We start from the raw sequence: 57504 nt of genomic DNA, 5'->3' as shown, positions 1-57504 counted from the left end.
ATCAACGAGGAGTACGACGTCTTCGTGGTCCCGCTGGCGAACGCGTTCCGGCGCAGCTACGCCCACCGGCTCGACGCGATGAGCCGGCTGATCGAGCGGCTCAAGATCCCGGTCGTGGTGCTCGGGGTGGGTGTGCAGACGAACGTCGACGGTGACCGGGAGTACCTGCGGCCGATCGACGACCAGGTCAGCCGCTTCTGCCGGGCCGTCCTCGACCGCTCGCCGAGCATCGGCGTCCGGGGCGAGATCACCGCCGACTACCTGCGGACGATCGGCTTCTCCAACGTCGACGTGATCGGTTGCCCGTCGATGTTCCTGCACGGCGACACCCTGCCGGTGGACAAGCGCAAGACGTTCATCGGCCCGTACGACCGGATCGCGTTGACCGTCTCGCCGTACGTCAAGTCGATGGCGCAGATCATCAAGACGCACCACCAGCGCTACGAGAACCTGCGCTACATCCCGCAGGACCTCAAGACGCTGGGCACCCTCCTCTTCGGCGACGCTCCCGAGGACCGTGGCAAGAGCGGCGAGATCCCGATCCACACCACGCACCCGCTGTTCACCGAGGACAAGGTGCGGATGTTCGTGGACCCGTGGACCTGGATCGACTACCTCTCCGGGTTCGACTTCAACTTCGGCACCCGCATCCACGGCACCATCGTCTCGCTGCTCGCCGGTACGCCGGGCTTCCTCTTCGCGCACGACTCGCGCACCCTGGAGCTGGCCCGCTACTTCGAGATCCCGCACCGCGTGATGCGTGACGTGCCGGCCGACGTGGACGCCGCCCAGCTCTACGACGAGGCCGACTACTCGGGCATGGTCAACGGCCACAAGCAGCGGTACGACACGATGATCCAGTTCCTGAACAAGCACGACCTGGGCAACTCCTTCAACGACGCCGACAGCGCGGCGGTGTTCGACGCCACCCGGCAGGCGACCGTCTTCCCGCCGGCCGTCCGCCCGGCGTTGGCCACCTCGCCCGAGGTGCTGGTCAAGCGCATCGAGTGGCTGCGCGACCAGGAGGCCGCACTCCGCGATCAGGCCCAGACGACGGCTCGGCCGGAGCGGATCCGCACCCGGATCAAGAAGGCGGTCCCCGGCTCCGTGCGCCGCATGCTCAACCGTTAACCCGGCACTGCCCGGCTGTTCAAACACTTCACCACCGACGGCCACGTCGGGTTCCAGGGCCGTCCACCCGGGCGGTCGATGGTTGCCGCGTGGTCATTGCGCCGACGCACGCGCCGCTGTTGAGCATCGTGGTGCCCGTCTACGGCGTCGAGGCGTACCTGGGACAGTGCCTCGACTCGATCCGTGGTGACGTCCCGGCCGACCGGGCCGCCGAGGTGGAGCTGGTCGCGGTGGACGACGCCTCGCCGGACGGGTGCGGCGACCTGCTGCGCGCGTACGCGGCCGAGCACCCGGGCGTACGCGTGCGGCACCTGGAGACCAACGTCGGCCTCGGCCCGGCGCGCAACGCCGGGCTGGACGTGGCCACCGGCCGGTACGTGTGGTTCGTCGACAGCGACGACTGGCTGCCGCCGGGCACGATCCCGGCGGTGCTGGACCGGCTGCGGGCCGACCGCCCCGACGTGATGATGATCGACCATCTGCGGGTGCACGACTGCGGCCGTCGGGAGGAGGACCCCAGCAGCCGGTTGCTGCGGGACACTCCCGGCGTGCTGCGGCTGGTCGACCGGCCCCGGCTGCTGCGGGTGCAGCACACCGCCTGGAACAAGGTGGTCCGCCGGGAGTTCCTGGCCGAGCTGGGCTTGCGTTTCCACCCCGGCTGGTACGAGGACATCCCGTTCAGCCACCCGCTGCTGATCGGCGCGGAGCGAATCTCGGTGCTGGACCGGGTCTGCTACCTCTACCGCCAGGGACGGCAGGGCGCCATCACCTCGACCCGCAGCGGCCGACACTTCGACGCCTTCGACCAGTACGACCGCCTCTTCGCCTGGCGGCACGAGCGGTATCCGGACGGACGCTGGCACAGCGAACTGTTCGACCTGATGGTGAACCATTTCCTGGTGGTGGTGGGCAACGACGACCGACTGCACCCGCACCTGCGGCGCGACTTCTTCCGGCGGGTCGCCGAGCACTACCGCCGGTACCTGCCGGAGCGCGGGTATCCCCGGCCCGGCGGGGTGGCCGGGTTCAAGCACCGCCTCGTCGGTCGGGACAGCTACCTGGCGTACGCCGCGCTGCGCCGGGCCCACCGAATGGCCACCCGCTTGCGTGCTGCGACGCCCGCCGCCCCGACCTCGCCCGCCGCACCCACCTCGACCGCTGCGGCGTCCGGGCCCGCCGCATCGACCTCGCCCGCCGCGTCCCCGGCCCCGCCCGACGGCACGCCGGACCCCACGTCGCCCCGCCCGTTGGTGCGGACTCGCCAGAACGGATCACGATGACCACCTTGAAGATCGGCCCGCATCTGGTCGGCGCCGGGGAGCGCCCCTTCGTGGTCGCCGAGATGTCCGGCAACCACAACGGTGACCTGGGCCGGGCGATGTCCATCGTGGACGCTGTCGCGGCGGCCGGCGCACACGCGCTCAAGCTCCAGACGTACCGACCCGACACGATCACCATCGACGTGGACACCCCGGCGTTCCGCATCTCCGGCGGGCACGAGCTGTGGGGCGGGCAGAACCTCTACCGGCTCTACGAGCGGGCACACACCCCGTACGAGTGGCACCGGCCAATCTTCGAACGGGCGCGCGAGCACGGCCTGACGGTCTTCTCCTCCCCCTTCGACGCCTCGGCCGTGAAGCTGCTGGAGGAGTTGGACGCGCCCGCGTACAAGATCGCCTCGTCGGAGCTGGTCGACCTGCCGCTGATCCGGCTCGTCGCGGCCACCGGCAAGCCGATGGTCATCTCCACCGGGATGGCCACGCTGGCCGAGATCGACGCCGCGGTCCGCACCGCGCGCGACGGCGGTGCCGGCGGGATCGTGCTGCTGGCCTGCACCGCCTCGTACCCGGCGCCGCCCGCCGACAGCAACCTGCGCCGCATCCCGGTGCTCGCCGAGGCGTTCGGGGTGCCCGTCGGCCTCTCCGACCACACGCCCGGCATCGGCGTGCCGGTCGCGTCGGTGGCCCTCGGGGCGTGTTTCATCGAGAAGCACGTCACGCTGGACCGCGCCGACGGCGGCGTGGACTCCGACTTCTCCCTGGACCCTTCCGAGTTGGCCGCGCTGGTGGTCGAGTCGGAGCGGGCGTACGCGGCGCTCGGCGGCACCGCCGTCGGCCCCACCCCCGCCGAGCGGGAGGGACTGCGTTTCCGGCGTTCGCTCTATGTGGTGGCGGACGTGCGGGCCGGGGACGAGGTCACCGCCGCCACCGTGCGCTCGATCCGGCCCGCCGGCGGGCTGCACCCGGTCGAGATCGACCGGGTCCTCGGCCGTCGCTTCACCACCGACGTCGCCCGGGGTACCCCGCTGAGCTGGGACCTGATCTGACTGATCGGCCTGGCGTCTCCCACAGCGACCTGGCCGCCGACCCGCCGACATCCTCGCCGAGGGCTGCGGCCCGGCGCTGTTGCCGCGACCGTTCGGCATCCGGGTCGACCGCGCGGTGCTCGTCGGGGGTGGCGTGGTGCTGGCCGACAGCTATCGGGCCAAGGCCCGGGGTGCCGCTGAGGGGTTTCCGACAGCGCCCGAAGCCCGGTGGGTAGATCTGTTGTCGCTAGGGCGACAACAGATCTACCCACCTCCCGGAACGACAGCCGACAACATCCCGCAGCCCGGCAGTCCGCCCTGACCGCGATCAGGTGGGGCCGAGCGGTCGGTGACACGACAGCACAGACGGTTCAGCTCGACAGGGCCCGACCGGGAGGTCCGAGGCCCAAGCCGGGAGGTCCGAGGCCCGAGGTCCGAGCCGGAAGGTCCAAGGCCCAAGTCGGAAGGTCCAAGATCCGAGGTCCGAGCCGGAAGGTCCAAGGCCCAAGTCGGAAGGTCCGAGGCCCGAGGTCCGAGCCGCGAGCCGCAAGGTCCTAGTCGGGAGATGCGAGGCCCGGGACGGGAGCGGCACGGCCCGGGGCGAAGGCGACGGTGACCACCAGGTCGGAGAGCCCGGCCCGGTCCACCGGGCCGGGCTCTCCCGCACGGCCCGAAGGGCTGATGATCAGGGTGCGCCACAGTCGGACGGTGCCGGTCGGCGCACTCAGGCCGTGCTGTCGCCACAGGGCGGCCATCGGCACGTCGGCGAGCTTGGCCACGCACTCGGTCCGGGTCCACCGGGCCCAGAAGTTCGCGGTGCCGAAGCGGTGTGCCAGCATCGGCGGCACCTGGGCACCGGCGTACTCGGCGTCGATCGCGACTCGCCAGCCCGGGATCGACGGCGCGTACCACCCGACGCAGCGTCCGTCGGCCAGGTGGCTGCGGGTGACGGCGTCGCCCGACTCGGTGGCCGACGCGACGCGCAGGTGTCGCGGCGCGGCGGCGAGGAGCGCGGCCACCGACGGCCCTGGCGTGCCGACGGCGAGGCGGGAGGACACGGTGCCCGGGTCAGATCGAGGCCGCACCGTCGACCACGATGACCTGGCCGTTGATGTTGGTCTGGTCGCGGAGCAGCATCCGCACCACCGGCACCACCTCGTGCGGCTCGGTCAGGTGGCCGGTCGGGGTGCGGCGCACGATCTGGTCCAGTTGGGTCGGCCCGAGCACCGCCGACATCTCCGAGGCGAAGAAGCCCGGCGCGACGGCGTTGACCAGGACCCGGCCGCCCAGTTCCCGGGCCAGCGAGCGGGTGGCGGCGTCCATCCCACCCTTGGTGGCGGAGTACGCGACAAGCCCGGGGAAGCCGCGCTGCGCGCAGATCGAGGTGACGTTGACGATCCGCCCGCGCCGTCCCTGCGCCAGCATCCGCCGCACGGTGAGCCGGGTGAGCTGCAACGGCGCGGTCAGGTTGGTCTCGATGATCCGGGCGATGTCGGCGTCGGCGGTGTGTACGTGCAGCGAGTCCTGCCCGACCGCCGCGTTGTTCACCACGCCGTCGACCGGACCGAGCCGGTCCTCCACCGCCCGCACGAACGCCTGCGTGGCGGCCCGGTCGGTGACGTCGACCGAGTCGACGTGCACCCGGTCCGGATCGGTCTCGGCGAGCTTCGCCAACTCCGGGGTGACGGTACGCGCGAAGGCGGCCACCTTCAGCCCCGCGTCGAGCAGGTCGGTGACGATGGCGAGACCCAGGCCCCGGGAGCCGCCGGAGACGAGCACCACGGTGGACGGTGGGACGGGAACGGCGGATTCAGACATCGCTCTTCAGCGTCTCCTTGACGGGGATCTCGGCGCGCAGCCGGATCCGGCGGGGCACGGCGTACTCGGGCAGCCGGTCGGTGCACCAGCGCACCAACGCCGCCTCGTCGAGGTCCGGTCCGGTCGCGCCGGACACCGGTGGGGCGGGCACCACCTCGGCGACGACCATGTGGCCGAGCAGCGGGGCGCGGCGGCCGGTGACCCGGGCCCAGGCCACCCGGGGGTGCGCGGTGAGCACGTCGCGGACCAGGCCGGCGGAGACCTTGCTGCCGCCCACGTTGATCTCGTCGGTGTCGAGCCGCCCGCTGATCAGCACCCGGCCGTCGACGACCTGCGCCCGGTCCCCGGTGCGGACCGGCCCGGTCAGACCGACCCCGTGGTACGGCGAGGTGACCACGAGTTCGGAGTCCCGCAGCCCGATCGTGGGGCGTCCGGGGACGGTACGGTCCAGCCACTCGACCGGGAACCCGGCCCGTCCGTCGTGCACCACGATCGCCGCGCCGACCTCGGAGGAGGCGTAGATCCAGGAGATCCGGGCGGCCGGGAAGACCTCCCGCAGCCGGTCCAGGACCGCCTGGTCGACCGGCTCCCCGCCGAGGGTGAGCTGCCGCAACGGCACCCGCGCCAACGCCTCCGGATCGCGGTGCAGCGCCCGACGCCAGAAGGTGGGCGTACCGGAGGCGGCGTCGACACCGTGTGCGGCGGCCAGCGCCGGCCAGTCGTCGAGCTGATCCGGCTCCACCACCACGAGGTGCTGGCCCGGCTGGGTCAACGCCAGCGTCACCACCTGCCACCAGGCGTACGTGCCGGGGGCGTACGGGCAGAGCCAGGTGCGGCCCGGTTGCGCGCCCCGGACGGTGGTCAGCGACTCCAGCGTGTGCCCGACGCGCTTCGGACGTCCGGTCGTGCCGGAGGTCAACAACCAGAGTCGACCGGGCTCGGCCGGTCGGGGCCGGGTCGGAGCGAGGACGACGGTCGGGTCGGCGGCGGTCAGGGTGAAGCCGGCGGCCCGCAGCTCGTCCCGCAGCCCGGCGTCGACCCGGGCGGCGCCGGCGAGCAGCAGCTCGGTGCCGTACACGGCGTGGTGCCGGGCGGCGGCGAGCGCGTCGCGGGCGGAGTACGCGAGCACCGCCACCGGGTCCGGCAGGGCCGGCTCGGGCAGGTCCCGCCAGGTCAGCGCGCTGCCGCCGACCACGACGCGGTTGTCCACACCGGCCGGGTACGCCCCGAGGGGCGGGGCGATCCGCACGCTCACTGCCGCTGGAGGTCGGCGAGGAAGTCGAGGACGTCGCCGACGGTGGCGATGCGCCGCAACCCGGGGGCGTCGAAGTTCAACTCCTCACCCGTGACGTCCTCGACCCGCAGGGCCAGCTCGGAGAAGTCCAGTGACCGGAAACCGATCTCCCGCAGATCCGCCGCGTCGTCGTCCGGCAGCGCCTTGCCCTGGTTGGCCAGCACCTGCCCCATGAGGTCGCGAATCTGCGCGCGGCTCAATTCCGTCATGCCGCGGAGTGTACAGCCACAGGAATCGTGATTAGGGTGCCCGAAGACCCTGGAAATACGAACAGAAAGTGAGCGGTACGTGCTGCGAGACGCCACCGGGGACGACGTTAACCTGATGTTGTCCTGGCGTAATCAGGACGTCAATCGACAGGTCAGCAAGACCAGTCACCTGATCGGTCCGGAGGAGCACCGACGGTGGTGGGAGGCGGTCCGCACCGATCCCACCCGCCGGGTGCTGACCTACCTGCACGACGGGGTGCCCTGCGGCGCGGTCACCTTCTTCGACCTGCGGTTCGACGGTCCGCGTACCGGGTCGTGGGGGTTCTATCTGGACGCCGAGGGGCTGGCCGCACGGGGTGAGACGCTGCCCGTCTGGCTGGCCGTGATGCGGGCGGCGGTCGGGTACGCCTTCGACGTGCTGACGCTGGACCGCCTCGACGGCGAGGTGCTCGCCGACAACACCGTGGTACGTCAGATGAACCGTCGTTTCCGGTTCGTCGAGGGCGTCGGTCGTACCGAGGTCCACGACGGCCGGGAAATCACCGTCGTCCCCATTTCGCTGGCGCGCGACAATCGTCGTCAGAACTGACGGGGCGAGCCGTCCACGTCGCGTTCACGAAACGTTCGGAAATTGTTTCCGGCACTGCCGGAATCGTGCCCGACGGTGCCGGTCATTCACGGCCCCAGCGGCCCGGGTTAACCGCAGGGCGTGGGCGCGTTAACCCACCGCCCCTAGCGTTCCCACCCGGCCGGCTGTGGCGTCGCCGGCTCACCGACGACCACGGGAGCACCACATTGAGCGAGCTGAACGGATCGTCCATCCTCGTCACCGGGGGCACGGGTTCCTTCGGCCGGACCTTCCTCCGGCACCTCCTGCACGAGGTCGACCCGGCCCGGGTGGTGGTCTTCTCCCGTGACGAGCTGAAGCAGTACGAGCTGCGCCAGCAACTCGGCGACGACCCGCGACTGCGCTGGTTCATCGGCGACATCCGGGACCGGCACCGGCTGACCCGGGCCATGCACGGGGTGGACCACGTGGTGCACGCCGCCGCGCTCAAGCAGGTCGACACCGCCGAGTACAACCCCTCGGAGTTCATCGCCACCAACATCACCGGGTCGCAGCACGTCGTCGACGCGGCGATCGAGGCCGGCGTACGCAAGGTCATCGCGCTCTCCACCGACAAGGCCTCCAGCCCGATCAACCTGTACGGCGCGACCAAGCTGGTCGGCGACAAGCTGTTCGTCTCCGCCAACCACTACGCGGCCCAGCACCCCACCCGCTTCTCGGTGGTGCGCTACGGCAACGTGGTCGGCAGCCGGGGCTCGGTGGTGCCGCTGTTCCGCCGCCTCGCCGCCGAGGGCCGCAGCCTGCCGATCACCGACAAGCGGATGACCCGGTTCTGGATCACGCTGGACCAGGCGGTGCAGTTCGTCCTGGACTCGTTCGACCAGATGCAGGGCGGCGAGTTGTTCGTGCCGCGCATCCCCAGCATGCGCATCCTCGACCTGGTCGAGGCGGTCGCCCCGGACGCCACCACGCACGAGATCGGCATCCGCCCGGGCGAGAAGCTGCACGAGGAGATGATCGCGCCGGACGACAGCCGCCGGACGCTGATCGCCAAGGACCGGTTCATCGTGCAGCCGACCATCGCCACCTGGGGCTACCAGCCGCCGGTCGACTGCGAGCCGGTGTCGGACGGCTTCGCGTACCAGTCGGACACCAACGACGAGTGGCTCACCGTCCCGCAGTTGCGCGCCATGCTCGGCCTCACCGCCCTCGCCGCATGAGCATGCTGCCGTACGGGCGGCAGTCGGTGACCGAGGAGGACGTGGCCGCCGTGGTCGCCGCGCTGCGCAGCGACTGGCTCACCACCGGTCCCGAGGTCGCCGCGTTCGAGGCGGAGCTGTCCCGGTGGGCCGGTGGCGCCGGGGTGGCGACGGTCTCCAACGGCACGGCGGCGCTGCACGTGGCGTACGCGGCGGCCGGTGTCGGTCCCGGTGACGAGGTGATCGTGCCACCGACGACGTTCGTGGCGACCGCGAGCAGCGCGCTGGCGCTGGGCGCGCGGATCGTCTTCGCCGACGTCGAGGAGGAGACGTACACGCTGGACCCGGCCGCGGTGGCCGCCGCCGTCACCGAGCGGACCAAGGTCGTCGCCGCCGTGGACTACGCCGGACACCCGGCCGACTACGACGCGCTGCGCGCCGCGATCGACGGTACGGGCGCCACGCTGCTCGCCGACGCGGCGCACTCGATCGGGGCCACCTACCAGGGTCGGCCGGTCGGCACGCTCGCCGACCTGACCACGTTCTCGTTCTTCCCCACCAAGAACATGACCACCGCCGAGGGCGGCGCGGTCGTCACCGGCGACCCGGAGCTGCTCACCCGGGCCCGCCGGTTCCGCAACATCGGGCTGGTCCGGGAGCGCGACGAGCAGCGGTGGCCGGACGAGGGCGGCTGGCACCAGGAGGTCCACTCGTACGGGCTGAACTATCGGCTGCCCGACGTGCTCTGCGCGCTCGGCCGCAGCCAACTGCGCCGCCTCGACGCGTTCCTGGCCCGCCGGGCCGAGTTGGTGGCCCGCTACGACGAGGCCCTGGCCGACCTGCCCGGCGTGCTGACCCCGGGTCGGCGGGACTGGGCCGCACCGGCCTGGCACCTGTACCCGATCCGGGTGCTCGACGGCCGCCGTCGACAGGTGTACGACCGGATGCGCGCCGCCGGCATCGGCGTGCAGGTCAACTACATCCCGGTGCACTGGCACCCGCTCTTCGCCGACCTCGGCCACCGGCGCGGCGCCCACCCGGTCGCGGAGGCGTTCTACGCCCAGCAACTGTCGCTGCCGCTCTATCCCGGCCTGCGCGACGTCGACCAGGACCGGGTCGTGGAGGCGCTCGCCACGGCACTGCGCGGCACGCGGGTCCGGTCGGCCGCCTGAGAGGACCCGATGCACCACGCGAACCACTTCTACGGGCACGCGCACGTGCTGGCCCGCTACGCCGGGCTGGGCGACGGGCATCCACCCCGGATCGACGGGTACGTCCAGCACGGCTGGAACATCGGCGACGGGCTGGCGCCCGGCCACCCGTACGCGGACCGCGCCCCCAGCCTGCTCTGGTCGGAGCAGACCCGACGGCGGGCCTGGTCGGTGGGCCGGCGCAACGTCACCGTGATCGGGGCGCCCTTCGCGTACCTGCTGGCGATGCGGGCCGCCGAGCCCGCGCCCGAGCGGGAGGGCACCATCTGGTATCCGTTCCACGGGTGGGAGGGGCAGCACGTCAAGGGTGACCACCGGGAGCTGATCGCCCGGATCCGGGACACCGAGCCCGGCCCGGTCACCGTCTGCCTCTACTGGCACGAGCACCGGATGCGTCGGGTCCGCCGGCTCTACGAGAACGCCGGGTTCCGGGTCGTCTGCCACGGCTACCGGGGGCACTGGTGGAAAGACACCGACCCGCTGTTCCTGGACCGGCAGCTCGACGAACTGCGCCGCCACCGGCGGGTCGCGTCGAACCGGCTGACCAGCGCCATCTTCTACGGCATCGCGGCCGGATGCGAACCGGCCGTGTACGGCGACCCGATGACGCTGGCCGACGAGGACCCGACCTTCGGCGGCACCGCCCGGATCCGCCGCCAGTGGCCGGAGCTGCACGGCGAACGGGTGCACCTGGCCACCGCCGTGGAGATCACCCGCGCCGAACTGGGCACCGACCACCGCTACCCGCCCACCGCCCTCCGCGAACTGCTGGGCTGGGCGAACCCGGACGAGGAGACGACGTGACGACCGAGACGGCCGTGACGCTGCCCGGCGGCGAGATGCCGGCCTGGTCCGACGAGGCGGCCGACGCCGGCCCGCTCGCCACGCTGGTGGCCCGGCTGGTGCCCGACGGCGCCCGGGTGCTGCTGGCCGGGCCGCACGACCCGGCGGTACGGACGGCGTTGACGCACACCCGGATCACCGCGCTGCTGCGCGGCTACCCCGACGCGGCGGCGCTCGCCGGCCAGGTCGACCGGGTGGTGGTGGCCGGTGTGGCGGGGCTGCCCGCCGACGAGGAGTACGACCTGGTGCTCGCCGCCGCCGGGCTGGACGCGATCGAGTCGGTCGAGGGCCCCCGGCTCGGGTGGGACGCCCGGCTGCGACGGCTGGCGGCGGCCGTACGCCCCGGCGGGACGCTATTGCTGCGGCTGGACAACCCGCTCGGCGTACACCGGTTGGTGGCCGACTCCCCCTGGTACGCCGACCGCGCCGACGCGGCGTGGAGCATCGGCGGGGCGCTCGACGCGGACCGTCCGGCCAGTCTGGACCAGCTCCACGTCCGGCTGACCGACGCCGGGCTGCGGGCGGGCGGCTGCTACGCCGGATATCCCCGGCCGGACCTGACCACCGCGTTGCTGGCGACCGACCGGCTCACCCGGCACACCGACTCGGGGCTGTTCGACGCGCTGGTGCAGCGCAGCTGCGCCGAGGGATTCGACGGCCGGTTCGTGCTGGCCGACCCGGCCCGGCTGGCCGTGGACGCGCTGCACGCCGGTAAGGCGACCGAGCTGGCCCCGTGCTGGCTGGTGCTCGCCCAGCGGGGCACCGACCCACCCGGCCCGGTCTTCGACCGGCTGCCGGTGGCGCTGGTCCGCTCCGGCGGCACCGACGGTCCGGTCCTGGAGGTGGTCGACGGTCCGCAGGGCTGGCGGTGGCGCGGCACGGCACCGACCGGACCGACCACGCCCGCCACCGCGCCGTACGCGAGCCGGCAGGCCGCCCACCGCGACCCGGCGGCACCGGACTGGCCGGTCCCGGACGGGCGGCTGCTGCGCACCCTGCTGCTCGACGGCTGCCTGCGCCGCGACACCGCCCTGCTGCGCCGCCTGCTGCGCGGGTACGCCGACTGGCTCTCCGGGCAGGCCGAGCAGGGTCGGCTCGGCGGGGCGGCGGCGCTGGCCGGGGCGGAGAACCTGGTCGTCGCCGGTGACCGCTTCGCGGTGCTCGATCCGAGCTGGCGGGCCGGTGACCCGTTGCCGGTCGACGTGGTGCTCGCCCGGACGCTGTGGCGCTTCGCCACCGACCTGGTCACCGGCGGGTACGCCCACCCGTGGACGTCTACGTTGGACGTGGCGGGGCTGACCGTGGTGCTCGGTGGGGTGGCCGGGCGGGACTTCGACCGCGCGGTGGTGGACGCGGCGGTGGAGACCGAGGCCGCCGTCGGCGCCGCGCAACGGGGGCTGGACGCCGCCGGACGCGCCGACCTCGACGCCCACCTGCGCGCCGTCACCCCGACCGACCCGCCGTCCGGCCCGCGCAGCTACCAACAGCTCCACGAGGCGTGGCGACGCCAACGCGAGGAGAACACCCGGATGGCGGCGCTGCTGACCTGGACCGAGGAACTGCTCACCGCACGGGAACGCGCGCTGCGCCGGGCCGAGGCGACGATCAACCTGCTCAGCGGCTCGCTCAGCTACAAGGTCGGTCGGCTCGCCGTCACCCCGGCCCGGCTGGCCCGCCGGGGCGCACGGGCCGCCAAGCGGCGGGCCCGCGCCGCACTGACGCCCAGACAGCCGGACCCGAAGCGGACGGAGCGGTCGTGACCGAACGGATCGTGGGTGTGGTGCAGGCCCGGATGGGCTCCTCACGGCTACCCGGCAAGGTGCTGCGCCCACTGGCCGGACGCAGCGTGCTGGGCCGGGTGGTACGCGCCGCGCGGGACAGCGGCGTCCTCGCCGACCTGGTGGTGGCCACCAGCACCGACCCCGGCGACGACGCGGTGGTCGCCGAGTGCCGGCGGCTCGGGGTGGCCTGGCACCGGGGACCGGTCGACGACGTGCTGACCCGTTTCGTCGGCGCGCTCGACGCCCACCCGGGCGAGGCGGTGATGCGGTTCACCGCCGACTGTCCGCTGCTGGACCCGGAGATCGTCACGCTGGTCGCCTCGGTGTACCGGGCGGTGCCCGGACTGGACTACGCCAGCACGTCGATCACCCGTACGCTGCCGCGCGGCCTGGACGTGGAGATCATCCGCGCCGAGGCGCTGCGGACCGTGGACAAGCTCGCCACCGGCCACGACCGGGTGCACGTGACCTCGTACGCGTACGCTCACCCGGAGCGCTTCCGGGTACTCGGGGTCACCCTCACGCCGGACCGGTCCCGGCTGCGACTCACCCTCGACACCGAGCCGGACTGGCAACTGGTCGACGCCGTGGCCGCACACTTCGGCGACGTCGCCGTGCCGCTGGCCACGCTCGCCGACTGGCTCGACGGGCGACCGGAGGTGCGGGCGCTCAACGCCGAGGTGCGGCAGAAGCGGTTGGAGGAATGCTGAGCACGGTACGGGTCGGTCTGCGCTGCGACGCGGACCCGCAACGCGGCGTCGGGCACCTGGTCCGCTGTCTCGCCCTCGGCGAGGAGTTGCTGTCCCGGGGCGCCACCGTCGAGGTGTTCGGCACGGTGACCGGCGTCGACTGGGCGGTCGGTCACCTCACCGCCCGGGGCATCCCGCTGTGCCCCGGCCCGGACACCCCGGACGGGCTGGTCCGCGCGGCCCGCCGGCACGACCTGGACGTGCTGGTGCTCGACTCGTACGACCTCGATCCGGCCGGTGCCGGCGCGCTGCGGGAGGCCGGGGTGCTGACCCTGGCCATCGTCGACGGCGACACCCGGGGGCAGGACGCCGACCTGTTCCTGGACCAGAACTTCGGCGCCGACCTGGTGACCTCCGGCCGGTTGCTGGCCGGCAGCGCGTACGCCCTGCTGCGCGACTCGGTGCTGGCCGCCCGGCCGGCGACGCCGCGCCCGGTGGCGCAGGTGGACCGGCCCTCGGTGCTGGCCTTCTTCGGCGGCACCGACGCGGCCGGAGCGGCACCGGTGCTGGCCGAACTACTGCTGGCGACCGGGCGGCCGATGACGCTCACCGTCGTCGTGGGGCGGCCCGAGGTCGCCGGGCGACTCACCGCGCTGACCACCGGACCGGGTCAGTCGCTGCGGCCGGTGCCGCCCACCGGCGCCCTGCCCGACCTGATCGCCGCCGCCGACCTGGTGGTCAGCGCGGCCGGCACCTCGACCTGGGAACTCTGCTGCCTGGGTGCGCCGTCGGCGCTGGTCTGCGTGGTGGACAACCAACGCGAGTCGTACCACCGGGTGGCCGCCGCCGGACTGGCCGCCGGACTCGGCGAGCTGCCGGACCTCATCGCCGACGACACCGCCCGGGCCGCGGCCCTCCGGCTCCTGGACGAGCTGCTCGAAAGCGGCGTACGCCGGGCCGCCCTCTCCACCCGGGCGCACGCGGCGGTGGACGGACGCGGGCGGGGCCGGGTGGTCGACGCGATGCTCGACGCCCTCGACCACCAATGGATCGCACAGGTGTACTAACGCCCTGCTAGGGTGGCCTCATGTCGCAGGCCGCGTACCAACCGTCGATGCTCGACGTCACCGACGCGCCCCCGACACTCGGGCCGCTGGCCGGGCAGATACGCCGGCACCCGCTGAGCCACGGCGCCTGGGTCGACCACCTGCCCGGCTGGGTGCACGGCTCCGACCAGGTCCTCGACGTGCTCCGGCGGGACGTGCCGTGGCGGGCCGAACGCCGCACCATGTACGACACCGAGGTCGACGTGCCCCGCCTGCTCTGCTGGTACGCCGCTGGCCGGGCACTGCCGCACCCGGTGCTGACCACCGCCCGGGAGACGCTGACCCGGCACTACGCCGACGAGCTGGGCGAGCCCTTCGTCACCGCCGGCATGTGCCTCTACCGCGACGGCCGCGACAGCGTGGCCTGGCACGGCGATACCCTGGGCCGCTCCGCGCACACCGACACCCTGGTCGCCATCGTCTCGTTCGGCTCGCCCCGCCACCTCCTGCTGCGCCCGCGCGGCGGCGGCACCACCCTGCGCTTCCCGCTCGGGCACGGTGACCTGGTGGTGATGGGCGGCTCCTGCCAACGCACCTGGGAACACGCCGTGCCGAAGACCGCCCGCCCGGTCGGTCCCCGGGTCAGCGTCCAGTTCCGCCCGGCCGGCGTCGCCTGAGCGACACCCGGCCGGGCCGGAGCCAGGTCAGTCGCGGTCGATCTGGTGACCGACCACCGTCGGGCCGAGCATCACGGCGAAACCGGAGCCGTCCCGGCGCGGATCGGCCGCCGGCAACTCGACCGGCTCACCGTTCGCGGTGGAGCCCACCGGACGCGGCCCGATCCAGGCGACGACCACGTCGGTCTCCCCCTTGAGGAACCGCTGCGCCCGCACCCCGCCGGTCGCCCGCCCCTTCACCGGGTACGCCGCGAACGGCGTCACCTTCACCGTCCCCCCGGTGGAGGTGACCACCATCGGCTCGCCGTGCTCCGGATCGTCGGTGCGCACCGCACCGAAGTACACCACCTGCGCGTCACCCGGCAGCGCGATCCCCGCCATGCCGCCACCCTTGAGCCCCTGCGGACGCACCGTGCCCGCCGGGAAGCGCAACAACGACGCCGCGCTGGTCAGGAACGCCAACGTCTCGGCACCGCCGGTCAGCCAGGTCGCCCCGACCACCTCGTCACCCGCACGCAGCCCGATCACCTCGAACTCGTCGGAACGCACCGGCCAGTCGGGGGCACAGACCTTGACCACGCCCTGCCGGGTGCCCAACGCCAGACCGGGCGAGCCCTCGGCGGTCGCACCGAGCGGCGCCAGCCCCACCACCGTCTCCCCCGGCTCCAGCGGCACCAGCTCGGCCGCGGACATCCCGCCGCGCAACGACACCGTGCCCGCCTGCTCCGGCAGCACCGGCAGCGGCAGCACGTCGACCTTGAACGCCCGCCCTGCACTGGTCACCAGCAGCACCCGGCCCCGGGCGGTGGAGTGCACCACCGCGCGTACCGCGTCGTGCTTGACCCGGCCGTGCCGACGCCGCCCCTCGGCGGCCTCCTCCGACTCGGCGGCGGTCCGCGCCACCAACCCGGTGGCGGAGAGGATCACCTGACACGGGTCGTCGGCCACCTCCAGCGGCCCGGCCGGCACGGACGCCGCCAGCACCTCCTTGAGGTCACCGTCGACGAGCGTCGTCCGACGCGGCGCGGCGAACTGCTTCACCACCGCCGCCAGCTCGTCGGAGACGACCTTCTTGAGCACGTTCTCGTCGTCCAGGATGGTGGACAGCTCGGCGATCTCCCCGCGCAGCTTCTCCTGCTCGGCCTCCAGCTCCAACCGGTCGAATTTGGTCAACCGGCGCAGCGGAGTGTCCAGGATGTAGGTCGCCTGGATCTCGGAGAGTGTGAACTGCCGCATCAGGCCGCTCTTGGCCGCCGGGGCGTCCTCGCTGGCCCGGATCAGCTTGACCACCTTGTCGATGTCGAGCAGCGCGATCAGCAGGCCGTCGACCAGGTGCAGCCGCTCCTCCCGCTTGCGCTTGCGGTAGGCGCTGCGCCGGGTCACCACCTCGTAGCGGTGCGCCAGGAACACCTCCAGCAGCTCCTTGAGCCCCAGGGTGCGCGGCTGGCCGTCGACCAGCACCAGGTTGTTCACGCCGAAGGACTGCTCCAGCGGGGTGAGACGGTAGAGGTCGGCGAGCAGCGCCTGCGGGTTGACCCCGACCTTGCACTCCACCACCAGGCGGGTGCCGTTCTCCCGGTCGGTCAGGTCCTTGACGTCGGCGATCCCGGTGAGCCGCTTGGTCTTGTTCACCTCGTTGGTGATCGCCGCGATGACCTTCTCCGCGCCCACCCCGTACGGCAGCTCGACCACGGTGATCGCCTGCCGTCCCCGGCTGCCCTCCAGCGGGCCGATCTCCACCTTGCCGCGCATCCGCACCACGCCGCGCCCGGTCTCGTACGCCCGGCGCACCTCGTCGAGGCCGAGCAACAGACCACCGGTGGGCAGGTCGGGACCGGGCACGAACTCCATCAGCTTGTCGAGGGTGGCGTTCGGGTGCCGGATCAGCCACCGGGCCGCCGAGACGACCTCGCCGAGGTTGTGCGGGATCATGTTCGTCGCCATCCCGACCGCGATCCCGGAGGCACCGTTGACCAGCAGGTTGGGGAAGGCGGCCGGCAGCACGGTGGGCTGGGTCAGCGAGCCGTCGTAGTTGGGCTCGACGTCGACGGTCTCCTCACCCAACTCGCCGACGAGCAGCATCGCCTCCCGCGACATCCGAGCCTCGGTATAACGCGACGCTGCCGGTCCGTCGTCTGGGGACCCGAAATTTCCATGCCCGTCGATGAGTGGGGTGTTCAGCGAGAAGTCCTGCGCCAACCGCACCATCGCGTCGTAGATGGCACCGTCGCCGTGCGGATGGTATTTACCCATCGTGTCGCCGACGATGCGGGCCGACTTCACGTGTGCCCGGTCCGGTCGGTAGCCCTGCTCGTACATGGACCAGAGGATGCGCCGGTGCACCGGCTTGAGGCCGTCCCGCGCGTCCGGCAGGGCGCGCGAGTGGATGACCGAGAAGGCGTACTCCAGGTAGGAGTCGGAGACCTCGGTGACCAGCGGGTTGTCGACGATCCGCGCGCCGGCCCGGTCGAACGCGGAGTGGTCGACCTTGGTGTCCTTGCGGCGTGCCATGGCTCAGCTTTCCTTCCAGAACCCGGTGGTCAGGCGTCGATGGCGTCGCGGTCGACGCGGTCGGCGGAGTCGATCAACCAGTTGCGGCGCGGCTCGACCTTCTCCCCCATCAGCAGGTCGAGGATCCGCTCGGCGGCGTCGACGTCGTCGATGGTGATCCGGCGTACCGATCGGGTGGCCGGGTTCATCGTGGTCTCCCACAACTCGTCGGCGTCCATCTCACCGAGACCCTTGAAGCGCGGCACCGGGGTGACGATCTGCTTGCCGGCCGAGGCGAGCTTGCGGACCGTCGCCTCCATCTCCGCCTGGGTGTAGGTGTAGATGGTCTCGGGGTTGCGCCCCTTGGTGGTGATCTTGTGCAGGGGCGGCATCGCGGCGTAGAGCCGGCCCGACTCGATCAGCGGTCGCATGTAGCGGGCGAAGAGGGTGATCAGCAGCGTCCGGATGTGCGCGCCGTCGACGTCCGCGTCGGCCATGATGAGCACCCGGCCGTAGCGCAGCGAGGACAGGTCGAAGGTACGCCCCGACCCCGCGCCGAGGACCTGCACGATCGCCGCGCACTCGGCGTTGTCCAGCACCTGCTGGAGGTTGGCCTTCTGCACGTTCAGGATCTTGCCCCGGATCGGCAGAAGCGCCTGATACTCCGCAGAACGGGCAAGTCGCCCGGTACCCAATGCGCTGTCGCCTTCTACAATGAACAGCTCACTTCTGTCAATACCTGCGGCGCGGCAGTCGACCAGTTTGGGCGGCATGGACGCGCCCTCCAGGGCGGTCTTGCGCCGGGCGGCGTCCTTCTGCTGCTTCTGGGTCAGCCGCACCCGGGCCGCGTCGACGATCTTCTGCAGGACCGTCCGGGCCTCGGTCTTGGTCTTACGGTCGTCCAGCCAGGACTTGACCTGCTGCTCGATCAGGCCCTGCACCACCTTGACCACACCGGCGGTGGAGAGCTCGTCCTTGGTCTGCGAGGTGAACTGCGGCTCGGGCACCCGCACGTGCACCACCGCGGTCATGCCCTCCAGGACGTCGTCCAGCGTGGGCGCGTCCTCCTTGGCCTTGAGCAGGCCCCGGGTGTTGCGGACGGCGTCGGCGAGCGTACGCGCCAGCGCCCGCTCGAAGCCCTTACGGTGCGTCCCGCCGTGCGCGTTGCGGATGGTGTTGGTGAAGCACTCGACGGTGCGCTCGTATCCGGTGCCCCAGCGGAAGGCCACCTCGATCTCGGCGCGCCGCTGCACGTTGGACTGCATCACGCCGTTGGCGTCGGCGGCGTTCTCCCGATAGGTCCCCTCGCCGGTGACCAGCAGGGTGCCGGAGACCGGCCGGTCACCGGCCGGGGCGAGGAACTCCACCATGTCGGTGAGCCCGTTCGGGTAGTGGAACCGCTCCTCGGTCGACTGCTCGCCGGTGTGGTCGCGCAGGGTGTAGCTGACTCCGGGGACCAGGAACGCGGTGTGGCGCAGCTTGGCCCGGACCGCGTCGTGGTCGAGGGCGGCGCCGGTCTCGAAGTAGCGGGGGTCGTACCAGTAGCGGATCGAGGTGCCGGTGCGCTGGCCGCGCTTGACCGCGCCGGCGACCTGGAGCCCCGGGCCGGGGGTGAAGGAGGCGTCCGGGCCGTCGCCGTCGAAGATGCCCGGCACGCCGTGCCGGAACGACATGGTGTGCACCTTGCCGCCTCGGCGGACGGTGACGTCGAAGCGGCGGGACAGCGCGTTGACCGCCGAGGCGCCGACGCCGTGCAGGCCGCCGGAGGTCTTGTAGCCGGAGCCGCCGAACTTGCCGCCGGCGTGCAGCCGGGTGAGGACCAGTTCGACGCCGGAGATGCCGGAGCGGGCGTGCACGTCGGTGGGGATGCCGCGCCCGTCGTCGTCGACCTGCACCGAGCCGTCGGCGTGCAGGATCACCTCGATCTTCGTGGCGTGACCGGCCACGCCCTCGTCGGTGGAGTTGTCGAGGATCTCGTTGACGAGGTGGCCCACGCCACGGCTGTCGGTGGAACCGATGTACATGCCGGGACGCTTGCGGACGGCGTCCAGCCCCTCGAGGTGGGTGAGGTCGTCGGCCCCGTACAGGGTCTCAGGCTCTGCGGTCAACTGGTCGTACTCCCCGGTCTCGGCGATGTGCTGCACCGCACCGTCGGCGGTCGGCCCGGCGCGGGCACGCCGCAGCGAGCGTAGCCGCACGCCCCGACAAGCCGAGCGGACACCCATGCGGCACGCCGCGTGGCGGCGCTGCTGGTGGACCTTGCCGCGGTCAACGTCCGGGTCTCCACGGTTATGCCCGGCCGTCGGCGTCAGGTGGTGCGGGGGTACGCCTCCGGCGTCCCTGGCGTCTCGGTGCCACTCATGTTTCCCATGGTTGACGTGCGTCACACCCACGTGATGTCATCACCGTTCTAGAGGATCTTTCATATTTCCATGAACGGATGGGGAAGCCATGTCCGGGTTGCGTCGTACCGCCGCGTTGGCCCTGGCCATCGCCACAGCGGCCGTCACCACCTCCGTCGCCGCGTCCGCACCCGCCGCGGCGGCTCCACCCACCGCGGCGGTCGCCCTCGGCGACAGCTTCATCAGCGGCGAAGGCGCCGGGGCCTACCAGCCGGTGGTCGACTCGACCGGCGTCGCGCGGGGCTTCCCGGGGTGGACAGCTCCGAACAGTGACGCCTTCTTCTGCCACCGGTCCGGCAACGCCTCGCTGCACCAGGCGTCGCTGCCCGGCATCCAGGCCCGGTTCAACCTGGCCTGCTCCGGCGGCCAGCCGCACGACATCGCCGCCGCCTCGTCGGCCCGCGCCAACGGGCGTCAGGTCGCCGCGCAGCTCGACCAGCTCCGGACGGTCGCCCAGACCCACGACATCGACCTGGTGCTGATCGGCCTCGGCTCCAACAACAGCTCCTTCACCTTCGGCGGGGTCGCCGAGAAGTGCGCCAACCGGTTCATCGCGGATGCGTGGACGGGCTGGTGGGAGTTCTGGGCGTACCTGAACGGGCCGGTGGAGCAAAAGCCGTGCACCGACGCCGACCTGGCGACCCCGGCGCAGATCAGCGCCGCCACGGCGGAGACCACGGCGGCCGTGCGGCAGATCCTGACCACGTTGCGCGAGGTGGACGCCGACGGCCAGCACCGGGTGGTGTTGCAGGACTACACCAACCCGCTGCCGCTGGAGTTGGAGGCCGGATACCACTCCGAGGACAGCCGGGACGACACCCGGGACAAGTTCCGTGCCCTGGGTGCCGAGCGGTACGCGGCCGGCTGCCCGATCCACCGCGCCAGCCTGGCTCCCGGGCACCGGTTCTCGCAGGGCCTCGGCACCATCGTCAGCTCCACCCGGAGCACGCTGGCCGCCGAGTTCCCCGGCGCGGACCTGGTCTATCTCAACGTGCAGCGGGCCTTCGACGGCGCCCGGCTCTGCGAGCGGACCAACAGCCCGACCGGCACTCTGGCCACTCCGATCCGGTTGCAGGACAACCCGCCCAACGGCACCTTCGTCACCAGCCTCTCCGGCAAGGACAAGATCGCCATCCAGCGGATCGCCAACACCTGCGTGACCTACTTCCAGACCTGCCAGGAGTCGTGGCACCCGAACGCCGCCGGACACCAGGTGCTCGGCCAGTGCCTGACCGGCGCGGCCGCCACCGCCGTCCGCTCGGTGGCCTGCGTACGCGCCTCGAACGGCACGATCAGCGTCTCCTGAGTCACCACCAGGGGCCGTCCCGACGCGACCACCCGCGCGTCGGGGCGGCCCCACCCCGTTGGCTACTCGCCGGTAGCCTGGCGTGGTGAGCGCGACGGTGGAATACCTCCAGGAGTACGTCCAGGTCGACGGGGCCCGCCTCGGCATCCAGGTCTATCCGGAGCCGGTGGGCGTGACCGGCGCCCCGGTGGTGCTGATCGCCCCGGCGATGGGCGTCCGGGCCCGGTACTACCGGCCGTTCGCCGCCGCGCTGCGCGACGCCGGGCTGGCCGTCGTCGTGGCCGACCTGCGCGGCACCGGCGAGAGCACGCCCCGACCGAGTCGCGCCTGCCGCTACGGCTACCCCGAGCTGGCCGCCGACATCGGCGCGGTGCGGGACGCGCTCAAGGAGCGGCTGGACGGGCGGCGCACACTGCTGCTCGGGCACTCCCTGGGTGGCCAGGCCGCCGTGCTGCACCTGGCCCTGCACGGCGAGCAGGAGGTGGACGGGCTGGCGCTGGTGGCCGTCGGCATCCCGTACTGGCGGGACTTCGCCGGGCCGCGTCGCTACGGCGTGCTGCCGTACACCCAGGGCATCGGCGTCACCGCCCGGCTGCTCGGCGTCTGGCCCGGCTGGGGGTTCGGCGGCCGGCAGGCCCGGGGCGTGATCCGCGACTGGGCGCACACCGCCCGCACCGGCCGGTTCCCGGACCTCGACGGGGTGGACACCGAGGCGGCGGTGGGCCGGATCCGCACGCCGGTGCTGGCGGTCAGCGTCGAGGGTGACCAGTACACCCCGCACCCGACCGTGGACCGCCTCTGCGCCAAGCTCGCCGCGGCGCCGGTGACCCGCGAGCGCTACCGGGTGCCGGACGCCCGCCTGGACCACTTCACCTGGGTACGCGCCGCCGGGCCACTGGCCACGCGGGTGGCCGACTTCGCCGCCACGCTGCCGCACCGCCGCTGACCTGCCGCACCGCCGCTGACCGTCGGTGGCCGGGCGAGGTCGATTCTGCGGCGATTAGCCGGTGCGGACCGGGGTAAGCCGCTGCGCCCGACACGGCGGAGGGGGACCTGATGTCTGACAGCCACACCGCACTGCGTTCGATGCACGACCTGGGCCTGGCGGCCTGGTTCGGCGGCTCCCTGATGGGAGCGTTCGGCGTCAACGGCGCCGCGGCCCGCATCGACGACTCGACCAAACGACTTCCGACGGCCTCGACCGGCTGGACCCGGTGGACGCCGGTCAACGCGGCCGCGATCGGGGCGCACCTGGCCGGCGCGGTCGGTGAGCTGGTCACCGAGAGCCCGCGGATGGCCGCCCAGCGGGGCGTCGGCCGGGCCAGCACGGTGAAGACCGCGCTGACCGTCGGCGCGCTCGCGGTGACCGGCTACAGCCGACTGCTCGGCATGCGTCTGGCCAAGGCCGGTACGCCGTCGGTGCAGGGCGTGACCGAGCCCAACGGGCAGACCCCGGCGCACGTGGCCGCCAGCCAGCGCCAGTTGAAGATGCTCCAGTGGGCCATCCCGGCACTGACCGGGGCGCTGATCGTGGTCACCGCGTACATGGGTGAGCAGCAGAAGCCCGGGCAGGTGCTGCGCGGGATCCTCGGCCGGGCCAACGGTCTGGCCCATTCGCCGGGCCGGATGGGCAAGGGTGCCGGCGGGTTGGCGACCATGCACGCGGTCCGGCGACACATGGCCATGAACGGCCGCTGACGGCCGACCGGCACGACGCGCACCGACCGCGACCGCCGGGCGTACCGACAGGCGAGGTGGCCATGAGCGACAGGGACAGGCAGGACCGGGGACCGGGGAGCGTCGCACCCTGGGGCACCACGGACGGCTTCGACGCCGATCCGCCGTGGGGTGCCGGCGAGCACTCGCCGATGGACGAGGGCAGCGAGGAGACCGCGGTGCCCGAGGGACGGCGGGGCGAACGGCGGGCGGCGGACGGGTCACGGCAGTGGCCCGACGGGCGGCACGGGTTCGGGTCGGTGGAGCCGACCCGTACGCCCGAGGCCGGACCGGGCGCACCACCGGACCCGGCGCCGCCGAGGCGGCCATTCCCGGACGACGTGGCCGGCGAGGATCTGCCGGACAACGCGCTGGAAGAGGCGACCGGCATGCACACCGAGGGGTCCTGGCACGGCTGAGTACCGCACCGCGTCCCGGTGCCCGCCGCCGACGCGGCGGGCACCGGAGCGTCCGGTCAGGACGGCACGGACCGGGCCGCCGGTACGCCGAGCAGCCCGGCCATCCGTTCCGCGTCGCGCTGGGCCTGGCCGGCACAGCAGTTGTTGAACAGCACGTGCAGTTCGTCGGCCTGGTCGGCGAGGTCGACCAGCACCTCGGACCAGCGGCGCAGTTCCTCGTCGCCGTAGGCGTAGCGGAAGCGTTCCTCCTTGTCGCCGCCGTCCCAGGCGGTGCTGTGCCCGTGGAACCGGATCATCGCCAGTCCGGCGGTGGCCAGCGGAATCGGCGGCACCGAGCTGGGATGGCCCTGCGGCATGTCGACGGCGCAGTGGGTCAGGTCGTGCTCGCGGAGGAAGGCCAGCGTCTCCAGCGCCGCCGTACCGTCGAACCAGGACCCGTGCCGGAGTTCGACGGCGACCCGCCAGGGCCGGCACCGGGACGCCAGCTCGGCGATCCGGCGGCGGGCCGCGTCGCCCCGGGTCAGCCACGGCGGGAACTGCAACAGCACGGCACCGAGCCGGTCGGCCGCCACGAGCGGTGTCAGCGCCGTCCGGAACCGGTGCCACAGCTCGTCGTACGCCTCGGTCGGCAGGTCGCGTCGACGGACCCGGGCCGGTCCGCCCGCCGGGCGCAGGTCGGCCGGGAGGGTGGCGACCGGGGTCGGGTGGCCGGTGAAGAGGCTGAACGCCTTGACGTCGAAGGTGAAGCCGTCGGGGGTGGCGTCGACCCAGCCGTGCACGGTCTCCGGCGTCGGGATGGCGTAGTACGACGTGTCCACCTCGACCAGTGCGAACCGCTCGGCGTAGTGACCCAGCCGGCCGGCCGGGGTGTTCACCTCGCGCGGGTACCACCCGGAGCGCACCAGCGTCCGGTCGGCCCAGGAGGACGTGCCCACCGTGATGACACTCATGTAGTTCAGTGCACCGCCGCCGGGGCGGATCGGCAACCGGTGGGCGGGACGGTCCGGTCGGGTTTGTCCCGGCATCCGGCGGGGAGGCAGCCGGTGGACGAAGGAGGCGACACATGCGCGCGCTACGACTGCCCGCCTGGAAGAGCGACCCGGAGCTGGTCGAGATCGACGAGCCGACGCCCGGCCCCGGTCAGGTGGTCGTGAAGATCGGTGGTGCCGGGGCCTGCCACTCCGACCTGCACCTGATGCACGATTTCGACTCGGGCACGCTGCCGTGGGGGCCGCCGTTCGTGCTGGGGCACGAGAACGCCGGCTGGGTGCACGCCCTCGGGGCCGGGGTGACCGGGTTGGAGGTGGGTCAACCGGTCGCCGTGTACGGGCCGTGGGGCTGCGGCGTGTGTGCCCGCTGCCGGGTCGGTGCCGACAACTACTGCGAGAACACGGCCGCCGCGCCGGTGCCCGGTGGCGGCGGTGGTCTGGGCCTGGACGGCGGCATGGCCGAGTACGAGCTGGTGCCGGCCGCCCGGCACGTGGTGCCGCTGCCGGACGGGTTGGACCCGGTGCAGGCGGCGCCGCTGACCGACGCGGGACTGACGCCGTACCACGCGATCCGCCGGTCCTGGCCGAAGCTGGTGCCGGGCAGCACGGCGGTGGTGATCGGCGTCGGCGGACTGGGGCACGTGGGGGTGCAGATCCTCAAGGCCACCACCGCCACCCGGGTCGTCGCGGTGGACACCCGGGACGAGGCGTTGCGGCTCGCACAGGAGTGCGGCGCGGACCTGACGCTGCGGTCCGGCGCGGGGACCGCCGACGAGATCCGGACGCTCACCGGCGGCCGGGGTGCCGACGTGGTGCTCGACTTCGTCGGCGCGGACCCCACCCTGAAGCTCGCCGTCTCGGTGGTGCGGACGGTCGGCGACCTGACCGTCGTCGGCATCGGCGGCGGCTCGCTGACGATCAGCTACTTCACCGTCCCCTACGAGGCCAGCGTGCAGACCACGTACTGGGGCAGCCGGCCGGAACTGATCGAGGTGCTCGACCTGGGGGCACGGGGGCTGGTCCGCCCGAAGATCACCACGTTCGGCCTGGACGACGCGATGGACGCGTACCGCCGGATGCAGGACGGCACGCTGGAGGGCCGGGCGGTCATCGTGCCGTGAGGGGCGACCCGCCTACAGTGATCATGTGGTCGCCGCGCTGGAACTCTATCTGGACACCGTCGCCACCCGCCGGATCCGGGTGCTCTGGGACGCCCTGGAGGCCGAGGGGGTGCAGAGCCTGCGGTCCCTGTTGGAGCAGCGGCACCGGCCGCACGTCTCGCTGGCGGTCGCGCCGCGCCTCGATCCGGAGCAGGTGGCGGCGGCGCTGGCCGGCACCACCGTGGCGGCACCGCTGCGGCTGACGTTCCAGCACGCCGGCCAGTTCGTCGGCCGGGTGCTCTGGCTGGGCCCGGCACCCACCACCGAGCTGCTGACGCACCACCGGCTGGTGCACGACCGGCTGAGCGCCGCCGGGGTCGAGCTGGTCGCGCACTACCGACCGGGCCACTGGGTGCCGCACTGCACGCTGTCCATGCGGGTGCCGAACACGCTGATGGCGATCGCGGTCCGCCGCTGCCTGGAGATCCTGCCGCTGGAGGCCACCGTGGTCGGTGCGGCGCTGACCGACCACGCCCGGGGCATCTCGCACCCGCTGCCCTGACCGTCGCGCGGCCGGGGCTCAGCTCGAAGGGTCGGCGCGGCCATGCCGCCAGTAGCCCATGAAGGCCACCGCCCGCCGGTCCAGGCCGCACTCGACGACCAGGTGCCGGCGCAGGGTACGGATGACACCCGCCTCCCCCGCCAGCCACGCGTACAGCGGCGCGGACGGCAGGGCGTCGGGCACCTCCCAGAGGATGGCGCGGTCCACGTCCACGTCGTCGACGAACTGACCGCCCGACGCGTACGCCCCCGACACGCCCGCCCCGACCGGCAACGCCCGGGCCAGCAGTTCCTCGGCGGCGGCGGCCACGGCGGGGACCAGCCGGGCACCGTGCGGCGCACCGTCGCGCGACAGCCAGGTCACCTCGACACCGGGCGGCGCCACCCACGGCAGCACGTCCGCCGCCGACGGCACCTCCAGCAGCACCCGGCCCCGGGCGTCGGACGGCAGCCGCTCGCAGATCCCGCCGATCGCCGGCACCGCCGTCTCGTCCCCGGCGAGCAGCAGACGACCGGTCGACGGCGGCCGGAACTCCCGTCCACCCTGGTCGCCGTCGAATCCGGCGTCCGGGCCGGCGATGGCGATCTCGTCGCCGGGGCGCACCCGCCGCGCCCACCGGGTCGCCGGGCCGGAGTCGCCGTGCAGCACCAGGTCGACGTCCACCTCGTTGAGGTGGGGCCGGACCGCCCGCGCGGTGTAGGTGCGGATCGGGTTGCGCAGGTGATCCGGCAGAGCCCGCCACTGCGCGTACCAGTCCGGCCCCTGCGGCAGGTCCGCCCCACGCTGGCCGGGCAGCGGCAACGCCAGCTTGATCCGCTGGTCGTCGCCGTTGTCGGCGAAGCGGTCCAGGTCCGGGCCGGTGAAGGTGACCCGGACGAAGGAGGGGCTGAGCCGGCGTACCGCCCGGACTTCGACGGCGAACAGCCGCCAGGGCGTGATCGGCAGGGTGTTGGTCATGGTGCCTCTCTGGTGCGGACCGGTGGCGCGGCGACGCGTCACCGGGATCGGGGCGCGGCGGCGCGGGAACGCCACAGCAGCCAGACGAAGTACGGGGTACCGATCATGGCGGTGACCAGGCCGGCGGGGATCTGTGCCGGGGCGATCACGGTGCGGCCGAGGGTGTCGGCGAGGCTGACCAGAGCCGCGCCGAGCAGCGCGGCGACCGGGAGCACCCGGCTGTGCCGGCCGCCGACGAGCGCGCGGGCCGCGTGCGGGGCGACCAGGCCGACGAAGCCGATCACACCGACGGCCGAGACGGCGGTCGAGGTGAGCAGCGCCGCCGCGCCGAGGGCGATCAGCCGGGTGCGTTCCAGCCGGACGCCGAGCACCCGGGGGGTGTCGTCGTCCAACGTCATCAGGTCCAGTTCGCGGCGGGCGGCGACCACCGCCGGGGTGAGCACCAGCAGCGCGATCACCACCGGCAGCACCTGCGTGGCGGTACGCCCGTAGGTGGAGCCGGAGAGCCAGGTGAGCGCCTTGCCGGTGTTCCACGGGTCGAAGGCCACGATCATGAAGGTGATCAGCGCCATGCCGCCCTGCCAGGCCCCGAATCCGATCAGGACCAGCCGGTCGGAGCTGAGCCCGCCGCGCCACGCCGCACCGTAGACCAGGGCGAAGGCGAGCATCGCGCCCAGCCCGGCCACCCCGGAGACGGCCCACACACCGGCCAGCGGCACGAAGGTGAGCAGCGAGACCGCGCCCAGGCCGGCTCCGGCGGTGATGCCGAGGATGCCGGGCTCGGCCAGCGGGTTGCGGCAGACCGCCTGCACCGTGGTGCCGGCCACGGCCAGCGCCGCACCGGCCAGCATCGCCGCGGCGACCCGGGGCCAGCGCTGGTCCAGCACGAACGTGTACGCCGGCCCGGTGTTGCCGTTGACCCAGTTGACGATGTCGCCGACCAGCACCCAGGTGTCCCCGGCGAGCATGCCGAGCAGCACCGCCGCAGCGGTGACGGTGGCCGCCACGACGACCACCGTGCGGTGGAAGCCGGCGGAGCGTACGGCCGCGTGACCGCCCGGCGGGCGACGGGTCGGTCCGGCGTCGCGGTGCCGTCGGGCCAGCCAGATCAGCACGGCCGCGCCGAGCAGGGTGGTCACCACGCCGGTGGGGATGTCCACCCCGGCCTGGCCGCCCATGACGGCCCGCAGCAGCACGTCGGAGCCGAGCACGATGATCACTCCGGCGATGCCGGAGAGCGGCAGCAGCACCCGGTGCCGGTGCACGCCGGGCACCACCGAGCCGAGCAGTCGGACGATCACCGGCGCGCAGAGGCCGACGAAGCCGACCGGCCCGGTGAGGGTCACCGCCGAGGCGGCGAGCAGGACGGCCAGCACCGTGACGATCAGTCGGGTACGGCGTACGTCGAGGCCGAGCACGGTGGCGGTGTCGTCGCCGAGGGCGAGGATGTCGAGGCGGTGCCCGAGCAGCATCAGTGCCACGACGGCGATGCCGAGCACCGGGGCGAGCTGGGTGAGCGCGTTCAGGTCGCTCTGCACCAGGGAGCCGTTGCCCCAGGCGAACAGACCGATGGTGGCCTGCTCGAAGAGCAGGAGCAGCAGCATGGTCACCGAGCTGAGCGCCATGGCGGTGGCCGAACCGGCGAGGATCAGCCGGGTGGTGCCGGCCTGCCCACCGGAGGACATCGCCATCACCAGGCCGGCCGCGGCGAGCCCGCCGCAGAAGGCGAGGCCACCGGCGGGCAGCGCGGGCAGCGCGATGCCGAACGCGGAGACCGAGACGATGGCCAGGTGGGCGCCCGCGTTGACGGCGAGCGTGTCCGGCGAGGCCAGCGGGTTGCGGGCGATCGACTGGAGGGCCGCTCCGGCGAAACCGAGGGCGACGCCGATGGCCAGCCCGGCGAGCAGCCGGGGCACCCGGGAGGCGACCAGGACCCGGGCCGTCTCGTCGTCGCCGCCGGTGAGCAGCCGCAGCAGGTCGAGCGCGCCGACGGCGGAGGTGCCCTGGGTGAGGTGGACACCGGCGACCACCAGCAGCAGGGCGATGGCGGCGAGGAAGGCCCCGACGACGCGTGGGGCCGAGACGCGCCCGGCCGGAGCCGGCCCGAGGGCCGGCTCCGAACGCGGGGGTGCGGACAGCGTGGTCACACCGCGTAGGTGTTGACGAACTGGTCGATGTACTGCTTGCCGGAGAGCGGCCCGCCGAAGGTCCAGATGCCGTCCGGCATCCGGTGCAGGTTGCCCTGCGCGACGAAGGGCAGCGCCTTCCAGATGGCGTTGTCGGCGAGACCGTCGGCGAAGACGTCGCTGCCGTCCGAGGCGTTGTAGAAGAAGTGCAGGTCCGGGCTCTTGAGCACGGTCATGCCCTCGACGTCGGTCTGGCCCAGGCCCCATGCCTCGTCGACCTCGCCCTGCCAGGCGTTGGTGAGGCCGAGCTGGATGCCGATCTGGGAGACGAGCGCGCCCTGACCGAACATCCGGATGCTGACCGTGCTGCCTTCCTTCCAGCCGTCGGCGATGGCGAACGGCTTACCGGCGGCTCCAGCGTCGGCGATCTTCTTCTTGCCGTCGGCGATCGCGGTGTCGAAGTCGGCGAGCAGCTTCTCCGCCTCGGCGGTCTTGCCGACCGCGGCGGCGATCATGTTCACGTCGGCGCGCATCCGGCCGATGTTGTCCGTGGCGTCGCTGCCCTTGGTGACGACGACCGGGATGTACTTCTCCAGCTGCGCGATCGTGCCGGCGCCGCGGTCGTCCGTCATCACCACGAGGTCCGGCTCCAGCGCGACGATGGAGTCGACGCTCGGTTCGCCCCGGGTGCCGACGTCCTTGACGTCGCCGTCGAGCTTGGCGGCGGTGACCCAGGTGGCGTAGCCCTTGGGGTCGGCGACACCGACCGGCATGACACCGAGGCTGACGAGCATCTCGACCTCGCCCCACTCCAGGCCGACGACCTTGGTGGCGGGCTTGTCGAGCGTGATCTCCTTGCCCCGGCTATCGGTCAGGGTGACCGGTCCACCGGCGGCGGAGGGGCTGGAGTCGGGTGCGGAGGCGTTCTCGGTGGTGCCGCAGGCGGCCAGCACCAGAGCGGTGGCGGCGGCGACCAGGGCCGTGACACGGGTACGGGACATGATGTTCTTTCTCGGGATGGGTGGTCCGGGCCGGTCCGGGATCAGACCGGGATGCGGGTGAGGTGCCGGCCCACCGGGCGGGTGGTGACCAGACCGCTGAGCGGGTCGACGACGACCTCGATCCGGATCCCGTAGGTCTCGGTCAGGTCGTGCTCGGTAAAGACCTCGGCCGGGGTGCCGGTGGCCCGGACCCGGCCGCTGTGCAGCAGCACCACCTCGTCGGCCACCGCGGCGGCCTGGTTGAGGTCGTGCAGCACCACGCCGACCGCGACACCGTGGTCGTCGGCGAGGTCACGCATCAGGTCGAGGATCTCGACCTGATAGCGCAGGTCGAGGAAGGTGGTCGGCTCGTCGAGCAGCAGCACCGGGGTGTCCTGGGCCAGGCAGGTGGCCAGCCAGACCCGCTGCAACTCGCCGCCGGACAGCTCGTCGACCGGCCGGTCGGCCATCGCGGTCACCCCGGTGACCTCCATCGCACGGCCGATCGCGGCGGGACCGTCCGGGTCGTCGGCACGCCAGCGCCCCCGGTACGGGTGCCGACCGTAGCCGACTACATCACGGACAGTGACGCCGTTGGGGACCGGCCGGCTCTGCGCGAGCAGGGTCACCCGGCGGGCGTACTCCTTGGCGGGCAGGCCGGCGGCGGCGCAACCGTCGGCGAAGAGCACCGCGCCACTGTCGATCGGGTGCAGTCGGGCCAGCGCCCGCAACAGGGTGGACTTACCACTGCCGTTCGGCCCGACCAGGGCCGTAACCGCGCCAGGGCGGAGCGTGATCCCGGCACCGTGCACCACCGGCGTGCCGTGGTAGCCCAGGTGGAGGTCGGCTCCACGCAGGCTCTGCTCGACGCCGTCCGACGCCAGTACGCTCGACATGCGGTTAGGCTAACCTAACCTAACTCGCTGTCAAGATGGGGTCCCCGACATCGGTCGGGCGTCACGGGCCGAGTCGACGCGACTCGATGAAACACGCCGGAACAGGCCACTCGGACGCCTCGTCGACCGCCCGCGCGGCCGGGGACCGTGGTCACCCCGTCAGCCGGTGCGCAATCGGTACCGGGGTGGGAGGACAGACGAACGCGAGCAGCGGTAGCGTTGCGCGTCATCGCAGCCGGGCGGCCGGTGTGGCGCTCGCGATCGTACGGAGGATGGGGCATGTCCATCGGCGAGGAACCGTTCGCAGCCCGCGACGACCTGGCCTCGCGGCCGAACTTCGAGGTCACTCTGCGGGGGTACGACAAACGGCAGGTCGACCGCTACGTCGAACAGGCCGACGCCCGCATCGCCGCGGTCGCCGCCGACCGGGACCGGGCCACGTCGCACGTGCGGGACCTGACCGGCAAGCTCCAGGCGTTCCAGGTCGAGGTGACCGAGCTGCGCCAGCGGCCGACCCAGATGGACCGGGCGTCCTTCCGTGAGCTGGGTCCGATGGTCGACCAGATCCTGGACCTGGCCGAGAAGCAGGCGACGGCCATCGTGGACACCCACACCCAGCGGGCCACCAAGCTCCAGGCGGAGGCCGAGAAGACGCTCTCCAACGCGCGCGAACGGACCGTCAAGGCGCTGGCCGACCTCGACGAGGAGCTGGCCGGCCGACGGGCCGAGCACGAGAAGACGTACGAGGAGAAGCGCACCACCGCCGAGGCGGAGCTGGCCGAGATCCGTGAACGCGCCGAGAAGCTGCGGGCCGAGGGTGAGGCCGCACACGAGCGCGCCCAGCAGGAGGCGCAGCGCATCGGCGAGCAGTGCCGCCAGCAGGTCGAGCAGACCCGCGCGGCGGCCGAGGCGCTGACCACGTCGGCGCGTACCCAGATCCACCAGGAGATCCAGGCGGCCCGGACCAAGAGCCAGCAGGAGCTGGCCCAGTGGCGGACCACGGTGGAGGAGGAGCTCGCGGAGCGGCGGTCCAACGCCGAGGAGGACCTGGCCGAGCAGCGGGCGTCGGTCGAGCGCGAGTTGGCCGCCCAGCGTTCCACCGCCGAGCAGCGGGTCAGCTCGATGATCGCGGACGCGCAGCAGTACTCCGCCGAGATCCGCAAGCGCGCCGACGAGCAGGCGGCCGAGACCCGCACGTTCAGCGACGAGCAGGCCGCCGCCGCCGAGGAGCAGTTGCACACCGTCCAGCTCCAGGTCGGTGAGCAGCAGGAGGCGCTGGCCCGGTTGCAGGAGGAGTTGGACGGCGCCCGCCGGCAGCTCGACGAGACCCGGCGGGACAAGGACGCCACCGACGCCGAGCTGACCCGGCTGCGCCGGCAGTTGGAGGAGACCGGCCGCGACCTCGCGGCGGAGAGCCAGCGGCTGGACGAGGTGCGCCGGGCCGTCGAGGCGGCCGAGCGGCACGCCAAGGAGACCCGGGCCCGGGTGCAGCGGGAGGCCAAGCGGGTCGCCGACCTGGCGGCGGCGGCGGTCATGGCCGCGGCGGCCGGCGGCACCGAGACCGCCGAGTACCCGATGGTGGGCGCACGCCCGGCCGCCCGGGTCAACGGCGAGCCGGCCCCGTCGACCGGCGCGCACCAGCCCACGGCCGACGGCGACGCGCGCGCCGAGGCGGCCGGTGCCGAGCGCGGCGGTCCGGAGCGGTCGGTGGTCAACGGCGCCGCATCGAGCCCGGACGCTCTCCGTTCCGGCGCGGACGCCCTTCGTTCCGGGCCGGGTTCGGACGGTGCCCGTGCCGAGAACGGCGCGGCGGGCACCGCTTCGGGCGACGCGGAGGGCAGCGGTGGCGCAACGGGTGCCTCCCGTGGCGCGGACGGCGCTGTTACCCCGGCGGGTACCGGGGGCGTCGCCTCCGGCGGTGGTGCGGACGCCGGGCGCTCCGGCGGTGGTCCGGACGCCGGCCGCTCCGGCCACGGGCCGGCGCAGTCCGCTTCGTCGGCGTCGACCGACCCGGCGTCGCTGACGGACCCGGTGGCGCGGGCGGCGGCGGTCGTCGCGGCCGGCGGGAAGGCCGGCATCGACTGGTTCGCCGGGCCACCGGCCACCGAGGACGAAGCCGGGCACCCGGTCGCCGCGGCCAACGGCACCGCGCCCGAGCCCACCGCGCGCTGAGAGACCCGGTTCGGGCCGGTGCGGGAATGTCCCCGCACCGGCCCGAAATCGGTGACCGGGCTCAGCACGGTCGGCGCGGCAACCAGCCGAGGAACCGGTTCCGGGCGTGGGCCAGCGGTAACCCGGGCAGATCCCGGGCGGCGGCGAGCAGGCACGACCCCAGATAGACCGCGAGCGCGGCCCGCGCTCCCCCGAACTCCGCCAGCAACTGGCTCTGCTTGACCGCGCACGGCCACTCCTGGTCGCATCCGGTGCAGGTCCAGGTCGGCGGCGAGGGCAGGTGCTCCGGCGGTTTCGTCGAGCGGTAACGGGCGCTCGCGCTGTTGCCGCGCCCGGTGTGCGGACGGACCACCCGGACCGCGTCGTCCCCCTCCGGACGGCGGGGCGCGAAGAGTTCCCGCCGCGCCAGCCCGAGCGCGCCACCGGCGCGTACCAGTGCGTCCGGCCCGGGCCGGTGCCCGACCAGCGCCCCCAGCAGGTGATGTCCCAGCAGGTCGAACGCGTCGGGCCCGAGATCGAGTTCCCGGCACAACCCGATCAGTCGCAGCGGTGCCGCCACCCGCTGTGTCAGCAACGCCGAACGCAGTACGTCACGTAGGCCGTCCCCCAGTGCGCCCAGTCGGCTCCCCACGATGCTGGTGAGGATCGCCTCCCCGGTGATCCGCCGAAGCGCTTCAGCCGTCGCCCGGCGGACGATGTCAGTCGGATCCTTGCCCTCCAACACCCACCCCTCTCATCCGTACTCGAGCAGCTACCTCTCCTTCGGACACTCGTCATGATCATGGGAGCGTTCGCTTTCCGGCTAGTTCACCGCACGCACCGGCACCCGGTGAGCTAGCCCGAAAACGAAATCCCCGTCTTCAGCCAAACGATCGACTACCGGCCGACGCGACGCATATACGATGGGAAATCCGCGGGATTTCTTCCTATGTGGATGCTGTAGACGGGATTCCTGTCTTGCGGCCGTACCGTCCGCACCGGTGTCACCACTGGCCACACCACCGGCGCCTATGCGTGGAGCCCCTCCGTCCGCGTCGATGGAGGCGTATTGGCGACGACGATTCTGAGAGCGCAGCGCTTCGACAGCCGGGACCCGGCGGTCATCAGCACCTTCCTCGCCGGCGCGTACGGCACCGAGGTGGCGATCCGCTCGGCAGAGGGTGGGTACCGGCTGCGCCACCACCGGGTCGACGCCGGCTCCTTCTGCCTGGAGGCGATCGAACAGTCCGGTCGGCTGCGGATCGACGTCGGGGCCACCACCAGCCAGGGCCTGCTGATCTGCCAGGTGGTCAGCGGACGGATCGACCGCGGCTGCGCCGACGAGGTCGGCCGGTTCGGGCCGGGTGACGTCTTCCTCGCCACCGTGCCCGGCGCACCGTACTCCGTCTGCTGGCTGCCCGGCAAGGTCACCTCCTGCCTGCTCGACCTGTCCGTGCTCGCCAGGGTGACCGGGGTGCAACCCGGCACCTTCCGGTTCACCGGACTGGCCCCCGCCTCACCGGCCCTGGCCCGGCTCTGGCGCCACACCACCGGGTACCTCCACCAGGTGGTCCTGGACAACCCGTACGCGTACGTGCAGCCGCTGGTGATCGCCAACGCCGCCCGGATGCTGGCCGCCACGGCCCTGGCGGTCTTCCCGAACACCGCCGCCGGCTGGCCGAGCGCCACCGACCAACGCGTCGTGACCACCGCGACGCTACGGCGGGCGGTGGCCTTCATCGAGGAGCACGCCGGCCACGACATCGGGGCGGCCGACATCGCCGCGGCGGCCCAGGTCTCGCTGCGGACGCTGCAACTGGCGTTCCGCCGACACCTGGACACCACTCCGATGGCCCACCTGCGCCGGGTCCGGCTGGACCGGGCCCACCGTGACCTGGTGCGGGCGGACCCCCGCCAGGAGACCGTCTCGGCGATCGCCTCGCGGTGGGGGTTCCTGAGCCACAGCCGGTTCACCGCCCGGTACCACGCCGCCTACGGCATACCGCCGAGCCGGACGCTGCACGCCTGACCGGATCCCGACCGACCGACCGCCACGGCGCGCCGACCGCCTGATGCCCATCGACTCCGGCCGGTGCCAGAATCGCCACATGCCGCGTTCGCTCGTCGGCCGGGACGCCCTGTTCGACCTGGCCTGGCGCGCGCTGGGCGAGCCCGGCCCGGTGCTGTTGGAAGGCCCGGCCGGGATCGGCAAGACGACCCTGCTCCGGGCCCTGGTCGCCGAGGCGACCCGGGCCGGCTGGTCGGTACTCGCCTGCGCGCCGACCGAGTGCGAGACCGACCTGCCGTTCGCCGCACTCGCCGACCTGCTCCGCCCGTTGGCGGACCTGGTGGTGGACCTGCCCCGTCCCCAGCGGGTCGCCGCCGAGGTGGTGCTGCTCACCGGCGACAGCGACGAGACGTTCGACGAACGGGTGGTCGGCGCGGCGACCCGGACGCTGCTTGAGGCGGCGCTCGCCGCCGGCCGGCCGCTGCTGGTCGCGGTCGACGACGCGCCCTGGTTGGACCGGCCGAGCGAACGGGCGCTGCGGTTCGCGCTGCGCCGACTCGACCCGGTGCCGGCCACGCTGGTGACCTGCCGCACCCCGGCCGGGCCGGCGCCCCGACCGGCGCCGCTCGGGCTCGACAGCGGTCCCCACCGGTTGACCCGGCTGGCCCTGACCCCGCTCGACGTGGCCGCGCTGCACCACGTGCTGCGGGACCGGATCGGTGCCCCGCTGAGCCGCCCGCTGCTCGCCCGGGTCGCCCGCGAGGCCGCCGGAAACCCGCTGGTCGCCATCGAGGTGGCCCGCGCGGTCCAGCGCCTGCCGCAGCCTCCGGAGCCGGGGCAGGACCTGCCGGTGACCGCTTCCATGCACCACCTCCTCGACGAGGTCCTGGCCGGGCTGCCGCCCCGCTGCCGGGACGCGGTGCGGTTGGCCGCCCTGCTCGGCGTACCGCTGCTCGGGGATCTGGCCGCGACCGGGGTCGGTGCCGGCGCGTTCGACGCCGCCGAGGAGGCGGGGCTGCTGGTGGTGACGCCGCAGCGGGTCGAGTTCAGCCACCCGGTGTACGCGGCGGCGGTCCGCGCCGGCATCCCGCCCGGCGTACGGCGTGCCCTGCACCGCCGGCTGGCCGAGGTGGTGACCGACCCGGACGAGCGGGTCCGGCACCTGGCGCTGTGCACCACCACGGCCGATCCGGTGGTGGCCGACGCCCTGGCGGCGGCTGCGGCACGGCAGCACACGCGCGGGGCGCCGGAGGCCGCCGCGACCCTCTACGAGTCCTCCGCGCGGCTCACCCCGGCGGACGACCCGGACAGCCAGGGCCGACGACGACTCGCGGCGGCCCGGTGCCGGTTCGACTGCGGCGACCATCCGGGCGCCCGGCTGGCCGCCGAGGCGGTGGCCGACGGGTTCACCGGCGACGTGCGTGCCGAGGCGCTGCTGCTGCGGGCCGTGGTGGCGTGGAGCGCCGACGAGCCGGGCGGCACCGCCGTCGAGGCCGCCGCGCGGGCGCTGACCGCGACCCGACCCGACACTCCCCTGGCTGGCCGGATCCACGCCCACCTGGCGCTCTTCGTCGACCTGCCCGATCCGGCCCGGACGCACGCCGAGGCGGCGGTCGGGCTGCTCGCCGGGCCCGGCGGCGACCCTGCGCTGCTGGCCGCCGCACTGATGAACCTCTTCTTCAACGAGGTACGCGCCGGAGCGCCGCCCCGCACCGACCTGCTCGACCGCGCGCTGGCCATGGAGGGCGCCCAGCCGTCCTGGCTGGCCGGCACGATCCCGGCGGTCTGGTGGAAGGGCATCGACGACCTGGACCGGGCCTGGGAGCGCCTGACCGGACTGCTGGACCGGGCCACCGCACGCGGTGACGAGCCGTCCCAGTACGAGTTGCTCAAGCACCTCGGCGAGACCGAACTGCTGGCCGGTCGCTGGGCGGCGGCCGAGCGGCACATCGCGGCGGCCCGTGAGCTCGGCGAGTTGCTGGGCACCGAACTCACCGCCGAGACCTGGCTGGCCGCGCTGCTCGACGCGCTGCGCGGCCGGCTCGACGCGGCGGCCCGGACGGCGCAGGCGGGTACCCGGCTGGGCGATGAACTCGACGACGACTGGTGCCGCCGTATCCACCTGCACCTGGACGCGTTCGTCGCGCTCAGCGCCGGACGGATGTCCGACGCCGCCGCCGGTTACCGGCGGCTCGCCGCGATGTTCGACCGGATGGGCCTGGCCGAGCCGCTGGCCCAACGCTTCGAGCCGGACTGGATCGAGGCGTGCGTCGGGGTCGGTGACCTGGTCACCGCGCGGGCGACGTTGGCGCGGCTGGCGCAGCGGCACCAGCGGCTGCCGCGCCCCTGGACGCTGCTCGGGTTGGCGCGCAGCCGGGCCCTGGTGGACAGTGCCGACGGGGTCGACCCGTCGGCCGCGCTGGCGGAGATCGACGCCGCGCGGGTCGCGGTGCCGCCCGACGTCCTGCCGCTGGACCGCGCCCGGTGCCTGCTGGTCGCCGGGGTGGTGCACCGCCGGTCGCGCCGCAAGCGGCAGGCCCGGGAGGCGTTGCAGGCCGCGGCGGCCGAGTTCGACGCGCTCGGGGCGGCGGCGTTCGCGGAGCGGGCCCGGGCCGAGGCCGCCCGGCTCGGTGGCCGCCCGCCCGCGCCGTCGGACCTCACCGCGACCGAGGAACGCGTGGCCCGGCTCGCCGCCTCGGGGCGGACCAGCCGGGCCATCGCCGACGAGCTGTTCGTCAGCCCGAAGACGGTCGAGACGAACCTCTCCCGGGTCTATCGCAAGCTGGGCATCTCCCGCCGCGCCGAGCTCGGCGCCGCACTCGCGCGGACCACGACCGGCACCCCGGGGGTCGGCGGCGGGCGTCGATAGCTAGGGAAACACCGGATTCCTTCCCGGCCCGCCGACCGTAGCGTCGAGACGTCACCCGACGATCGGCCGACGAAGGGAGCAGGACACGTGCGGCGAAAGATCCTGCCCGCGCTCTGCGTGGCGGTGCTCGCGTTCAGCGGATGCAGCGGCGGCGGCACCGAGGCTCCACCGGCGCCGGACACGGGGGCCGGCGCGGACGTGGACACCGACCTCGACCTGCCCGTCGACGAGGCCGACACGGTACGCCCGCCCTGCCCGTTCGACGCGGCCCAGATCACCGAGTTCGTCGGTGAGCCCATGGTGGACCAGGGCACCTGCAGCTTCGGCGACGGCAAGGGGGTCGCCCAGCTCACCGTGACCACCGCCTCCCGGTTGGCCGGCGAGAGCACCTACGACTACCAACGTCAGCAGGCCGGGCAGATCTACACCACGGTGACGGAGATCGGCGACGGCGCGAAGGGCTACCTGGCGGTGAAGGACATCGGCGCCGAGGCGGTGGTGGTCGGCGACGGAGGCAGTTACACCGTGACGCTGAGCAGCTTCTCCCGCCTCGGTGCCCGGCCCGACGGATACGAGCAGGCGCTGCGTCGGCTGCTCGACGCCCTGCCCCGGTGACGCGGAGGGAGACGACGATGAGGCACCTGTCCACCGCCGCCCGGCTCACCGTGACGGCGGCCGTGACGGCCGTGCTCGCCGCGTGCGGCGGGGCCGTCGAGCCGGCGGCGGCACCGCCCCCACCAGCACCGACCGGGGCACCGGAGCCGGAGCCGCCGAGCGAGACGCCCGCGCCGCCGGACGCGCCCGAGGTCGACGCCTGCGCGCTGGTGACCAAGGCGGAGGCCGAGACGTTGGCCGGTACGCCGTTGGAGGACCCGGCGCCGGTGCGGGACACCTGCACGTACACCGGGCCGGTCTCGGGGCCGTTGGCCCAGGTGGAGGTCTTCGTCGGCGACGGGGCGAAGAAGATCCTCGACGTCGACCGGGACCTCGATCACGAGTTCGAGACGCTCACCGGGATCGGGGACGAGGCGTACCAGGAGGAGGGGGCGGTCTTCGTCAGCGTCTCCGGGACCTGGGTGGCCGTGCGGCTGGTCCGGCTGGACGACCCGGCCGAGTACGCCCCGCGCCTCACCGACGTGGCCCGGACGGTGGCCGGGCGGCTGTGACGCGCACGGGGCCGGTCAGGCGCGATCGGGCTGCGTGCCGGGTGCCGGCGGGCCCTCCTCCTGCCGCCGCCCGAACCGATTCCGGATCGACTCGCTGGCCTGCGCCTCCGGGCGGCCGAGGGTACGCAGCAGGTCGGTGGCGACGGTCCGGATCTGCGCCACCACCACGCTCCCGGAGAAGCCGACCCCCTCGTGGTACGCCTCGGCGGCCCGGTCCACCGCCTTGAGGATCAGCCCCTCGGTGCGGCCGGTGTGCTGCCCGCTCTCCGCCGTGATCTGCAACAGCGCCAGGGCGTCGCCGAAGTAGTGCACCGCCGCGGGCAGACCGACCGGCATCGGTTCGTCGTCGCGGACCGCCGTGGCGGCCCGGCGCAGCAGTTCCTGACACCCCCGCACGGCGAGGTCGAGGTAGCGCACGCCGCGTTCGTAGTGCTCGAAGTCGGTCCGGCGGTGCCACCGGGCCGGTGAGATCGCCACCGCCTCCTGGGCCCCGGCGACGGCGTCGTTGACGAGTTTGATCTGCGGGTCGAGGGCGGTCAGGGCGTCCCGGGCGCGGGCCACCGCCTCGGCGTCGCCGGCCGTCATGGCGTCGGCGCCCTTGTGCAGCTGCTCCATCAGCACGGTGAACAGCGGGCGGGCCGCCCGCTGGACGAGCCGCACCGGGTTCACCGGCAGCACCGCCACCACCAGCACGGCGGCCAGTCCACCGATCGTGGCGTCGATGATCCTGGGCACCTCCAGCCCGCGTTGCACCGGCGCGAGCGTGGCGATCAGGACGGCCGTACCCCCGGCCTGGGTCACCACCTGGCCGCCCCGGCTCAGCGTGAGGGCGAGCAGGATGGCCAGCGTGACGACGGTGCCGATCTGCCAGGGCCCGGTGCCGATGACCCAGATCAGCGCGTCGCCGACCACGATCCCGGCCAGGACGCCGATCAGCAGTTCCACGGTGCGTCGGGTCCGCCGCCCGATCGCGGCGGCGATCGTGCCGACCGCCGCGCTGGGCGCGAAGACCGGCGACGGATGACCGAGCACCTGGTGCGCCACCGTCCAGGCGACGGCGGCGGCCGCGCCGGCCTGCACCGCGAGGATGGCGTACAGCTCCAGCGTCCGGCGCCGTTCCCGCCAGCCGATCCGCGCGCTGATCCCGCCGACCGCGCGGGCGACCACCCCGACCACACCCCCGACGGCGCCCCGCAGCCATCCGCTGTCCCGTTCGTCCGTCGCCGTCACGCCGCCGACTACCCGCCCGGGCTCAGCTCATTCGCCGGTACGCATCCATCCACCCCGCGCGGTACGACCTCCGGAGGTGAACCCACCCTGACACAACGCCCCTACCTGCACAGAAGCAGTCAATATCAGTCTCAGTCGATTGACAAAGTTGTTGATCCCAACTTATGGTGCGAGCCGGCCGGACGTTTCCGGTGGTCCCGGCGGCGCTCGGCCAGCACCCGTCGACACCATCACCACACCGAGGAGCGTCATGGCCGGGCTGAGAGGCACACTACGCAGGACACGATGGCGGTTCGGCCTGGTCACCAGCGGGATAGCGGTGTTACTGGCCGGCGTCGGCCTGGTCAACGCGGGCGCCGCGCACGCCGCCGCCGGCTGCCGGGTGGTCTACTCCGCCCCCAGCCAGTGGCCCGGCGGCTTCACCGCCAACGTCGACCTGACCAACCTCGGCGACGCGGTCAACGGCTGGCGGCTGACCTGGACGTTCCCCTCCGGCCAGCGGGTGACGCAGGCGTGGAACGCCACCGTCACCTCCGCCGGCAACGACGTGACGGCCACCAACGTCGGCTACAACGCCGCCCTCGGCACCAACCAGAGCGTCTCCTTCGGCTTCAACGGCACCTACACCGGCACCAGCAACACCGCGCCGACCTCGTTCGCCCTCAACGGGGTCACCTGCACCGGGAGCGTCGGCCCGACCACCCCGCCGCCGACCACCCCGCCCCCCACCACGCCGCCGCCGACCACGCCGCCGCCGGCCGGTGACGCGATGGCGTACGTGGACGCGATGCAGCCGGGCTGGAACCTCGGCAACACCTTCGACTCGGTCGGCGCCGACGAGACCGCGTGGGGCAACCCCCGGGTCACCCCGGCGCAGCTCGACGCCATCCGCGCCCAGGGCTTCAACAGCATCCGCATCCCGGTGACCTGGAGCAACCGGCACGGTGCCGCGCCCTCGTACACGATCGACGCCGCCTGGTTGAACCGGATCAAGGAGGTCGTCGGCTGGGCCCTGGAAGACGGCTTCTACGTGATGATCAACATTCACCACGACTCGTGGCAGTGGATCCACGAGATGCCGACCAACCGCACCACGGTCCTCAACCGCTACAACGCGCTCTGGACCCAGATCGCCGCCGCGTTCCGGGACGCCGGGCCGAGACTGCACTTCGAGAGCGTCAACGAGCCGCAGTTCGCCAACAGCTCCGGCGACGCCCAGAACGCCCAGCTCCTGCACGAGCTGAACACCTCGTTCCACCGGATCGTGCGCGCCTCCGGCGGCAACAACGCCACCCGGATGCTGGTGCTGCCGACCCTGCACACCTCCTCCGACCAGCCCCGCATCGACGAGCTGGTGAGCACCTTCACCCAACTGGGCGACCGCAACCTGATCGCCACCGTGCACTTCTACGGCTACTGGCCGTTCAGCGTGAACGTCGCCGGCGGCACCCGGTTCGACGCGGTCACCCAGCAGGACCTCGTCGACCGGTTCGACCGGGTGCACAACGCCTTCGTCGCCCGGAACATCCCGGTCGTCATCGGCGAGTACGGGCTGCTCGGCTTCGACCGGCACACCGGCACCGTGCAGCAGGGCGAGAAGCTCAAGTTCTTCGAGTTCCTCGGGCACTACGCCCGCACAAAGCGGCTCACCACCCAGCTCTGGGACAACGGCCAGCACTTCGACCGGGTCGCCTTCCGGTGGAAGGACGCCGAGCTGTTCGCCCAGATCAAGTCGAGCTGGACGACCCGCTCCGGCACCGCCTCCGCCGACCAGGTCTACGTGCCGCGTACCGGCTCGGTCACCGCCAAGTCGCTGACGCTGAACCTGAACGGCACCACCTTCTCCGGCCTGCGGCAGGGCACCACCAACCTGACGCAGGGCACCGACTACACCGTCTCCGGCAACCAGCTCACGCTGACCGCGAGCGCGCTGACCCGGCTGGTCGGCAGCCGGGCGTACGGCGTCAACGCCACGCTGCACGCCCGGTTCTCCACCGGCGTGCCCTGGCGGATCGACATCGTCACGTACGACCCGCCGGTGCTGTCGAACGCCACCGGGACGACCAGCGCGTTCACCATCCCCACCCAGTTCCGCGGCGACCAGCTCGCGACCATGGAGGCGAAGTACGCCGACGGCAGCAACGCCGGCCCGCACGACTGGACGTCGTACAAGGAGTTCGACGTCGCCTTCGCGCCCGACTACGCCGCCAACCGGATCGCGCTGACCTCCACCTTCTTCGGTGACGTCCGCGACGGCGCCCCGGTCACCCTCACCTTCCACTTCTGGAGCGGTGCCCGGGCGACCTACCGCGTCACCAAGTCCGGCACGGCGGTGACCGGCGTCATCGGCTGAGCAACGGTGCCACCGGCCGCCCTTCGCGGCCGGTGGCACCCACCGGTCATGATGGAATCATGATCCGATTCGTGCTGAACGTGTTGTGGCTCATCTTCGGCGGCGGGATCGTGCTGGCGATCGGATACGGCATCGCGGCCCTGATCTGCTTCGTGCTCGTCGTCACCATCCCGTTCGGCGTCGCGTCGCTGCGATTGGCGTCGTACTCGCTGTGGCCGTTCGGCCGGACCCTGGTGCCCAAGCCGGGTGTCGGGGTGGCCTCCGGCGTCGCCAACGTCATCTGGGTCGTCCTGGCCGGCTGGTGGCTCGCGCTGTCGCACATTGTCGCCGGGGTGAGCCTCTGCCTGACCATCATCGGGATCCCCTTCGGGGTGGCCAACTTCAAGCTCGTGCCGGCGGCGATCTGGCCGCTCGGGCAGGAGGTCGTCCCCGCGCCGTAACGATTCCCTGCTCGACGCCGAGGCAGGACGGCCACAATCAAGGCGTGGAACGGGTGCTGGCGGTGATCACCGCACTTCCCCCGGTGGTCGTCCTGGTCCTGGTGTTCGTCCTGCCCGCGTTGGAGTCCTCGACGCTGCTCGGACTGGTGGTGCCGGGTGAGACCGCCGTACTGGTCGGCGGGGTGGTCGCGCACGAGGGTGGCCTGCCGTTGCCGGCGGTGGTCGCCGCCGCCGCGGCCGGTGCCTGCCTCGGCGACCAGGTCGGCTTCCTGCTGGGTCGGCGATACGGACCGACGGCGCTCACCCACGCGCCCGCCGTGGCGCGGCGTCACCTCGACCTGGAGCGGGCACGTCGCCTGGTGGCCGGCCGTGGTGCGGCGGCGGTGGTGATCGGCCGGTGGGTGGCGGTGCTGCGGGTGGTGGTGCCACTGGCGGCCGGGGCCAGCGGCATGCGCCGTACGACGTTCGGGTGGGCCAACGTGACCGGCGGGCTGCTCTGGGCGGCGGCGGTGTCCGTGCTGGGGTACCTCGGCGCGGCGTCCTACCGCTATCTGGAACGGGAACTGGGCATCGGCACCTACGCGCTGCTGGGCGTGGTCGTGATCGTCGGGCTGCTCGCGGTGTGGCGCAGGCGGCGTCAGAGCAGGGTCGACCAGTAGTCCCAGAAGCGCACCAGCACCGCCAGCAGGATCACCGTGTACCAGGCGACCAGGATGAAGCTGTGGTAGCCGGCGAGTCCGGCCAGCCGGGCCGGCGGCGACGACGGCGGCACCCGGCGCAGATTGCACAGCGCGGCATAGACGAAGATCGCGATCATCACCACCCAGACCACCATGCAGTACGGGCAGAGCGCGCCGATGACGTACAGGCTCTGATAGATCAGCCAGTGCACGAAGATCACGCCGAAGGTGGCCCCGGCCTGGAGGCCGGCCCAGATCCAGCCGGGCAGACGCACCCCGGCGAGCAGCACGACGCCGAGGGTGGTGACCACCGCGAAGCCGGCGATGCCGAGCAGCGGGTTCGGGAAGCCGAAGGCGGCGGCCTGCGGGGTGGTCATCACCGAGCCGCAGGACAGGATCGGGTTGATGCTGCACGTCGGCACGTAGTCCGGATCGCTCAGCAGGTTGATCTTCTCGACGGTGAGGGTGGCCGCCGCGAGCAGACCCACGGCGCCGCCGACGGTGAGCACCCACGCGGTGACCCGGGCGAGGAACCCCGCCTCCGGTCCGTCGGCGTCCGCCGGCCGGCGGGCCGGGTCGGCGCTCATCCGGCGAGCGCGGCGTCGATGGCGGCGATCATGTCCGCCTGGGTACGCACGTTCGTCAACTGCCGCCCGTTGAGGAAGAACGTCGGGGTGCCCTGCACCCCGGCGGTCTCGCCGTCGGCCCGGTCCCGGGCCACCCGCTCGGCGGTGGCCGGGTCGTCGAGGTCACGCTGGAACGCCTCGACGTCCAGACCGAGGGTGCGCGCGTACCCGACGAACGCCTCGGTCTGCGGGGTCCGCTGGTGCCCCCACGTCTCCTGGTTCTCGAACAGCACGGTGTACATCTCGGCGAACCGCCCCTGGTTGGCGGCGGACTGGGCGGCCCGGGCGGCCAACTCGGCGTTGGGGTGGCTGGGGATCGGGAAGTACCGGACCACGAAGGTGATCCGGTCCTGGTAGGTGTCCAGGAGTTCGCTGACGGCCGGGTAGACCGCGCCGCACGCCTCGCACTCGAAGTCGAGGAACTCGACCAGGGTGACCTTGCCGTCGGTGGCGGTGGAGAGCCGGTGACTGTCGTCGCGTACCAGCACGGCCGGGTCGACCGGTTCGCCGCTGGCCCGCGAGCCGGCGTTCCGGTTGATCGCGGTCAGGCCGACCATGACGAGGATCACCACCAGGATCATCGCCAACGTCAGTCGCAGGTTCCTCGTCATGCGGGCGTCAACCTTCTCTGTGGGAGCAGCCAATGCTGCACCGGTCGGCTGGCAGGTTGCTGAGAGCAGGCTGGACGGAAACTCATCGACGTACCCGGCGGTCGCGTTCGGCCAGCTCGGCGAGCATCCGGTTGTAGGCGGCGAGCTCCGGGTCCTCGCGGCCCTCGGCCTCGGCGCGGTCGGCGGCCCGGTCGCGGCGGCGGGCCTCGCGCCGGTCGGCCTGGATCCACTGGTACATCAGCGCACCCAGCACGATCACCGTGGGCAGCTCACCGAAGGACCAGGCGACACCTCCGGCGGCCTGCTGGTCGGCAAGCGGTGTCGGACCCCACGGCCGGTCCAGCACGATCCACCAGTCGGCGGCCAGCACGGTCGAGGACTGCATGAGCGCGACGCCCAGGAAGGCGTGCAGCACCATGCTGATCAGCACCAGGACCATCTTCAGCGGGTACGGCACCCGGCGTGGTGCCGGGTCGACCCCGATGACCGCCCAGAAGAAGAGGTATCCGACGGCGAGGAAGTGCCCGACCATCGCCAGGTGGGCGGCGTGCGAGCGCACCGCCAGCTCGTACAGGCCGGTGAAGTAGAGCACGTAGAGGCTGGCCACGTAGACGACGAGCGCCACCACCGGGTGGGTCAGCACGCGGGAGGCCCGGGAGTGCAGGCACGCCTGGAGCCACTCGCGGGGACCCGGCCAGCGCGGGTCGGTGCCCGGTCGCAGCGCCCGCAGCCCGAGGGTGACCGGCCCGGCCAGGACCAGCAGGATCGGCGCGACCATCATCAGCAGCAGGTGCTGCACCATGTGCACGGCGAACAGCACCGGGCCGTACCGGGCCAGGCCGCTGGAGGTGGCGACGACGATCACCACGCAGCCGAGCAGCCAGAACGCGGTACGCGCGGCGGGCCAGGCGTCGCCGCGCCGCCGTAGCCGCCACACCCCGGCGAGGTAGAGCCCGGCCGCGCCCAGGGCGGCGGCGATGACCAGCGGTTCCGGCAGCCAGAGCCGGGCCACCGTGGTCACGCTCAACGGCGGCGGCATCGGGAAGCCGAGCAGGGCGGTCGCCACGTCCTCGTCGGCACCGACGGCCGGCACCGGGGTACGCGACAGCGCCACCGCGGCACCGACGGCGGCCCCGAACAGCAGCGTCTCCACGACCGCGACCCGCACGAACGGGCGTCGCCGACCGGCGACCAGAGCCGGCATCGTGGACCGCCGGTGCCACTGCCCGAGCACCGCGATCACGGCCAGCAGGGCGGTCTTGACCAGCACCAGCCGCCCGTACCCGGTGCCGGTCAGGTCGGCCGGGCCGGTGAGTCGTACGCTCGCCGACAGCAGACCGGACACACCGACCGCGACCAGGCAGACCAGCGCCAGCGGGGAGAACCGGCGCACCGCGACCGCGAGGTCGGCGGCGCCGCCCCGGGCGGTGACCGCCAGGGCGAGCAGGCCACCGGCCCAGACGGTGACCGGCACCACGTGCAGCAGCAGGCCCGAGACGGCCAACTGGTGGTTGCTGGCCGACGCGGCGTGCCCGGTGAAGACCGGCGGCACCACCGCGGCCAGGGCGGCGAGCAGCGCCACCACCGCCCCGGAGGGACGCAGGCTGCGGGCCGCGACGACGGCCGCGACCAGCGCCAGGGCGCCGCTGAGCGCGAGGGACTGGCCCAACGGCACGGTGCGGACGAAGTTCAGCACCGCGCGGACCGACAGCACCTGCGCGGCGGGCAGCCCGAACAGGTCGACGAGCGTGTAGCAGACCGCGACACCGGCGGACACCGCCCAGGCGGCGGCGGTCCAGGCGGCGGCCCGCAGCCGGCGATAGCCCAGTGCGGAGAGCCGGCCGCCGTCGTCGCGCGGCGACAGCACGGTGACCGCCACCAGCAGCCCCACGGTGGCCACCGCGCCGATCTGCATGCCGAGCCGGGCGGCCGGCAGCAGCCAGGCCGCGGTCGGGTCCGGGTCGGGCAGCCCCGGCGGAGTCGGCGGTACGCTGCCGCCGCCCCACCACAGCAGCACGGCCGCGACACCGGCGGCGACCAGGACCATGGCGGCGGGCACCAGCACCGGACGGCGCAGGATCAGGGGCGGGACGAGCTGGTGCGGGCGGTTCAACGACGGCTCCTGGTGCGGGTGGTTTCCCAGGTAGTCGGCGCGGCGGGCCTTCGGGTTCCCGGCCCTCACCAGTGGGCGCCGTGGCAGACGCCCTCGGCGTCCTCGGGCTCCACCTGCAACGTGGCGTGCTCGATCTCGAAGCGGTCGTGCAGGAGCCGGCGGGCGGCGGCCAGCACCCGGGCCAGGTCCGCCCCGCCGGCCAGGGTCAGGTGCGCCGAGGCCACCTCCATGCCCGAGGTCAGCGTCCAGACGTGCAGGTCGTGCACGTCGGCCACGCCCTCGACGTCGCGCAGCGCGTCGCGGACCTCGGCGACGTCCAGGTGCGGCGGCGCGGCCTGGACGAGGACCCGCAGCGCGGCCCGCCCCAGCCGGTAGGTGCGGGGCAGGATGAAGAAGCCGACCGCCACGGCCACGATCGGGTCGGCGTACCACCAGCCGGTCAACGCGATCACCCCGGCCGCGACGATCACCCCGATCGAGGCGAGCAGGTCACCGAACACCTCCAGGTAGGCGCCCCGCACGTTGAGGCTCTCCTTGGCGCCGGAGCGCAGCAGCAGGAACGCCACGATGTTGGCGAGCAGCCCGGCCACCGCCACCGCCAGCATCGGCCCGGCCATCACCTCCGGCGGTTCGCCGAGCCGGCGTACCGCCTCGACCAGCACGAAGAGCGCCACCCCGAAGAGCAGCACCGCGTTGGCCAGCGCCGCCAGGACCTCCATCCGATAGAGCCCGAAGGTGCGCTGCCCGTCCCGGGAGGCCCGGCTCGCCGCCGTGATCGCGGCCAGCGCCATGCCGATGCCGAGCACGTCGGTGAACATGTGCCCGGCGTCCGACAGCAGCGCCAGCGAACCGGTCACCCAGGCGCCGATCGCCTCCACCACCATGAAGACGGCCAGCAGGGCGAAAGCCACCCAGAGCCGTCCCCGGTGCTTCTCCCCCGCGCGCAGGACCTGCTGCCCGTGATCGTGCCCGGCACCCATCCGGCACCCCTTCCGCTCGCCACGAGCAACATATGCGGACATTGCAATAAGTGCAAGTGTGGCACCGGAATCGCCGAATCGGACAGGAAGGACGAAATCGCGCCTTAGGTCAGCGCGCCCGCCAGTTCGCCCACAGCGCGCCCAGCACCATGCCGGGCCGGGCCAGCGCGCGGGGGTGCTCGCGCATCGAGACGACGTCGTTGAAACGGCGGGCCGTGGCCACGTCGGTCATGGTCGCCCGGACGATCTGGCCGCCCACCCAGCTCGTCAGCCGGTACCCGCGCGGGTAGGGACCGTCGACGTGCGGCAGCGCCAGGTCGGCGGAGGTCGACATCGACCAGGCGGCGTCGACCACGACCCGTTGCAGCTCGAAGAAGCGGCGGGCCGGGAAGCGGAGGTCCGGCCCGGAGCGCAGGTACGCCGACAGACAGGCCGCGTGCAGCGCTGCGGCCGTGATCCCCTGCCCGTAGACCGGGTTGAACGAGGCGACCGCGTCACCGACGCTGACCAGACCGCCCGGGAGCCGCCGCAGCGCGTGGTAGTCCCGCCGCCGGCTGTCGGCGTGGCGGTAGGTCTGCACCTCGCCGAGCATCTCACTCTCGGCGACCTCGGTGAACTCGGGCGGGAACTGCTCGCGCAGCCGACGTACGAAGTCCTCGGCGGTGCGGCCGGGGCGGTTGTCGCCGTAGCCGGCCATCATCGCCATCCACCGACCGTCCTCGATGGCGAAGAACGCCGCCCCGGCGACGTCCGAGGAGGACGCGACGCTGTTGAGGGCCATCACCACGGTGTGCTCCGGGTGCGCCTCGCGGCGACGGAACAGGGCCGTGGCGTAGTTGAGGTGCACCGGCATGCGCCGCAGGGCGGGTCGCTCCCAGCCGGCCTCCGCCAGCCAGTCGGAGAGGCGGCTGGACCGGCCCATGGCGTCGACCACCAGATCGGCGTTCTCGACGCCGGGTGCGGCGTTGACGTCGCACCGGACCCCGGCCACCGACGAGCCGTCGAGCACCAGGCCGGTGGCGCGGGCGGTCACCGTCTTGACGTTGGGCAGCCGCAGGACCTGCTGGCGGATCAGCCCCTCCAGCAGCGGGCGACTCCCGGCCAGGCTGTCCGCGTCGTCGGGCACCACCACCTTGAGGCGGCCGTCGAGATAGTTGCGCCGGGCGGCGGGTGGCGCCTCGACCGCTCCCTGGGCCAGGGCCTGCTCACGGAACCCGGGGAAGAGGCGCTCCAGTTGCAGGAAACCGCCGGGCAGCAGCGCGTGCAACTGTGTCCCCTGTGGCACACCCGGCCGTCCGCCCGGCACGTGCAGGTCGTCGCGGTCGATCACGACGACGCTCGCCGCGTGGTCGGACAGCACCCGGGCGGCCAGCAGGCCGGCGACGCTGCCGCCGATCACCACGGCCGTACCGAGCACCGGGGACGGCTGGTCGGGCGGTCGCACCGCGTTCAGCGCGGCGAAGACCTGAGCCGGAGAGAAGGACATCGTGCTCTCCAAGGGGTACGAGGTGTGGCGCCGTTCCGCCGGGCCCGGCCGGTGACCGAGGCACAGGCAGGCCGGCGGGACCGGGCGGTCGGCATGACGCTCAACGATCGTTGCACAGCCAGGGAACGCGACGGCAGATCCGACGATCGATGCGGCCCCGCACGTGGACGGCGCCGGCACGACCATCGATGATCGTCGCGTCGCGGCTGCTCACGACCCCTTTTCTCAGGTCGTCGTGGCGCTGTCGTGGGTGCCGGGCGGACCCGCGTCGACGCGGTTGACGAGGTAACCGAAGGCGGCTGCGGTAAAGAACATGACAATGCCGTAGACGGCGGCCGGGATCGCCATCTGCGTGTTGTTCAACAGCGCCGGGCTGAGCGCGATCGTGATGGCCAGGGTGCTGTTGTGGATGCCGATCTCGAAACCGGCCGCCTTCGCGGCGGGCGGGGCGATCCCGGCCAGCCGGGGCACCCCGTACCCGATCGCGAGGCTGAGCAGGTTGAACGCCAGGACCGCCAGACCGACCGCGACGAAGTAGTCGGCGATGTTCTCCCGCTCGCCGAGCACCGCGCCGAGGATGACCGCGACCAGCACCACCACGGACATGATCCGGACCGGCCGGTCGAGCCGGTCGGCCACGCCCGGCACCCGGGCCCGGACCAGCATGCCGATCGCGACCGGGACGAGCACGATGGCGAACACCTGCACCACCTTGTCGAACTGCAGGCCGATGCTCGTCGCGTCGCTCAGGAAGTACCCCGCCGACAGGTTGACCACGATCGGCAGGGTGAGCACGGCGAGCACCGAGTTGATCGCGGTCAGGGTGATGTTCAGCGCCACGTGCCCGCCGAACAGGTGGCTGTAGAGGTTGGCCGTGGTGCCGCCGGGCGACGCTGCGAGCAGCATCATCCCGACGGCCAGTTCCGGCGGCAGGTCGAAGGCGAGCACCAGGCCGAAGCAGAGCGCCGGCAGCACCAACACCTGGCAGGCCAGCGCGATGACGGCGGCCTTGGGGTGCTGGGCCACCCGCCGGAAGTCCGCGACGGTCAGGCCGAGACCCAGACCGAGCATGATGATGCCGAGGGCGACGGGCAGTCCGATCAAGGTCAGGGCAGAGTCCATGACACGACATCGTTACCACCCGGTAACGCACTCACAATCCTCCATGCGGCCGGGGTCCGCTGCCCGGCTCAACGACCACAGGCGAGCGTGAAGCCCTCCGGCACCGAGGTGGTCGTGGCCAGCAGGCCGAACGTCGTCGACCCGCCCGGGGCCAGCAGGGCGTTCCAGCCGGCGTCGCGGACGGTCACCGCGCTGCCCGCCTCGGTCGGCGTCCCGTTCCACAGCGACTGGATCCGCTGGTCACCGGGCCAGGTCCACCAGACCTGCCAGCCGTCGAGCGCCTCGGTCCCGGTGTTGCGCACGGTGACCGTGGCGACGAAGCCACTCCCCCAGCCGCTGCCGATCGTCGCCGTCGCGGCACAGACCGGTGCCGCCACCGCCTGCGTACGCGCCGGACCGCCGAGGATGTACGGGTCCCGCCGGCCCTTGGCATCGCTGAACCGGAACCAGTACTCGGTGTCCGGGATGAGCCCCTCGACCACCACCGAGCCGTAGCTCTCCAGCCCGGTGTCCGCCGAGGCCACCGGGTTGTGCCACATCTCGGCGTCCTCCCGGGTGGCGAAGAGGTGCACCGTGATGGGCAGGTCGTACCCGCACGGCGGGCGGAACGTCAGCGAGTAACGGATGGTGACGGTCGTGGTGGTGGTGCCGGCCACCATGCCGGCCAGCGGCAGCGCGGGCGGGCACGGCGTCACCGTCGGCGTCGGTGACCACGAGGTGGTCAGCGGGACGGGCGGGGACGTGGCGGCGCCCGCGCTGCTCGCCACGCCGGCCGCGCCCACCAGGGCCAGCGTCGCGGCGGCGATCGTCGCCAGGGCGTACTTCTTCGACATGCGGTGTCTCCTCCGGGGTGGTGGCGGGCACCGGGCGCAGCACGGCGGCCGGTGCCTGGGAGAACGGGCTGCCCTGCGCGGGTGGCATCCCCGCACGCCCTGACGATGGTTCGCACGCCGGCCCCGGCCGCGACTGAGCAGAGTGTTTCATTCGAAGAACTTCGATACAACGGACGACCAGCCGATCCACCCGGGCCGGACGGGCCGCGTCCGGGGAGAATGGGGCGATGCCCGTGGTTGAGGCGGTGGCCGTCGTCCCCGTACCCCCGAATGTCGCGTTCGCGATCTCGCAGACCACCATGCCGGTCCGGCGGCGGTGGGATCCGTTCGTCCGCAGCCAGCACTTCGTGGACGGCGCCGCCCGGCCGGACAAGGGCGTCCGCACGTTCACCCGGTCCCGACACGGCCTCTCGATGGTCAGCGAGTACGTCTCCTACGCGCCGCCGACCACCGTCGGCATGAAGATGGTGCGCGGCCCGTGGTTCTTCGAGATGTTCGCCGGAGGCTGGCGGTTCGTGCCGGCGGACGAGCCCGGTCACACCGTCGCCACCTGGCGGTACCACTTCCGTTGCCGTCCGGCGCTGCTGCGACCGGTCGCCGACCGGATCGGCACCTGGCTGCTCGGCCGGGACATCCGTCGCCGGATCGCCGGCTACGCGGCCGGATGCGCCGATCCGGTCGTGGTCGCCGCCGCCGAACGGGACCTGCGCGAGCGCAACGACGGGAACCGGACCGAGTCTTGACCGGAAACGGTGATCAGCTTACGTTCGTCAATCAGACAGGTGTCTTTACTGATCGCCGTCCCGCCCGGGAGTGCCGATGCGACCGATCCGTCCCCGCCGCCTCACCGCCCTCGTGGCGCTGACCACGCTGCTGGTCACCGCCGCACCACCGGTCGCCGCGAACGCGGCACCGCAGCGCGGCACCGGATACCACCGGGTCGGCTACTTCACCCAGTGGGGCATCTACGGCCGGGCGTTCCCGGTGCAGAAGCTGGACACCTCCGGGGCGGCGAGCCGGCTGACCCACGTGAACTACGCCTTCGGCAACGTCAGCGAGGACGGTCGCTGCTTCGTCGACGGTGGACCGGGTGAGGGCGACGCCTGGGCCGACTACCAGCGCCCGGTCCCGGCGCAGGAGAGCGTCGACGGGGTCGCCGACGCCTGGGGCGAGCCGCTCAACGGCAACTTCGGCCAGTTGGCGAAGCTCAAGGCCAAACACCCCCACCTCAAGGTGATGATCTCGCTCGGCGGCTGGAGCTGGTCGACGTACTTCTCCAACGCGGCCCGCACCGACGCCTCCCGCAAGACGTTCGTCGCCTCCTGCATCGACCTCTATCTCAAGGGCAACCTGCCGATCCTGGACGGCGGCAGCGGCGGGCCGGGCTCGGCCGCCGGGGTCTTCGACGGCATCGACCTGGACTGGGAGTGGCCGGGCTCGCCGGGCGAGCCGGGCAACGTGATCCGCCCGGAGGACCGGGAGAACTTCACCAAGCTGCTCGCCGAGTTCCGCCGGCAGCTCGACGCGTACGGCCGGACCACCCGCACGCACCACCCGCTGACCGCCTTCCTGCCGGCCAACCCGGCAGCGATGGACGCCGGCTTCGAGGGTCGCAAGATCTTCAAGTACCTGGACTTCGCGACCGTGCAGGGGTACGACTTCCACGGCAGTTGGGACGCGGTGACCAACCAGCAGTCGGCGCTGCGCGTGCCCAAGGGCGCGCCGGACGACCCCGACTTCTCCGTGCAGGTGGCGATCGACGGCTGGATCGCCCGGGGTGCGCCGCGCGGCAAGCTGGTGCTGGGCATCCCGTACTACGGCCAGGGCTGGACCGGCGTCACCGGCGGCGGCACCGGCCTGTTCCGGCCGGCGACCGGCCCGGCACCGGCCACCCACGCCGCCGGCTACGAGGACTACAAGCAGCTCAAGACGCTGCCGGGCAAGGGCTTCACGGTGCACCGCGACCTGCGCGCCGGGCACGCCTGGCTGTTCGACGGCACCACCCTGTGGACGTACGACGACCCGGCGGTGGTCCTCCAGAAGACGCTCTACATCCGGGCCGCCGGACTCGGCGGGGCGATGATCTGGTCGCTTGACGGCGACGACGACAACGCCACGCTGACCAAGACGATCAGCCTCGGGCTCACCACCAGGTAGGGCGGCCGGGCCCGACCCCGGCGCACGGGCCACAGGCTCAGCGTACGGGCGGCGGCCTCAGCGCACCGGCAGCGTCGACTCGCGCATCACCAGGCGGCTGGCGAACTCCTCGGAGTGGGTCACCGCACCGCCGATGGCCGCGAAGAGGCGCTGCCCGGCCACCGCGCCGAGGTGCTGGAGGTTCATGTCCACACTGGTCAGTCGGGGGCGGGAGTCGGCGGAGATGGCCTCCCAGTTGTCGAAGCCGATCACCGAGATCGCCCCCGGCACGTTCCGGCCGAGATCACGCAGCGCGTCCAGGACGCCCCGGGCGATCTGGTCGCTGCCGCAGAAGATCGCGTCCACCTCGGGCCGCTGCTCGACGATCATGTGCGCGGCGGCCCGCCCCCAGGACTCGTCCCACGACCCGTAGTAGGGCCGGTCGCCGACCATGCCCAGTCCCGCCGTCGCGAGGGCCGCCGCCGCGCCCTCGGCACGGTCGCGGGCCGCCTGGAAACCCGGCTCGCCGGTGATGTGGGCGATGTTGCGCCGGCCGCAGGCCAGCAGGTGCTCGATGGCGAGACGCCCGCCCCCGACGTTGTCGACCGTGATGGAGATGTCGGCCGGGTCCGAGGAGGGGGCGTACACGTAGACCACCGGCACCGGGATGTTGCCGGCCAGCGGCGGCCGGGGGTCGGTCCGCGAGCCGACCACGATCAGCCCGTCCACCCGGCGCGACAGCAGCGCGCGGACGTGGTGCTTCTCCCGGATCGCGTCACCGCGTGCGTCGCACAGGAACACCGACACCTGGCCCGCCCCGAAGGCGTCCTCGGCGCCCATCAGGATCGGGATCGAGAACCGTCCCTCCAGGTCGCTGGTGAGCAGGCCGACGGTCCCGGTCCGGCCGCTGAGCAGCCCTCGGGCCAGGGCGTTCGGCGCGAAGGAGAGCAGCTCCGCAGCCTCCAGCACGCGTACCCGGGTGGTCGCCCGCACCTCGCCACGTCCGTTGATGGCCTTGGAGGCGGTGGCGACCGAGACGCCGGCCAGCTTGGCGACGTCGGTGAGCGTGGGCGTGCGGTTGGCGGGGACCTCGGGCTCGGTCGTCATGCGGTGCTCCCTCCCAGCGACCGGCACGGATGCGGTGCGCGGCGGCAGGTTGCCTCGGGAGCCCGTGCAGGCACTCCCGGCGGAAGTAACCTGGTAAAGGTTTTCGGCTTGTTTCGGCGTCGTTGCCTGACTCGCAGTGCCGCTCGTACCTGCGCGGAAGACTACACCGAAGTGCGGCGCCTACTCGGCTCAGGAAGGTCCGTCGGTGCCCCCTTCCCGAAAACGCCCCCGAAACGTTCGCTGCCCGCACGAGATGTAAGCAGGGGTCCCCTGCTATACACGAGGCGTTAGCAGGGGACCCTTCCTTACATCTGTCGAGGGGGCGAGGTGGCGGTCGCGTTCGGCCTGTCGGAGTTGTGGGACCCGGTCGTGCGCCGGAACCCGCACGAGTTCTACGACCGGGTACGCGACAGCGGCGGCCCGGTGCTCCAGGTCGACCCCGCCGGCAACCGGCTGTGGGTGGTCGCCGGTCACGCCGACGTGCTGCACGGACTGCGGCACCCGATGATCGGGCACGAGGTGCACCGGCACCGCCCGGACAGCCCGACTCCCGCCCCCTACGAGACGACCGAGGTGGCGAGGATCGAGTCCCGGCAGCTCATCAGCCTCGACCCGCCCGACCACACCCGTCTGCGCGGGCTGGTCAGCGGCGGATTCACGGCACGGGCGGTGGCCCGGTTGGAGCCGTGGATCGGTGACCTCGCCGACCGGCTGGTCGACCGGGCACGTCGTCAGGGCCACGTGGACGCGGTGGCCGATCTCGCCGATCCGGTACCGGTCAACGTCATCGCCGAGCTGGTGGGCGTACCGGAACCGGATCGGGCGCGGTTCCGGGCCTGGTCGGCGGCGATCGTGTCGGCCGGGTACGACGGCCCGGCGGCGACCCTGGAGTTCGCGGCGTACCTCGACGACCTGGCGGCACGACGCCGTGCCGAACCCGCCGACGACCTGATCTCCGAGCTGGTGGCGGTGGAGGACCGCGCGGACCGGCTGGACCGCGACGAGTTGGTGGCGCTGGTGCAGTTGCTGCTCATCGCCGGGCAGGAGACCACCGTCGACCTGATCGTCAACGGACTCCGCCTGCTGCTCACCCATCCGGTGCAGTGGGAGGCGCTGCGCGACGATCCCACGTTGGCCGAGGCGGTGGTGGAGGAGACGCTGCGGTTCCGGGGGCCGGTGGAGATCGTGCCGCCCCGGTTCGCCTTCGCGGACGTCGAGCTGGCCGGTGGGCGGATCCCCGCCTTCGACCGCGTGGGGCTGTCGATCTGGGGGGCCAACCGGGACCCGGCGGTCTTCGAGCGGCCGCACGAGTTCGACATCTTCCGCAGCGACGTCCGTCGGCACATCGCCTTCGGGTACGGCATCCACTTCTGCCTCGGCGCGCACCTGGCGCGGTTGGAGAGCCGGATCCTGTTCGACCGCGTGGCACGGCACCTGCCCGGTCTGCGGCTGGCGGTCGACGCCACCGACCTGGACGCGTTCCGCCTGCACCACGACGGCCTACCGCTACTTGTGTGACGCCCCGCACGCCGCACGCCCGGCCGTCCCCCGCCGCCCCACACGCCACGCCGCCCCGCACGCCACGCCGACCCGCACGCCACGCCGACCCGCACGTCCGGCCACCGCGCAGGCCGGGCGACCGACACGACGGGGAACCGGTCACGCCGAGGTCCGGGCCTCCTGGCGGCCTTCGTCGCGGGCCCGCGCGAGAAGCCGCGCGAGTCGGCGGCGGCGCCCGCGCACCACGGCACGCCAGGCGAGTACGAGCGCCACGATCACGAGTAGCAGGGCCACCTGTGGCCAGGGCATCGACCAGACCGTGACGGTGGCGGTGGTCGGCCGAATCTCGGAGTCGGTCGGGTCGCCGACCAGGATGTCCGGGGTCAACGTGACGGTGGCGGTCAGCCGCCCCCAGCCCCACACCCCGCGCACGTACGCCTCGGCCGGGCGGTCGCCGCCGGGCAGCAGTTCCTCGACCTCGGCCGGCCCCTCGGTGTCGAGCAGCCCGAACAGGTCGCCGACGGTGGCCCGACCGGCACCGGTGACGGCCACGTTCCCGTCGTTGACGGCCGTGTACCGGATCCGCACGCTGCCCGGCGAGAAGGGGTTCCACGACCGGTGGTGGGTGGCGGTGAGGTCGTCGACCCGGATCGCGGCGACAGCGGTGCCGCTGGCCCGCAGCATCACCCGGAACCCGACCCGGCTCTCCACCGCCACCGTGCCGCCGGTGCTGGTGACGGTGGCCGCGATGCCGGCCGGGTGGTCGCCGGGGCTGGCGTCGGCCGGTGCCTCGATGGTGAACGGCACCACCCGCGTCGACTTCGCCCCGACGCTCACCGTGTCGCGCACCGTGATCCAGGTGCCACCGTCCACCGAGGACTGGTGCGACGGCAGCATGTTGAACCGCCCCTTGTCGGTGAGGTAACCGTCGGCGGCCTGCAGCGAGAAGACCACCGGCGCGTCGCTGAAGTTGCGCACCGCCAGGTGTTCGGTGACCACCTCACCCGGGTCGAGCGTGCGCTCCACCCAGCGGCGGCCGTCGGGACCGAGCGGGCTCGCCGGCTGGACCGCCCAGGTGACGGTGGGCGCGGTCGGCTCCGCCCCCGCAGGGACCGCCCCGGCCAGGCCGGTCGCCGCCAGCACGGCCAACGTCGCCAGCACGGCGGACGTCCGCGCCACCATCCGCCGCCGCCACGAGACCTTCGGCACGCTCATGACCAGCCCTTCGAACCGCAGGGGTACGGGTGGGAGCCGCCGAAGCAGCGGCCCCCACCCGCGTGGATCACTCGAACAGGGACAGGGTCAACGTCGAGGTGTACTCACCCGCGGCCACGTCAGCCGGGGTACGCAGGAACAGGTCCGCGTCGACCGAGTACGCC

At 72.9% G+C, this 57504-nt stretch carries 50 protein-coding genes (1 of these 50 only partly in view); 28 read left to right on the top strand and 22 right to left on the bottom strand.

Annotation, left to right across the window (positions count from 1 at the left end):
• The 3 genes from ACWDVW_RS13590 to pseI all read left to right on the top strand — a co-directional run.
• A protein-coding gene (locus tag ACWDVW_RS13590) for a polysaccharide pyruvyl transferase family protein (protein WP_449947896.1) crosses the window boundary here: on the top strand, nucleotides 1-1131 show its 3' portion. Its footprint begins 198 nt before the window's first position; the window shows 1131 of its 1329 coding nt (coding positions 199-1329); its start codon lies off the left edge, out of view; it ends in the stop codon at nucleotides 1129-1131.
• A gap of 89 nt (nucleotides 1132-1220) precedes the next feature.
• Nucleotides 1221-2411, top strand: a complete 1191-nt coding sequence (locus ACWDVW_RS13585; protein WP_449947894.1) for a glycosyltransferase family 2 protein — start codon at nucleotides 1221-1223, stop codon at nucleotides 2409-2411.
• Nucleotides 2408-3457, top strand: coding sequence for a pseudaminic acid synthase (gene pseI / locus ACWDVW_RS13580; protein WP_449947891.1), 1050 nt, complete (start codon nucleotides 2408-2410; stop codon nucleotides 3455-3457). Before ACWDVW_RS13585 ends, pseI begins: the two co-directional genes overlap by 4 nt.
• 533 nt (nucleotides 3458-3990) lie before the next feature.
• Here pseI and ACWDVW_RS13575 read toward each other — a convergent pair.
• From ACWDVW_RS13575 to ACWDVW_RS13560, 4 genes are read right to left on the bottom strand one after another with little or no spacing between them, the layout of a single operon-like run.
• The gene (locus ACWDVW_RS13575) at nucleotides 3991-4521 is read right to left on the bottom strand and encodes a hypothetical protein (protein ID WP_449947888.1); all 531 of its coding nucleotides are present in this window, start codon (nucleotides 4519-4521) and stop codon (nucleotides 3991-3993) included.
• Nucleotides 4505-5254 (bottom strand): SDR family NAD(P)-dependent oxidoreductase, encoded by a 750-nt coding sequence (locus ACWDVW_RS13570; protein WP_449947885.1) that lies wholly within the window; start codon nucleotides 5252-5254, stop codon nucleotides 4505-4507. Before ACWDVW_RS13570 ends, ACWDVW_RS13575 begins: the two co-directional genes overlap by 17 nt.
• On the bottom strand, nucleotides 5247-6503 hold the full coding sequence (locus ACWDVW_RS13565) for an AMP-binding protein (RefSeq protein ID WP_449947882.1): 1257 nt from the start codon (nucleotides 6501-6503) through the stop codon (nucleotides 5247-5249). The genes ACWDVW_RS13570 and ACWDVW_RS13565 overlap by 8 nt, the downstream gene beginning before the upstream one ends.
• Before the next feature lie 2 nt (nucleotides 6504-6505).
• Complete coding sequence (locus ACWDVW_RS13560) at nucleotides 6506-6757, bottom strand: acyl carrier protein (RefSeq protein ID WP_396746286.1); 252 nt, start codon at nucleotides 6755-6757, stop codon at nucleotides 6506-6508.
• A 79-nt stretch (nucleotides 6758-6836) separates the two neighbouring features.
• Between ACWDVW_RS13560 and ACWDVW_RS13555 the strand changes: the two genes are divergently transcribed.
• The 8 genes from ACWDVW_RS13555 to ACWDVW_RS13520 all read left to right on the top strand — a co-directional run bounded on the left by ACWDVW_RS13555 (nucleotide 6837) and on the right by ACWDVW_RS13520 (nucleotide 14771).
• Entirely contained in the window at nucleotides 6837-7346 is a 510-nt protein-coding gene (locus ACWDVW_RS13555; protein WP_449947879.1) for a GNAT family N-acetyltransferase, read from the top strand.
• A 206-nt stretch (nucleotides 7347-7552) separates the two neighbouring features.
• Nucleotides 7553-8545: a UDP-N-acetylglucosamine 4,6-dehydratase (inverting) gene (pseB, locus tag ACWDVW_RS13550; protein ID WP_396746280.1), complete on the top strand. Its 993-nt coding sequence runs from the start codon at nucleotides 7553-7555 to the stop codon at nucleotides 8543-8545.
• Nucleotides 8546-8547: 2 nt separating this feature from the next.
• Complete coding sequence (locus tag ACWDVW_RS13545) at nucleotides 8548-9696, top strand: DegT/DnrJ/EryC1/StrS family aminotransferase (protein ID WP_449948079.1); 1149 nt, start codon at nucleotides 8548-8550, stop codon at nucleotides 9694-9696.
• 9 nt (nucleotides 9697-9705) lie between these two features.
• On the top strand, nucleotides 9706-10539 hold the full coding sequence (locus tag ACWDVW_RS13540; RefSeq protein ID WP_449947875.1) for a hypothetical protein: 834 nt from the start codon (nucleotides 9706-9708) through the stop codon (nucleotides 10537-10539).
• Complete coding sequence (locus ACWDVW_RS13535; RefSeq protein ID WP_449947873.1) at nucleotides 10536-12338, top strand: class I SAM-dependent methyltransferase; 1803 nt, start codon at nucleotides 10536-10538, stop codon at nucleotides 12336-12338. Before ACWDVW_RS13540 ends, ACWDVW_RS13535 begins: the two co-directional genes overlap by 4 nt.
• The gene (locus ACWDVW_RS13530; RefSeq protein WP_449947870.1) at nucleotides 12335-13069 is read left to right on the top strand and encodes a cytidylyltransferase domain-containing protein; all 735 of its coding nucleotides are present in this window, start codon (nucleotides 12335-12337) and stop codon (nucleotides 13067-13069) included. Before ACWDVW_RS13535 ends, ACWDVW_RS13530 begins: the two co-directional genes overlap by 4 nt.
• Entirely contained in the window at nucleotides 13066-14115 is a 1050-nt protein-coding gene (locus tag ACWDVW_RS13525; protein ID WP_449948076.1) for a PseG/SpsG family protein, read from the top strand. Before ACWDVW_RS13530 ends, ACWDVW_RS13525 begins: the two co-directional genes overlap by 4 nt.
• Before the next feature lie 20 nt (nucleotides 14116-14135).
• The gene (locus ACWDVW_RS13520) at nucleotides 14136-14771 is read left to right on the top strand and encodes an alpha-ketoglutarate-dependent dioxygenase AlkB (protein WP_449947867.1); all 636 of its coding nucleotides are present in this window, start codon (nucleotides 14136-14138) and stop codon (nucleotides 14769-14771) included.
• Nucleotides 14772-14798: 27 nt separating this feature from the next.
• Here the strand turns inward: ACWDVW_RS13520 and ACWDVW_RS13515 are convergent, their stop codons facing one another.
• Both ACWDVW_RS13515 and ACWDVW_RS13510 read right to left on the bottom strand, forming a co-directional pair.
• Nucleotides 14799-17282 carry a DNA gyrase/topoisomerase IV subunit A gene (locus ACWDVW_RS13515; RefSeq protein ID WP_449947864.1) on the bottom strand — a complete coding sequence of 828 codons (2484 nt, stop codon included), beginning with the start codon at nucleotides 17280-17282 and terminating at the stop codon, nucleotides 14799-14801.
• A 29-nt stretch (nucleotides 17283-17311) separates the two neighbouring features.
• Nucleotides 17312-19369, bottom strand: coding sequence for a DNA gyrase/topoisomerase IV subunit B (locus ACWDVW_RS13510; RefSeq protein ID WP_449948074.1), 2058 nt, complete (start codon nucleotides 19367-19369; stop codon nucleotides 17312-17314).
• A gap of 343 nt (nucleotides 19370-19712) precedes the next feature.
• Here ACWDVW_RS13510 and ACWDVW_RS13505 point away from each other — a divergent pair, with 343 nt between their 5' ends.
• The 4 genes from ACWDVW_RS13505 (at nucleotide 19713) to ACWDVW_RS13490 (ending at nucleotide 23104) form a co-directional block, all read left to right on the top strand.
• Complete coding sequence (locus tag ACWDVW_RS13505; RefSeq protein WP_449947861.1) at nucleotides 19713-20969, top strand: hypothetical protein; 1257 nt, start codon at nucleotides 19713-19715, stop codon at nucleotides 20967-20969.
• 97 nt (nucleotides 20970-21066) lie between these two features.
• Nucleotides 21067-21915, top strand: a complete 849-nt coding sequence (locus ACWDVW_RS13500; RefSeq protein WP_449948071.1) for an alpha/beta hydrolase family protein — start codon at nucleotides 21067-21069, stop codon at nucleotides 21913-21915.
• Between the two features lie 110 nt (nucleotides 21916-22025).
• Complete coding sequence (locus tag ACWDVW_RS13495) at nucleotides 22026-22667, top strand: hypothetical protein (RefSeq protein ID WP_449947859.1); 642 nt, start codon at nucleotides 22026-22028, stop codon at nucleotides 22665-22667.
• A gap of 62 nt (nucleotides 22668-22729) precedes the next feature.
• A complete protein-coding gene (locus tag ACWDVW_RS13490) occupies nucleotides 22730-23104 on the top strand; it encodes a hypothetical protein (protein WP_396746256.1) in 375 nt (124 codons plus the stop codon).
• Between the two features lie 56 nt (nucleotides 23105-23160).
• On the opposite strand, the gene ACWDVW_RS13485 is transcribed toward ACWDVW_RS13490, so the two are convergent.
• On the bottom strand, nucleotides 23161-24054 hold the full coding sequence (locus ACWDVW_RS13485) for a DUF72 domain-containing protein (RefSeq protein ID WP_449947856.1): 894 nt from the start codon (nucleotides 24052-24054) through the stop codon (nucleotides 23161-23163).
• Between the two features lie 113 nt (nucleotides 24055-24167).
• Between ACWDVW_RS13485 and ACWDVW_RS13480 the strand changes: the two genes are divergently transcribed.
• Together ACWDVW_RS13480 and ACWDVW_RS13475 are read left to right on the top strand one after the other, a co-directional pair.
• Complete coding sequence (locus ACWDVW_RS13480) at nucleotides 24168-25214, top strand: NAD(P)-dependent alcohol dehydrogenase (RefSeq protein WP_449947854.1); 1047 nt, start codon at nucleotides 24168-24170, stop codon at nucleotides 25212-25214.
• Nucleotides 25215-25239: 25 nt separating this feature from the next.
• Nucleotides 25240-25755, top strand: coding sequence for a 2'-5' RNA ligase family protein (locus ACWDVW_RS13475; protein WP_449947851.1), 516 nt, complete (start codon nucleotides 25240-25242; stop codon nucleotides 25753-25755).
• Nucleotides 25756-25773: 18 nt separating this feature from the next.
• Here ACWDVW_RS13475 and ACWDVW_RS13470 read toward each other — a convergent pair whose 3' ends face one another.
• From ACWDVW_RS13470 to ACWDVW_RS13455, 4 genes are read right to left on the bottom strand one after another with little or no spacing between them, the layout of a single operon-like run.
• Complete coding sequence (locus ACWDVW_RS13470; protein ID WP_449947848.1) at nucleotides 25774-26712, bottom strand: siderophore-interacting protein; 939 nt, start codon at nucleotides 26710-26712, stop codon at nucleotides 25774-25776.
• A gap of 38 nt (nucleotides 26713-26750) precedes the next feature.
• A complete protein-coding gene (locus tag ACWDVW_RS13465) occupies nucleotides 26751-28859 on the bottom strand; it encodes an iron ABC transporter permease (RefSeq protein WP_449947846.1) in 2109 nt (702 codons plus the stop codon).
• The gene (locus ACWDVW_RS13460; RefSeq protein ID WP_449947843.1) at nucleotides 28856-29839 is read right to left on the bottom strand and encodes an ABC transporter substrate-binding protein; all 984 of its coding nucleotides are present in this window, start codon (nucleotides 29837-29839) and stop codon (nucleotides 28856-28858) included. The genes ACWDVW_RS13465 and ACWDVW_RS13460 overlap by 4 nt, the downstream gene beginning before the upstream one ends.
• A 41-nt stretch (nucleotides 29840-29880) precedes the next feature.
• Nucleotides 29881-30714 (bottom strand): ABC transporter ATP-binding protein, encoded by an 834-nt coding sequence (locus tag ACWDVW_RS13455; protein ID WP_449947840.1) that lies wholly within the window; start codon nucleotides 30712-30714, stop codon nucleotides 29881-29883.
• Between the two features lie 279 nt (nucleotides 30715-30993).
• Between ACWDVW_RS13455 and ACWDVW_RS13450 the strand changes: the two genes are divergently transcribed.
• A complete protein-coding gene (locus tag ACWDVW_RS13450) occupies nucleotides 30994-32886 on the top strand; it encodes a hypothetical protein (RefSeq protein WP_449947838.1) in 1893 nt (630 codons plus the stop codon).
• A 61-nt stretch (nucleotides 32887-32947) separates the two neighbouring features.
• Here the strand turns inward: ACWDVW_RS13450 and ACWDVW_RS13445 are convergent, their stop codons facing one another.
• Nucleotides 32948-33610, bottom strand: coding sequence for a hypothetical protein (locus ACWDVW_RS13445; RefSeq protein ID WP_449947836.1), 663 nt, complete (start codon nucleotides 33608-33610; stop codon nucleotides 32948-32950).
• A gap of 324 nt (nucleotides 33611-33934) precedes the next feature.
• On the opposite strand from ACWDVW_RS13445, the gene ACWDVW_RS13440 reads away from it, so the two are divergent.
• The 4 genes from ACWDVW_RS13440 to ACWDVW_RS13425 all read left to right on the top strand — a co-directional run bounded on the left by ACWDVW_RS13440 (nucleotide 33935) and on the right by ACWDVW_RS13425 (nucleotide 38908).
• Nucleotides 33935-34894, top strand: coding sequence for an AraC family transcriptional regulator (locus ACWDVW_RS13440; RefSeq protein ID WP_449947834.1), 960 nt, complete (start codon nucleotides 33935-33937; stop codon nucleotides 34892-34894).
• A gap of 79 nt (nucleotides 34895-34973) precedes the next feature.
• Complete coding sequence (locus ACWDVW_RS13435) at nucleotides 34974-37742, top strand: AAA family ATPase (RefSeq protein ID WP_449947832.1); 2769 nt, start codon at nucleotides 34974-34976, stop codon at nucleotides 37740-37742.
• Nucleotides 37743-37829: 87 nt separating this feature from the next.
• Nucleotides 37830-38357, top strand: a complete 528-nt coding sequence (locus ACWDVW_RS13430) for a hypothetical protein (protein WP_449947830.1) — start codon at nucleotides 37830-37832, stop codon at nucleotides 38355-38357.
• A 17-nt stretch (nucleotides 38358-38374) separates the two neighbouring features.
• Nucleotides 38375-38908, top strand: a complete 534-nt coding sequence (locus tag ACWDVW_RS13425) for a DUF3558 family protein (protein ID WP_449947827.1) — start codon at nucleotides 38375-38377, stop codon at nucleotides 38906-38908.
• Nucleotides 38909-38923: 15 nt separating this feature from the next.
• Here the strand turns inward: ACWDVW_RS13425 and ACWDVW_RS13420 are convergent, their stop codons facing one another.
• On the bottom strand, nucleotides 38924-40138 hold the full coding sequence (locus ACWDVW_RS13420; RefSeq protein WP_449947824.1) for an FUSC family protein: 1215 nt from the start codon (nucleotides 40136-40138) through the stop codon (nucleotides 38924-38926).
• 250 nt (nucleotides 40139-40388) lie between these two features.
• On the opposite strand from ACWDVW_RS13420, the gene ACWDVW_RS13415 reads away from it, so the two are divergent.
• Genes ACWDVW_RS13415 through ACWDVW_RS13405 form a run of 3 tightly spaced genes read left to right on the top strand, consistent with a single transcriptional unit; the run spans nucleotide 40389 to nucleotide 43590 of the window.
• Nucleotides 40389-42491 (top strand): cellulase family glycosylhydrolase, encoded by a 2103-nt coding sequence (locus ACWDVW_RS13415; protein ID WP_449947822.1) that lies wholly within the window; start codon nucleotides 40389-40391, stop codon nucleotides 42489-42491.
• Nucleotides 42492-42550: 59 nt separating this feature from the next.
• On the top strand, nucleotides 42551-42931 hold the full coding sequence (locus tag ACWDVW_RS13410; protein ID WP_350695369.1) for a YccF domain-containing protein: 381 nt from the start codon (nucleotides 42551-42553) through the stop codon (nucleotides 42929-42931).
• A 44-nt stretch (nucleotides 42932-42975) separates the two neighbouring features.
• On the top strand, nucleotides 42976-43590 hold the full coding sequence (locus tag ACWDVW_RS13405; RefSeq protein ID WP_449947819.1) for a DedA family protein: 615 nt from the start codon (nucleotides 42976-42978) through the stop codon (nucleotides 43588-43590).
• Here the strand turns inward: ACWDVW_RS13405 and ACWDVW_RS13400 are convergent.
• The 7 genes from ACWDVW_RS13400 to ACWDVW_RS13370 form a co-directional block, all read right to left on the bottom strand.
• Entirely contained in the window at nucleotides 43569-44198 is a 630-nt protein-coding gene (locus ACWDVW_RS13400) for a vitamin K epoxide reductase family protein (RefSeq protein ID WP_449947816.1), read from the bottom strand. The genes ACWDVW_RS13405 and ACWDVW_RS13400 overlap by 22 nt on opposite strands.
• Nucleotides 44195-44848 (bottom strand): DsbA family protein, encoded by a 654-nt coding sequence (locus ACWDVW_RS13395; protein ID WP_449947813.1) that lies wholly within the window; start codon nucleotides 44846-44848, stop codon nucleotides 44195-44197. The genes ACWDVW_RS13400 and ACWDVW_RS13395 overlap by 4 nt, the downstream gene beginning before the upstream one ends.
• Before the next feature lie 82 nt (nucleotides 44849-44930).
• Nucleotides 44931-46895, bottom strand: a complete 1965-nt coding sequence (locus tag ACWDVW_RS13390) for a cytochrome c oxidase assembly protein (RefSeq protein ID WP_449948068.1) — start codon at nucleotides 46893-46895, stop codon at nucleotides 44931-44933.
• 131 nt (nucleotides 46896-47026) lie between these two features.
• Nucleotides 47027-47941, bottom strand: a complete 915-nt coding sequence (locus tag ACWDVW_RS13385) for a cation diffusion facilitator family transporter (protein ID WP_396746203.1) — start codon at nucleotides 47939-47941, stop codon at nucleotides 47027-47029.
• 109 nt (nucleotides 47942-48050) lie between these two features.
• Nucleotides 48051-49427 (bottom strand): FAD-dependent oxidoreductase, encoded by a 1377-nt coding sequence (locus tag ACWDVW_RS13380; protein WP_449947809.1) that lies wholly within the window; start codon nucleotides 49425-49427, stop codon nucleotides 48051-48053.
• A 225-nt stretch (nucleotides 49428-49652) separates the two neighbouring features.
• The gene (locus tag ACWDVW_RS13375; RefSeq protein ID WP_449947807.1) at nucleotides 49653-50549 is read right to left on the bottom strand and encodes a bile acid:sodium symporter family protein; all 897 of its coding nucleotides are present in this window, start codon (nucleotides 50547-50549) and stop codon (nucleotides 49653-49655) included.
• A gap of 68 nt (nucleotides 50550-50617) precedes the next feature.
• Entirely contained in the window at nucleotides 50618-51382 is a 765-nt protein-coding gene (locus ACWDVW_RS13370) for a cellulose binding domain-containing protein (RefSeq protein WP_449947805.1), read from the bottom strand.
• Between the two features lie 227 nt (nucleotides 51383-51609).
• Between ACWDVW_RS13370 and ACWDVW_RS13365 the strand changes: the two genes are divergently transcribed.
• Both ACWDVW_RS13365 and ACWDVW_RS13360 read left to right on the top strand, forming a co-directional pair.
• Entirely contained in the window at nucleotides 51610-52125 is a 516-nt protein-coding gene (locus tag ACWDVW_RS13365; RefSeq protein ID WP_449947804.1) for an SRPBCC family protein, read from the top strand.
• A gap of 76 nt (nucleotides 52126-52201) precedes the next feature.
• Nucleotides 52202-53539 (top strand): glycoside hydrolase family 18 protein, encoded by a 1338-nt coding sequence (locus ACWDVW_RS13360; RefSeq protein WP_449947802.1) that lies wholly within the window; start codon nucleotides 52202-52204, stop codon nucleotides 53537-53539.
• Nucleotides 53540-53596: 57 nt separating this feature from the next.
• Here ACWDVW_RS13360 and ACWDVW_RS13355 read toward each other — a convergent pair whose 3' ends face one another.
• Nucleotides 53597-54625: a LacI family DNA-binding transcriptional regulator gene (locus tag ACWDVW_RS13355; protein WP_449947799.1), complete on the bottom strand. Its 1029-nt coding sequence runs from the start codon at nucleotides 54623-54625 to the stop codon at nucleotides 53597-53599.
• Between the two features lie 327 nt (nucleotides 54626-54952).
• Here ACWDVW_RS13355 and ACWDVW_RS13350 point away from each other — a divergent pair, with 327 nt between their 5' ends.
• Nucleotides 54953-56143 carry a cytochrome P450 family protein gene (locus ACWDVW_RS13350; protein ID WP_449947797.1) on the top strand — a complete coding sequence of 397 codons (1191 nt, stop codon included), beginning with the start codon at nucleotides 54953-54955 and terminating at the stop codon, nucleotides 56141-56143.
• Between the two features lie 141 nt (nucleotides 56144-56284).
• On the opposite strand, the gene ACWDVW_RS13345 is transcribed toward ACWDVW_RS13350, so the two are convergent.
• Entirely contained in the window at nucleotides 56285-57340 is a 1056-nt protein-coding gene (locus tag ACWDVW_RS13345; protein ID WP_449947794.1) for a hypothetical protein, read from the bottom strand.
• Between the last annotated feature and the right edge of the window lie 164 nt (nucleotides 57341-57504).

This window comes from Micromonospora sp. NPDC003241 (assembly GCF_053589795.1).
This window is presented reverse-complemented; position numbering and strand designations above follow the sequence as displayed.

Excerpts from the sequence above, each read along its gene's own strand:
- ACWDVW_RS13400 (WP_449947816.1), bottom strand. The coding sequence starts at position 44,198 with ATGAGCGCCGACCCGGCCCGCCGGCCGGCGGACGCCGACGGACCGGAG.
- pseI (WP_449947891.1), top strand. The coding sequence starts at position 2,408 with ATGACCACCTTGAAGATCGGCCCGCATCTGGTCGGCGCCGGGGAGCGC.
- ACWDVW_RS13385 (WP_396746203.1), bottom strand. The coding sequence starts at position 47,941 with ATGGGTGCCGGGCACGATCACGGGCAGCAGGTCCTGCGCGCGGGGGAG.
- ACWDVW_RS13460 (WP_449947843.1), bottom strand. The coding sequence starts at position 29,839 with ATGTCCCGTACCCGTGTCACGGCCCTGGTCGCCGCCGCCACCGCTCTG.
- ACWDVW_RS13485 (WP_449947856.1), bottom strand. The coding sequence starts at position 24,054 with ATGAGTGTCATCACGGTGGGCACGTCCTCCTGGGCCGACCGGACGCTG.
- ACWDVW_RS13540 (WP_449947875.1), top strand. The coding sequence starts at position 9,706 with ATGCACCACGCGAACCACTTCTACGGGCACGCGCACGTGCTGGCCCGC.
- ACWDVW_RS13360 (WP_449947802.1), top strand. The coding sequence starts at position 52,202 with ATGCGACCGATCCGTCCCCGCCGCCTCACCGCCCTCGTGGCGCTGACC.
- ACWDVW_RS13410 (WP_350695369.1), top strand. The coding sequence starts at position 42,551 with ATGATCCGATTCGTGCTGAACGTGTTGTGGCTCATCTTCGGCGGCGGG.
- ACWDVW_RS13435 (WP_449947832.1), top strand. The coding sequence starts at position 34,974 with ATGCCGCGTTCGCTCGTCGGCCGGGACGCCCTGTTCGACCTGGCCTGG.
- ACWDVW_RS13515 (WP_449947864.1), bottom strand. The coding sequence starts at position 17,282 with ATGGCACGCCGCAAGGACACCAAGGTCGACCACTCCGCGTTCGACCGG.
- ACWDVW_RS13480 (WP_449947854.1), top strand. The coding sequence starts at position 24,168 with ATGCGCGCGCTACGACTGCCCGCCTGGAAGAGCGACCCGGAGCTGGTC.
- ACWDVW_RS13545 (WP_449948079.1), top strand. The coding sequence starts at position 8,548 with ATGCTGCCGTACGGGCGGCAGTCGGTGACCGAGGAGGACGTGGCCGCC.
- ACWDVW_RS13490 (WP_396746256.1), top strand. The coding sequence starts at position 22,730 with ATGAGCGACAGGGACAGGCAGGACCGGGGACCGGGGAGCGTCGCACCC.
- ACWDVW_RS13570 (WP_449947885.1), bottom strand. The coding sequence starts at position 5,254 with ATGTCTGAATCCGCCGTTCCCGTCCCACCGTCCACCGTGGTGCTCGTC.
- ACWDVW_RS13415 (WP_449947822.1), top strand. The coding sequence starts at position 40,389 with ATGGCCGGGCTGAGAGGCACACTACGCAGGACACGATGGCGGTTCGGC.
- ACWDVW_RS13470 (WP_449947848.1), bottom strand. The coding sequence starts at position 26,712 with ATGACCAACACCCTGCCGATCACGCCCTGGCGGCTGTTCGCCGTCGAA.
- ACWDVW_RS13370 (WP_449947805.1), bottom strand. The coding sequence starts at position 51,382 with ATGTCGAAGAAGTACGCCCTGGCGACGATCGCCGCCGCGACGCTGGCC.
- ACWDVW_RS13450 (WP_449947838.1), top strand. The coding sequence starts at position 30,994 with ATGTCCATCGGCGAGGAACCGTTCGCAGCCCGCGACGACCTGGCCTCG.
- ACWDVW_RS13495 (WP_449947859.1), top strand. The coding sequence starts at position 22,026 with ATGTCTGACAGCCACACCGCACTGCGTTCGATGCACGACCTGGGCCTG.
- ACWDVW_RS13520 (WP_449947867.1), top strand. The coding sequence starts at position 14,136 with ATGTCGCAGGCCGCGTACCAACCGTCGATGCTCGACGTCACCGACGCG.
- ACWDVW_RS13380 (WP_449947809.1), bottom strand. The coding sequence starts at position 49,427 with ATGTCCTTCTCTCCGGCTCAGGTCTTCGCCGCGCTGAACGCGGTGCGA.
- ACWDVW_RS13455 (WP_449947840.1), bottom strand. The coding sequence starts at position 30,714 with ATGTCGAGCGTACTGGCGTCGGACGGCGTCGAGCAGAGCCTGCGTGGA.
- ACWDVW_RS13395 (WP_449947813.1), bottom strand. The coding sequence starts at position 44,848 with ATGACGAGGAACCTGCGACTGACGTTGGCGATGATCCTGGTGGTGATC.
- ACWDVW_RS13390 (WP_449948068.1), bottom strand. The coding sequence starts at position 46,895 with ATGGTCCTGGTCGCCGCCGGTGTCGCGGCCGTGCTGCTGTGGTGGGGC.
- ACWDVW_RS13375 (WP_449947807.1), bottom strand. The coding sequence starts at position 50,549 with ATGGACTCTGCCCTGACCTTGATCGGACTGCCCGTCGCCCTCGGCATC.
- ACWDVW_RS13505 (WP_449947861.1), top strand. The coding sequence starts at position 19,713 with ATGTCCGGGTTGCGTCGTACCGCCGCGTTGGCCCTGGCCATCGCCACA.
- ACWDVW_RS13365 (WP_449947804.1), top strand. The coding sequence starts at position 51,610 with ATGCCCGTGGTTGAGGCGGTGGCCGTCGTCCCCGTACCCCCGAATGTC.
- ACWDVW_RS13425 (WP_449947827.1), top strand. The coding sequence starts at position 38,375 with ATGAGGCACCTGTCCACCGCCGCCCGGCTCACCGTGACGGCGGCCGTG.
- ACWDVW_RS13355 (WP_449947799.1), bottom strand. The coding sequence starts at position 54,625 with ATGACGACCGAGCCCGAGGTCCCCGCCAACCGCACGCCCACGCTCACC.
- ACWDVW_RS13345 (WP_449947794.1), bottom strand. The coding sequence starts at position 57,340 with ATGAGCGTGCCGAAGGTCTCGTGGCGGCGGCGGATGGTGGCGCGGACG.
- ACWDVW_RS13560 (WP_396746286.1), bottom strand. The coding sequence starts at position 6,757 with ATGACGGAATTGAGCCGCGCGCAGATTCGCGACCTCATGGGGCAGGTG.